Annotated in this window: 52 protein-coding genes (2 of these 52 cut by a window edge); 14 read left to right on the forward strand and 38 right to left on the reverse strand. The window is 56.4% G+C overall.

From position 1 onward, the window contains the following. Positions 1–264 carry the 5' portion of a hypothetical protein gene (locus FEM03_RS00255; RefSeq protein ID WP_138084484.1) on the reverse strand. The gene continues 63 nt to the left of window position 1, outside the view, so only the first 264 of its 327 coding nucleotides appear in the window; its start codon is at positions 262–264; its stop codon lies beyond the left edge, outside the window. A 473-nt stretch (positions 265–737) separates the two neighbouring features. Between FEM03_RS00255 and relB the strand changes: the two genes are divergently transcribed. Further along, a complete protein-coding gene (relB, locus tag FEM03_RS25790; protein ID WP_425501913.1) occupies positions 738–1064 on the forward strand; it encodes a type II toxin-antitoxin system RelB family antitoxin in 327 nt (108 codons plus the stop codon). After that, complete coding sequence (locus FEM03_RS00265; RefSeq protein ID WP_138084485.1) at positions 955–1221, forward strand: type II toxin-antitoxin system RelE family toxin; 267 nt, start codon at positions 955–957, stop codon at positions 1219–1221. Before relB ends, FEM03_RS00265 begins: the two co-directional genes overlap by 110 nt. A gap of 771 nt (positions 1222–1992) precedes the next feature. On the opposite strand, the gene FEM03_RS00270 is transcribed toward FEM03_RS00265, so the two are convergent. The 9 genes from FEM03_RS00270 to FEM03_RS00310 form a co-directional block, all read right to left on the reverse strand. Further along, complete coding sequence (locus FEM03_RS00270) at positions 1993–2973, reverse strand: NAD(P)-dependent alcohol dehydrogenase (protein WP_138084169.1); 981 nt, start codon at positions 2971–2973, stop codon at positions 1993–1995. Positions 2974–3129: 156 nt separating this feature from the next. After that, a complete protein-coding gene (locus tag FEM03_RS00275) occupies positions 3130–3576 on the reverse strand; it encodes a hypothetical protein (protein ID WP_138084170.1) in 447 nt (148 codons plus the stop codon). 23 nt (positions 3577–3599) lie between these two features. Then, complete coding sequence (locus FEM03_RS00280) at positions 3600–4010, reverse strand: ASCH domain-containing protein (protein ID WP_138084171.1); 411 nt, start codon at positions 4008–4010, stop codon at positions 3600–3602. Between the two features lie 233 nt (positions 4011–4243). Further along, entirely contained in the window at positions 4244–4756 is a 513-nt protein-coding gene (locus tag FEM03_RS00285; protein WP_138084172.1) for a hypothetical protein, read from the reverse strand. A gap of 701 nt (positions 4757–5457) precedes the next feature. Then, positions 5458–5901, reverse strand: coding sequence for a hypothetical protein (locus FEM03_RS00290; protein WP_138084173.1), 444 nt, complete (start codon positions 5899–5901; stop codon positions 5458–5460). A 36-nt stretch (positions 5902–5937) separates the two neighbouring features. After that, positions 5938–6498, reverse strand: coding sequence for a hypothetical protein (locus tag FEM03_RS00295; protein WP_166442510.1), 561 nt, complete (start codon positions 6496–6498; stop codon positions 5938–5940). A 181-nt stretch (positions 6499–6679) separates the two neighbouring features. After that, positions 6680–7051 (reverse strand): hypothetical protein, encoded by a 372-nt coding sequence (locus FEM03_RS00300; protein ID WP_138084175.1) that lies wholly within the window; start codon positions 7049–7051, stop codon positions 6680–6682. A 108-nt stretch (positions 7052–7159) separates the two neighbouring features. Further along, positions 7160–7552 carry a hypothetical protein gene (locus FEM03_RS00305; RefSeq protein WP_138084176.1) on the reverse strand — a complete coding sequence of 131 codons (393 nt, stop codon included), beginning with the start codon at positions 7550–7552 and terminating at the stop codon, positions 7160–7162. A 155-nt stretch (positions 7553–7707) separates the two neighbouring features. Beyond that, positions 7708–8094, reverse strand: a complete 387-nt coding sequence (locus tag FEM03_RS00310) for a hypothetical protein (protein WP_138084177.1) — start codon at positions 8092–8094, stop codon at positions 7708–7710. A gap of 549 nt (positions 8095–8643) precedes the next feature. Between FEM03_RS00310 and FEM03_RS00315 the strand changes: the two genes are divergently transcribed. Further along, on the forward strand, positions 8644–9795 hold the full coding sequence (locus tag FEM03_RS00315) for a baeRF3 domain-containing protein (RefSeq protein WP_138084178.1): 1152 nt from the start codon (positions 8644–8646) through the stop codon (positions 9793–9795). A 741-nt stretch (positions 9796–10536) separates the two neighbouring features. Here the strand turns inward: FEM03_RS00315 and FEM03_RS00320 are convergent. The 8 genes from FEM03_RS00320 to FEM03_RS00355 all read right to left on the reverse strand — a co-directional run bounded on the left by FEM03_RS00320 (position 10537) and on the right by FEM03_RS00355 (position 15811). Beyond that, on the reverse strand, positions 10537–10851 hold the full coding sequence (locus FEM03_RS00320) for a hypothetical protein (RefSeq protein WP_138084179.1): 315 nt from the start codon (positions 10849–10851) through the stop codon (positions 10537–10539). A 15-nt stretch (positions 10852–10866) separates the two neighbouring features. Next, positions 10867–11097, reverse strand: coding sequence for a hypothetical protein (locus FEM03_RS00325; RefSeq protein ID WP_138084180.1), 231 nt, complete (start codon positions 11095–11097; stop codon positions 10867–10869). 282 nt (positions 11098–11379) lie between these two features. Next, complete coding sequence (locus FEM03_RS00330; protein WP_138084181.1) at positions 11380–12069, reverse strand: DUF4253 domain-containing protein; 690 nt, start codon at positions 12067–12069, stop codon at positions 11380–11382. 36 nt (positions 12070–12105) lie between these two features. Continuing rightward, complete coding sequence (locus FEM03_RS00335) at positions 12106–12648, reverse strand: hypothetical protein (protein WP_138084182.1); 543 nt, start codon at positions 12646–12648, stop codon at positions 12106–12108. A gap of 1062 nt (positions 12649–13710) precedes the next feature. After that, on the reverse strand, positions 13711–14385 hold the full coding sequence (locus FEM03_RS00340; protein WP_138084183.1) for a hypothetical protein: 675 nt from the start codon (positions 14383–14385) through the stop codon (positions 13711–13713). A gap of 83 nt (positions 14386–14468) precedes the next feature. Then, positions 14469–14768, reverse strand: coding sequence for a hypothetical protein (locus FEM03_RS00345; RefSeq protein WP_138084184.1), 300 nt, complete (start codon positions 14766–14768; stop codon positions 14469–14471). Between the two features lie 91 nt (positions 14769–14859). Next, on the reverse strand, positions 14860–15264 hold the full coding sequence (locus FEM03_RS00350; protein ID WP_138084185.1) for a hypothetical protein: 405 nt from the start codon (positions 15262–15264) through the stop codon (positions 14860–14862). 145 nt (positions 15265–15409) lie between these two features. Then, positions 15410–15811, reverse strand: coding sequence for a hypothetical protein (locus FEM03_RS00355; RefSeq protein ID WP_138084186.1), 402 nt, complete (start codon positions 15809–15811; stop codon positions 15410–15412). 432 nt (positions 15812–16243) lie between these two features. Here FEM03_RS00355 and FEM03_RS00360 point away from each other — a divergent pair, with 432 nt between their 5' ends. Continuing rightward, positions 16244–17551 (forward strand): glucuronyl esterase domain-containing protein, encoded by a 1308-nt coding sequence (locus FEM03_RS00360; RefSeq protein WP_138084187.1) that lies wholly within the window; start codon positions 16244–16246, stop codon positions 17549–17551. A gap of 14 nt (positions 17552–17565) precedes the next feature. Here the strand turns inward: FEM03_RS00360 and FEM03_RS00365 are convergent, their stop codons facing one another. Further along, on the reverse strand, positions 17566–18558 hold the full coding sequence (locus FEM03_RS00365) for a c-type cytochrome (RefSeq protein WP_138084188.1): 993 nt from the start codon (positions 18556–18558) through the stop codon (positions 17566–17568). Between the two features lie 355 nt (positions 18559–18913). On the opposite strand from FEM03_RS00365, the gene FEM03_RS00370 reads away from it, so the two are divergent. Next, positions 18914–20419: a glycosyltransferase family 4 protein gene (locus tag FEM03_RS00370; RefSeq protein ID WP_166442511.1), complete on the forward strand. Its 1506-nt coding sequence runs from the start codon at positions 18914–18916 to the stop codon at positions 20417–20419. A 49-nt stretch (positions 20420–20468) separates the two neighbouring features. On the opposite strand, the gene FEM03_RS25465 is transcribed toward FEM03_RS00370, so the two are convergent. Both FEM03_RS25465 and FEM03_RS00385 read right to left on the reverse strand, forming a co-directional pair. Continuing rightward, positions 20469–22046, reverse strand: a complete 1578-nt coding sequence (locus FEM03_RS25465; RefSeq protein WP_166442512.1) for a glycosyltransferase — start codon at positions 22044–22046, stop codon at positions 20469–20471. Between the two features lie 5 nt (positions 22047–22051). After that, complete coding sequence (locus tag FEM03_RS00385; protein ID WP_166442513.1) at positions 22052–23902, reverse strand: methyltransferase domain-containing protein; 1851 nt, start codon at positions 23900–23902, stop codon at positions 22052–22054. Positions 23903–24161: 259 nt separating this feature from the next. Between FEM03_RS00385 and FEM03_RS00390 the strand changes: the two genes are divergently transcribed. Genes FEM03_RS00390 through FEM03_RS00400 form a run of 3 tightly spaced genes read left to right on the forward strand, consistent with a single transcriptional unit; the run spans position 24162 to position 28542 of the window. After that, positions 24162–25154: a GDP-mannose 4,6-dehydratase gene (locus FEM03_RS00390; protein ID WP_138084192.1), complete on the forward strand. Its 993-nt coding sequence runs from the start codon at positions 24162–24164 to the stop codon at positions 25152–25154. Between the two features lie 41 nt (positions 25155–25195). Further along, complete coding sequence (locus tag FEM03_RS00395) at positions 25196–27340, forward strand: glycosyltransferase family 2 protein (RefSeq protein ID WP_138084193.1); 2145 nt, start codon at positions 25196–25198, stop codon at positions 27338–27340. A gap of 32 nt (positions 27341–27372) precedes the next feature. Continuing rightward, complete coding sequence (locus FEM03_RS00400) at positions 27373–28542, forward strand: DegT/DnrJ/EryC1/StrS family aminotransferase (RefSeq protein WP_138084194.1); 1170 nt, start codon at positions 27373–27375, stop codon at positions 28540–28542. A 50-nt stretch (positions 28543–28592) separates the two neighbouring features. Here the strand turns inward: FEM03_RS00400 and waaF are convergent, their stop codons facing one another. Further along, the gene (gene waaF, locus FEM03_RS00405; protein ID WP_138084195.1) at positions 28593–30551 is read right to left on the reverse strand and encodes a lipopolysaccharide heptosyltransferase II; all 1959 of its coding nucleotides are present in this window, start codon (positions 30549–30551) and stop codon (positions 28593–28595) included. Between the two features lie 163 nt (positions 30552–30714). Here waaF and FEM03_RS00410 point away from each other — a divergent pair, with 163 nt between their 5' ends. Further along, positions 30715–33852: a PSD1 and planctomycete cytochrome C domain-containing protein gene (locus tag FEM03_RS00410; protein WP_240772624.1), complete on the forward strand. Its 3138-nt coding sequence runs from the start codon at positions 30715–30717 to the stop codon at positions 33850–33852. A gap of 42 nt (positions 33853–33894) precedes the next feature. After that, entirely contained in the window at positions 33895–35310 is a 1416-nt protein-coding gene (locus FEM03_RS00415; RefSeq protein ID WP_138084196.1) for a DUF1501 domain-containing protein, read from the forward strand. Between the two features lie 236 nt (positions 35311–35546). On the opposite strand, the gene FEM03_RS00420 is transcribed toward FEM03_RS00415, so the two are convergent. Further along, complete coding sequence (locus FEM03_RS00420) at positions 35547–36359, reverse strand: hypothetical protein (protein ID WP_138084197.1); 813 nt, start codon at positions 36357–36359, stop codon at positions 35547–35549. Here FEM03_RS00420 and FEM03_RS00425 point away from each other — a divergent pair. The 4 genes from FEM03_RS00425 (at position 36358) to FEM03_RS00440 (ending at position 37914) form a co-directional block, all read left to right on the forward strand. Beyond that, the gene (locus tag FEM03_RS00425) at positions 36358–36621 is read left to right on the forward strand and encodes a hypothetical protein (protein WP_138084198.1); all 264 of its coding nucleotides are present in this window, start codon (positions 36358–36360) and stop codon (positions 36619–36621) included. The genes FEM03_RS00420 and FEM03_RS00425 overlap by 2 nt on opposite strands. Beyond that, positions 36608–37021 carry a PIN domain-containing protein gene (locus tag FEM03_RS00430; RefSeq protein ID WP_138084199.1) on the forward strand — a complete coding sequence of 138 codons (414 nt, stop codon included), beginning with the start codon at positions 36608–36610 and terminating at the stop codon, positions 37019–37021. Before FEM03_RS00425 ends, FEM03_RS00430 begins: the two co-directional genes overlap by 14 nt. Positions 37022–37175: 154 nt before the next feature. After that, on the forward strand, positions 37176–37484 hold the full coding sequence (locus tag FEM03_RS00435; protein ID WP_138084200.1) for a hypothetical protein: 309 nt from the start codon (positions 37176–37178) through the stop codon (positions 37482–37484). Then, complete coding sequence (locus FEM03_RS00440) at positions 37465–37914, forward strand: TA system VapC family ribonuclease toxin (RefSeq protein WP_138084201.1); 450 nt, start codon at positions 37465–37467, stop codon at positions 37912–37914. The genes FEM03_RS00435 and FEM03_RS00440 overlap by 20 nt, the downstream gene beginning before the upstream one ends. Positions 37915–37986: 72 nt before the next feature. On the opposite strand, the gene FEM03_RS00445 is transcribed toward FEM03_RS00440, so the two are convergent. The 15 genes from FEM03_RS00445 to FEM03_RS00515 form a co-directional block, all read right to left on the reverse strand. After that, positions 37987–38388, reverse strand: coding sequence for a type II toxin-antitoxin system VapC family toxin (locus tag FEM03_RS00445; RefSeq protein ID WP_138084202.1), 402 nt, complete (start codon positions 38386–38388; stop codon positions 37987–37989). After that, a complete protein-coding gene (locus FEM03_RS00450) occupies positions 38385–38633 on the reverse strand; it encodes a hypothetical protein (protein WP_138084203.1) in 249 nt (82 codons plus the stop codon). The genes FEM03_RS00445 and FEM03_RS00450 overlap by 4 nt, the downstream gene beginning before the upstream one ends. A gap of 458 nt (positions 38634–39091) precedes the next feature. After that, complete coding sequence (locus FEM03_RS00455) at positions 39092–39688, reverse strand: exopolysaccharide biosynthesis protein (protein ID WP_138084204.1); 597 nt, start codon at positions 39686–39688, stop codon at positions 39092–39094. 61 nt (positions 39689–39749) lie between these two features. Next, a complete protein-coding gene (locus FEM03_RS00460; protein WP_166442514.1) occupies positions 39750–41483 on the reverse strand; it encodes an endo-1,4-beta-xylanase in 1734 nt (577 codons plus the stop codon). A gap of 208 nt (positions 41484–41691) precedes the next feature. Beyond that, on the reverse strand, positions 41692–42519 hold the full coding sequence (locus FEM03_RS00465; RefSeq protein WP_166442515.1) for a PEP-CTERM sorting domain-containing protein: 828 nt from the start codon (positions 42517–42519) through the stop codon (positions 41692–41694). Positions 42520–42775: 256 nt separating this feature from the next. Next, on the reverse strand, positions 42776–43561 hold the full coding sequence (locus FEM03_RS00470) for a hypothetical protein (protein ID WP_138084207.1): 786 nt from the start codon (positions 43559–43561) through the stop codon (positions 42776–42778). A gap of 458 nt (positions 43562–44019) precedes the next feature. Beyond that, positions 44020–45318: a DUF1501 domain-containing protein gene (locus tag FEM03_RS00475; RefSeq protein WP_138084208.1), complete on the reverse strand. Its 1299-nt coding sequence runs from the start codon at positions 45316–45318 to the stop codon at positions 44020–44022. Positions 45319–45350: 32 nt separating this feature from the next. Beyond that, positions 45351–47462 carry a DUF1549 domain-containing protein gene (locus FEM03_RS00480; protein ID WP_138084209.1) on the reverse strand — a complete coding sequence of 704 codons (2112 nt, stop codon included), beginning with the start codon at positions 47460–47462 and terminating at the stop codon, positions 45351–45353. A gap of 154 nt (positions 47463–47616) precedes the next feature. Further along, complete coding sequence (locus tag FEM03_RS00485) at positions 47617–48534, reverse strand: hypothetical protein (RefSeq protein ID WP_138084210.1); 918 nt, start codon at positions 48532–48534, stop codon at positions 47617–47619. 44 nt (positions 48535–48578) lie between these two features. Next, the gene (locus FEM03_RS00490) at positions 48579–50414 is read right to left on the reverse strand and encodes a hypothetical protein (RefSeq protein ID WP_138084211.1); all 1836 of its coding nucleotides are present in this window, start codon (positions 50412–50414) and stop codon (positions 48579–48581) included. After that, entirely contained in the window at positions 50411–52285 is a 1875-nt protein-coding gene (locus FEM03_RS00495; protein WP_138084212.1) for a hypothetical protein, read from the reverse strand. Before FEM03_RS00495 ends, FEM03_RS00490 begins: the two co-directional genes overlap by 4 nt. A gap of 42 nt (positions 52286–52327) precedes the next feature. Beyond that, positions 52328–54115 carry a hypothetical protein gene (locus FEM03_RS00500; protein WP_138084213.1) on the reverse strand — a complete coding sequence of 596 codons (1788 nt, stop codon included), beginning with the start codon at positions 54113–54115 and terminating at the stop codon, positions 52328–52330. A gap of 35 nt (positions 54116–54150) precedes the next feature. Continuing rightward, positions 54151–56070: a hypothetical protein gene (locus FEM03_RS00505; protein ID WP_138084214.1), complete on the reverse strand. Its 1920-nt coding sequence runs from the start codon at positions 56068–56070 to the stop codon at positions 54151–54153. Beyond that, entirely contained in the window at positions 56067–57404 is a 1338-nt protein-coding gene (locus FEM03_RS00510; RefSeq protein WP_206170780.1) for a hypothetical protein, read from the reverse strand. The genes FEM03_RS00505 and FEM03_RS00510 overlap by 4 nt, the downstream gene beginning before the upstream one ends. Before the next feature lie 47 nt (positions 57405–57451). Then, positions 57452–57671 carry the 3' portion of a hypothetical protein gene (locus FEM03_RS00515; protein ID WP_138084216.1) on the reverse strand. It continues 1937 nt past the right edge of the window, so only the last 220 of its 2157 coding nucleotides appear in the window; the start codon falls outside the window, past its right edge; its stop codon occupies positions 57452–57454.

Below are 57671 nucleotides of genomic sequence, written 5' to 3' on the forward strand. Positions count from 1 at the left end.
CAAGGTTCCGTCATCGGCGCGCAACTCGTAGTCGCTCTGAAGGCCGCCGATAGACGCCGCGCCATCAAGACCGAGAAGTAATGTGTAGAATGCGTCTGTCAGTGATCCATCTAAAATAGTTCTTAATGCCTTCGCTTGTCCGTCGGAAAGCCCCATTGCTGCAATCTGTGTTGCAACCGCCGCGCCGGATTCAGGATCGAAGTATGTCGAAAGCATGTCCTCCTTCTGGCGGGCGACACAGGCTGCGAATTCGTGCGGAGTCATGTTATTCTTAGCCAACATACAGATAGTCTGCATTTTTGCAGGAAAATCTACAGCTCTATAGTCTGCGTTTTTGCAGACTAATTCCGGATTCTCAATAGTGACAATGCAGGTTTTTGCCCGAAATAGGGCGTTAGGCTGCGAAAATGCAGGAATATCCCGGACTATTGGGGATTTCCTTCAAGACAAGTTTTGAGCCGTGACTTGAGGTGGATCTTGTCGAACAAGCTCTTCAGGAAAACGGGAGGGTGGGAGGTGAGTTGCCCGAGGTCAAGTCTGCGTCGGGTGGGGATTTTAAGATGTCGGCCAAAGATTCGTCAGCGTATCGTGACAATTGGAAAATCTGGGACTGCTGTCATTAGACCTGGTATCGAGTCCCGTTCTGTGAGGCTTTAGCCGGCCAAGTCTCGCGGGTCTCCGCTTGGAAGGTGCTGAGTAATGATGATTGAAGGGTTCTATGGGCAACTTCGGAAGAAATGCAATCCATCCCGCCTTCGTCGGGTGTGGTGGAGGTGTTCTTCCATTCTCCCGCCTCATCAATCTTAGAGCGTTTGGCCAGGAAGACCGGACGCACCAAGACTTTCCATGCTCGCGAGGCGATTCTCGAACACCTTGTCGACCTGGAGGACATTTATCTGGTTTCTCAACGTCTGAAGCGCCCGGCCAAAACCTACTCCGCAGAGGAAGTGGAACCTGGGCTGGGTCTATGGGTTCGACGAACGGGCATTAAAGGAACTCCGAAAGCTCGGCAAACAGGCCCAACGCGACATCATCACCTACCTCGACAAGCGGATTTCCAGTGACGACGATCCCCGCCGTTTTGGCAAAGGCCTCAAGGCGGACATGGTCGGACTGTGTCGCTACAGAGTCGGAGATTACCTAATCCTTTGCCAGATCAAGGACGGGGAGCTTTTGATGCTGGTGGTCGCCGTCGGACATCGTCGCGATGTTTACGAGTAGCGATGCCGCAATATTCAAAGGTTGCTCAAAGGGATAGACTCATTTTGGCAGCGGATCACCGTCGGCTGCCTATATCCGTTAATTTGGGGAGTTTCCTCTAGGTTGTGATCTCAAAGTGAACATCACAATTAATGCCGTTACAAAAGCGTAGTAAATACAATTGTATGGATACAGAAGATTTCCTTTAACTCCTGAATACCACGGCATTGGATGCATGTCTGATAGGTTGAGCGAAAAAAGATTCTTTAATGCCCTGTCTCTTTCAGCGGCTGTTGGAAATATCTGCTTGAAACCATCTGAGCTTCTTACGACAAAATAGTCATCAGCAGTCTTCCCAGTAAATATAGACCCGGACATCAAAAATTCGGTTACGTCAGGAATTTGAAAATGAGGGGTGTCGGGTAAACCACGATTTCTGAAATTTAGCGAGAGAGGTGCGTTTACCCATGGGGCGATCAGTTTGGAATTGGCATCCAGATACAATGACGGATCTCTGTTAAGACACCCATCAAACAAGAATACAGGCAATACGAAGATAGCCAGTAATTTTAAAGCTCGCATTTTGTGATACCTTTACGAACGTAGATGTTCCCAGACATTCCGGGAGTTTATTGTCTTCATCATGCTAATGATAGTGTAGCGTATCAAAGATCTTTTTCAAAAAAGCTGAGGTGTTCTAAGAGACGGCGACTTCATCCCTTTGGCGCTTCGCCATGTTGGACAATACCCTCTCCGATGATCACAGACGTGATCGGTGCTGCTAAGTTGTGTTCAATCGTCGTGCTTCAGCGTGATGATGACATTTCCCCTCTTGCGTCCGGTATCGACGTAGCGGTGAGCCTCCACCATCTGTTCGAACGGATAGCGCCGATCAATGACTGGTCTGAACTCTCCTGCCTCCGCCAGTCCCGCAAGAAAACGCAAATCTTCCACCCGCACGGCTGCTGGCCCGGCGATGATTTTTTTGCGGCTCGTCATCGACACCCATGGAATCTGAAGCATTTGGGGCAGCCCCGCCAAAACCAAGAGAAGGCGTCCCCCTTCCTTCAACGAACCTTTGCTGCGGGAAAACGGAGCCGTGCCGACCGTATCCATAATGACATCATAGGATTCACCATTCTGCGTGAAGTCTTCCTGGGTGTAGTCGATGACATGACTGGCCCCCAGAGTTCTCACCAGGTCCATGTTCGCGGTGCTGCACACCCCGGTGACGTCTGCTCCGAAGTGTTTGGCAAGCTGGACCGCCGCGGTGCCCACCCCTCCGGAAGCGCCATTGATGAGCAATTTCCCCCCGCTCTGAAGTTTTCCTCTTCTCAAAAAATCCAAGGCTGTCGTTCCACCAAAAGAGAGCGCGGCGGCTTCGTCGTAGGACAGGTTGGGCGGTTTGACCACCACCGCACCGTCTTGCGGCAAACATTGGTATTCGGCATGACAACCCATGCTGACATCGCTGAACGCAAAAACCGGGTCACCGACTTTGAACTTGGTGACGTCTTTGCCGACCGACTCAACCACCCCGGCCAGCTCCGACCCCAATATGGATTGCCTGGGTGTCCAAATTCCAAATACCAAACGCGTGAGGAGCCCGAAGCCAGCAGGCACATTGAGACTTCGCACCCTCCAGTCGCCTGATGTAACCGTTGTCGCGTGGATTTTGATCAAGACCTCATGGTTTTTGGGGCTGGGCTTTTCGACCTCCTTCAACTGAAGCACCTCGGGCGGGCCGTATTTTTCATAAATAACCGCTTTCATAAGTTAGCTTTTCGACCTTGAGGGTGATTTGAACGGCTGTCATCCGTGTTGTCCATCGCTTTAGATCAGGCGACGGAGAGCGGGAAGCGTTGATGACACGACCGATGCCATACGATCCGTTGCCTGCATCCGTTTTGTTTGCCGTTGTTTGGTGATTCAGCCATCGAATCTTACCTCTGTCACCCTCAAGTCAGAATCAAGTCCGAGATCAACATCAAGGTGGTTGAAGGCAGCTGTTCCGGAATACCACAGATGCGCGCTTCCATCGGCGTAAAAGCAAACCAGCCGAAGAGACAGTTCAGAGAGAAGGTCCTCTGAAGTCCTCTTCCATCGGTCGCCGAAGTATGCTTGATGCTTGTGATGGATTTCCGTTGCGAAATCTCTGAGCATTCGGGTCTCGTGAGCCATCAGGAGATGCCAGGCCGCCTCGCTCATCTGAAGGAAGTCTGCCCAATCGAGCGTCCTCTCCGAATCGCCAACTAATGCCACCTCAATCTCGTTTTCTGGGTGACCTCGATAGACGCCGTCAAGAGTCGACCACTCCGGTAGCTCATTGTCCCAAACGAACTGCTCAAAGATCTGGCTATGGGGCACGGGAGGCATCCGTTTTCGGGGAACGTCGCCGCTCAGCCGCCGAGCGAAGCGATGTTGGCTGGACCGGCTGTTTCGGCGTCTGTATTTATTATGTTCACAAGTTGAAATTCATATCCGATAAACTCGAAACCATCTCCGGGATCATTGAAATACTGAACATGGTCGGCCCTGAATTCTTCGGCAGAGTTGTTGGTTTCCCCTCTCCACAACCACTCTGGAATATTATCCCACTGGCACAGACGAATCGATGTCATTCGAATCGTGCATCGGGGTATTCTGTGAGAATCGCAAACGGTATAAATCGATCCAACTTCCAAGGCGCTGTCCCATTCATCCACTTTGCCCTGTTTCTGTATCCATTCCGCACTCGCTCTCTTGCGACCTTCAATGATCTGGGCGACAAGGCGGTCTGAGGTGAACGACATTCGATTGGATTCTTTCATTTGTTTTTGCTACGTCGAAGTAATGGCAAACCCACTAGAGGGAGCCAGGGCGCGGGAATGGCCGGATGTCCCCCATCGGGAAAAAGCGCAATGGCGCTCTGACAAGTTCGTAAACGTGGAGCCATGTCATATCGCAACAATTTTCTGCACAACGTCAAAGAGATGGCAGGCGAAGCCTTGCCATCCTCGTCTTGTTCGCCCTCCGTTCTGTCGTGGTTTCCATCATGGACGAATCAAAATGTAACATGGAGAACGCCAAACTGGGAAGGCGAAACTGCTCGGAGCCAATCACAACGAATCCGATGTGTCTCTCCCGGGAGCGCCCCGTAAGCGGCTCGGTCGTGGCCCTGCTCGGACGAGAGCTCGGCCAAAGTAGTATCGTCGGGAGTGTGGGACTCAAGATGGCCGAGCAAATCCTGCGCGAGTTGATGGTCTAATGTGAAATAGTGAGCGTCCTTCGATGTGGCATCACCGAAACGTTGCTGAAGCGCATCAGGGACCTCCGTCAGAACATAAGCCAGCAAGTAGTCAACCATTGCAAATCCGGAATGGGGAAAGTCGTGCTGAGCGTCCGCCTGCTCGCCAAGGAACTTCCAAAGCGGACGACCGGGAGTTTCGACACTTTGAGAACCGAGCAATCCAAACAAACGGGGCTTCTGTGTGATGATCGTCTCCGAAGCCTGCGCCGTAGCGTAGGAGTCCTTCTTGTGGATGGGTATCAGATAAAATGTGGCGATGCTGGACATGGATCGTGACGAAGTTTGGGGCGAACGTCCCGGATCAGATGATGGCCGAGAGGGAAGCGTCGATGACACGACCGATGCCATACGATCCGTTGCCTGCATCCGTTTTGTTTGCCCGGGTTTGGGCGTGCTTGGTTTCAGATCATTGGAGAGGTTTTTCATATCGGATCATGAGGCAGAGCCCGGCCAGTGGGGCTGGTCGATGTCACTGCTGGCCTGATGATTGCTGCTGAATCTGCATTCCGGCAAAACCCGTGCAACGCTGTAGAGGCCGAATCGTCCGGGGAAATCATGCTGGGCAACCAATAGCGGACCATGTCCACAACGTGGGGGTGAGTGGTGCACCGCTCCCCCAGAAGGCGAAGCGTCTAGCGAGGGCCGAGCTTGGTGACGGCGAACTGACACCATGCCTTCGTCCGCTGGGAGTCTGCATGTGTGATGGCAACGAATGCGGTCTGGGAGATGGACAATGACTCTCCTGAGTTGTTGATCGCGGATGTAGCCAATCGTGTGGGAATCGGCGGCAGGTGGGACCAATGGCAAATGAAGCACACACGCTCCGCAGAATCAGCCTGCCAAAGCCCAACCAAGCCAAACCAAGCCAAGATGCTGTGGAAATCCGCCTACTCCATCCGGTCATGCATCAACTCGTCTGGAGGCCCATTTGGCATAGCGTGCGGTCTTGGGCGAACGATTGATGCTACTCACGGACGCCCGGGGCGCGGCTTCTGCTCTGCGGGAGGCGTGACGGGGGCAGCCGTTGAATCGACCGGCTGGTTCGGCTCCGTCGCAAGGCCCTTGTAGGACGTCCAAGGAGCCTCAGCAATTCCAGTGACGAAACAGCTCACTTCGAGCAGCAAGTCGTCTTTGTATACTATCCGAACCCCCTCAACAATTGGTTGCCTCTTTAGTGGTAACTCTTCTGGCAGTCTCAAAACGTATTTGGTGGCACCCCCAGTATCAATTCCTTCGCCGAGCAGGAGTTCGATTTTCTCTCTTTTGCCGAGCAGGAGCACAACTCGTTTTAGGCGACTTGCCTCAATCACCAATGTAGGCGCTCCTGGAGTCGGATCCTGACGTGAGGTCGTTTCTGCGCCTGCGGATAGGGCGACCATTCCAGTAAGCGCGAGATAGGCGATGATGTTCATTGTTGTGTTTTTGCCGAACGATGGGACCTGGCACCGCTACCGGGAGCGCCCCTCCGCTTCAGGTTGAGGTTTGTCGCCACCCTCCGACTTTGTCTGGGAGCGGGTAGCGGGTTGTCCAGTGCCGACTTCTTCTGCTTTCTGTTTTTTGAGTTGAGCCAGCGCTCTTTCCAAGATCGTTGCATCCAGCTTCTCTTCCTTGAAGCCCTTGATGGTGTGCTCCAGATGCTCAATGGCCTTTAAATACTCGACATAGCGGAAATCTTGATGCTTCGCCTGATCCACGGGATAGCGCTTCGCTGTCACTTCCTGAGTCTGATCCCAATAGACGACAACCTTGATCGGATAGTCACGATCAGCTGCGCCGCCATGCGAATCCCATTGCCACCACTCCATGCCAATCAACTCGTATGCGGCTACCTGAGGACCGAACGCTGAATAGGGAAGTATCACCTCGGCAGCCCGCAGTGGAACGGCTGCGAGCACGAGGATCAGCGAGACGATAATGCTCTTCATTTTGTAGCCGAACGAATAAGCCAACCATGGCGGGGAGGAAAGCCCGAATTCAAATTGAGAGATCAGCAAGCGCTTGGCCTTCATCAAACGCTTCCGCCTTCCAGTCTGCAAAGCTGGGAGCGGCCAAAAGGAAAAGGAGCAGGAAGGGGAGCATCGATTTCATTTCTGGAGCGAACGTTAAAGTGATGGCGCACCCACTAGCGGGAGCCAACATGGATCGCGGGGTGAAGGTTGAAATACGGTGGGAGCATCGACAACAGAGGGGCTAGTGGGTGTTGCCCTGCACGGCTTGTTCGCTTTTTGTATTTAAGCGCCAAAACACATGCGCCCCGATAAAGGCTGTGAAAATCGAGATACTTGTATGAACAAATGCATACGTCAGAAAGGGAAATCCAACGTGCGAATCAACCTGCTCAAACGGAGCAACAATACCAGCGCCCAGAATAAGGTAGGAATGAATGACTCTGACAATTCCGATCTTGGAATATTCGATTGGGATCAACGAGGTCGAGATGAACACGATACCAAAAATGATCCAGAAAGCCTTCCGGGAATTCTTGGCCGTTTTTTTGATGCTTATCACAGCCAGAATTGCAGACAGGACGAGCAAGGCAGCTATTGCACTTAGGTAGATCATTGTTTAGCGAACGTTAAGTGGGTGGCATGGGCGGCGCAGGACTCATAGAGCGAAGCGAAAGAGGGAGCTTATCCGCCGTTGCCACCCACGTCGTGTTCGGCATCCTGTTTATGATTTTCTTGTTTCTGGATGTGTCAAGGGAACAGGGGCATAAAACAGGTTCTTGGAACTCACGAGAACTCGATAAATCCAAAAGAAGGCGATCAGTTGGAGGATGCCGGCCACTATCGATGCGATGGGCCATTGTGAAATCCCCGCGAGAATTCCAAGCGGCGCAGAAAGAAACATGAGCCAACAGAAACACAACGCGACTACACGAGCATCCCGCGAGAGTCGGAGCAGGCCAAAACCAACCCACAACGGAACGCCGACCATCATCAACCCGAGAAACGCAAAGATGATCGTTGGGCTGGGTTCTGCCCGCATGACCACATTCATCATGGTGGGCACCTGCATGAAGAGGATCACCACGGAGATCAGGATGAAAGCAGTCGATACCACGATGATTGAGCGTGTTGGCTTCCTATGCAGTGTCCTTTTTTCTGCCGAACGACTCGGATCAGGCGACGGCGAGCGCAAGACGTTGCTGCCACGACATATAGCCTTCGCGCCGTTGCCTGCATCCTTTTTGTTCGGCCTCGGTGTCATGTGTGGAATCAATCAGCGGTATTGAGCTGCTGCTTCCTGCTGGGCACGAAGACTCTGAAACAGACCCAGATCAGAACAAACACACCCGCGATCTTGGCAAGGGAGAGTTGCCAGTTCACTCTCAAGAACGGTTCCGACGTGGGGCCATACGAACCACCAGAGGCGAAGAACTCCTGATCTGTCCATGAACTGGAAGCTCTCCCAGTTAGCTGCGTAGGGGTCGGCGGGTTCCAGTATGCCGACACAGGAGGGGTAAATGAATCGGTGAATCGTTCAACGGAGACTGGCGGATGAAAATCTGCGCTGGCTGACTCACACTCGACTATCCAATCCGCGCGAAACAATTTCCACACCACCAACGAAAGGAGCACCAAGATGGTAAGTCGGAGTTTCATGGGTTGGCCGAACATACAGATAGTCTGCAGTTTTGCAGCCTAACTCCGGATTCTCAATAGTGGGAGTGCAGGATTTTTATCCAAAATAGGGCATTAGGCTGCGAAAATGCAGGAATATCCCGGACTATTGGGGTTTTCCTTCAGGACAAGTTTTATTTGTGCCGGGATCTGCGGTGGATTTTGTCGAACGAACTTTTCAGGAAGCGGGAGGGTGGGAGGTGAGTTGCCTGAGGTCAAGTCTGCGGCGGGTGGGGATGTTGAGATGTCGGCCAAGGATCCGTCAGCGTATCGTGACAATTGGAAAATCTGGGACGACCGCCATTTGACTTGGTATCGAGTCCCGTGCTGTGAAGCTTTAACCGGCCAAGTCTCGCGGGCCTCGTTGGAAGGCGCTGAATGAAGATGATGATGTTTGAAGGCTGCTACGGGCTCTTTTGGACGAAATGCAATCCATCCTGACTTCATCAGGTGTGGTAAAGGTGATCTACCATTCCCCCGCCTTCCCCACAGGCACCACCAAAACCCCGGCTCCATCCGATTCATTACGTGATGAATCCGATAACCCACCACGCTTTGGCCGAACTGTTAGATCAACATCCCTCCCCCTGCCTTTCACTCTATCAGCCAACCCACCGGCACCACCCACTCAATCAACAAGACCCCATCCTTTTCAAAAACCAACTCAAGGTTTTGGAAAATTCCCTCCACCACCAATCGAGCGAAAGCGAAATCGCCCAACTCCTTGAACCCTTCCACAATCTGGCCAACGATCGCGAATTCTGGAATCACACCTCCGATGGACTCGCCGTCTTCGGAAGTGCCGGCTTCTTTCGCGTCTACCACCTCCAGCGCACGGTCTCACCTTTTGTCGTCGTCGCCGACAGCTTTCATACCAAAGCTCTGCGGCGGATTCTGCAATCGGTGGATCGATACCACGTCCTCGCCCTAAGCCTCGACCACATCCGACTTTTCGAAGGCAACCGCGACAGCCTTGATGAAATTAGCCCTGCCCCCGGAGTGCCACTCACGCTGACCGAAGCCCTCGGCGAGGAGTTGACCGAACCCCATCAAACGGTCGCCTCCTACGGCGGCAGCGGCGGCACCAGCACCCCCATGCATCACGGACATGGGGGACGCAAAGAGGAAACCGAAATTGATGCCCAGCGCTTCTTCCGCGCCATCGACAAAGCCATCAACACCCACCATTCCCAAGCCTCTGGCATGCCCCTCATTCTTGCGGCACTTCCCGAGCATCACGGGCTGTTCAGACAACTCAGTCACAACCCGGCGCTGCTCGCCGAAGGCATCAAGGGCGACCCCAACAGCATGAGCCCCAGCCAACTGCGTGAGAGCGCATGGCAAATCATGGAACCCGAACATCAAGCCCGCTACATCCAACTGGCTGAATCATTCGCCAAATCCAAGGCCAGGGGAAGTGGCCTCGAGGATCTCACTGAAATCGCCGAAGCAGCCCAACAGGGACGCGTTGCCACCCTTTTGATCGAGGCCGACCGTCAAATCGCCGGACGCCTTCATCCCGGCAGCGGAAATGTGCACTTCGACGATGCACCCCAAGTTCACGGCGACGACCTCCTTGATGACTTGGGTGAATTGGTCATCCAACAGGGAGGTCGCGTCTTCGTGCTCCCCTCCGTCCACATGCCTTCCGACACCGGTGCGGCCGCAAGCAGCCGTTACTAACCCCTGCGGGATGGACGGGCCTGCAACCATTCATTCGGGTCACCTCCCTCCCTCCAAGTCAGACCGGAGTGGCACCTCAACACGGAAAAACGATTGGAGCGTTTGGCCAGCGCTTCGGACTGCGGGCGCAAGACTTCGCTCATGCGACAGACGACCATCTAGCCGTTGCCATCAGGTTTCGGCAGGGTTGGGATTCCGCGGGAGCCACCCCATTCGTCATGGGAAAAATGGAGAATTTTGCGTCCTTTAGATCCGATCAGATAAAGATCCCAGAGTGAAGATACTGCACAATCCGTCATCCGCCGGACATACTCAAATTCGGCCTTCGTCGCCAGGTGAGCGGGAATCTCGTCAAGCCATCGAGTCTCCCCAACTTCTGCGCGGATCGCCCGAAAGTCCTCTGCGCGATCCAACGAGGGCCATACTCCCCAGCCGGTGATCCAAACCAGAATCCGTGTATCAGTAGCGAAATGGGCAACTCGCTCCGCAGCGGCTGAAACGAGCTCCAAGGTATTCTTGGGTAGTTCAAACGGGTCTGTGAGGATGGCGCTCGAAGGGCCGGATCGCGGTTCGAGAGGGACTCCGAGGTTGCGACACCACTCGGCGGCTTCCTTGGTTGTGAGTGACTTCATTTTTGACGGAGCCATAGCAACGTTCCGGGCCAGACATGCGGACCCTGTGCTATCGCATTCATGGGGAGCTTGAACCGCATTGTCGGTAGCCGCTGGTTCGTATCCGTTTTCATTGGTAACCGAGCTTCCATGGTTCTTTTTGGATCGTGGTGATATCGCCGATAGCCAGAAGGCTCCAGAGCTCAATAATCTTCGCTTCACTGACTCCCCGCATGTGTCGCTCGCCTCCGTCTTCAAGGTGTTCGAATATGACATAACCGTTTCGAGATACCGACATACACCATTCGGATTCATGAGTGACTGCGACGGATCCATGCTCGGTGTCTTGCTTTCGATCATCTAGCTCGCGCAATAACGTCGGCAGGACCGAAACGTCGTCCTCCCGATCCTGGGCACCATAACGATGAGTGATAATAAATGACATGTTTCTTTTGCAACGTCAAGGCGACTCACGGCGGGACGCCGTTGAGTCCGCCGTCATGTTCGAAGCTTCTTTGTCTTTCAACGTGTCGTAATACTGCAACATCAGTCTTTCGGTCCGATATCCGCTACGGGAGTCGATCCAATACTTGAGAGAGAGAGCGGCCTGCGCCGCAGTCAGCACAAACATGAAACCAAACATCCCGCCCAGCGCCAATCCGCCATAAAACACACTCCGATCACTTGGCATATCGGCTGCGACTCTCTGAACGAGACCGGCAAAACTAACGAGGCAGCAGAATAAGGCAAGAAACAGTGCGGGCCAAATCCAATGCATCCGCCGAATCATGCGATCATGCCCACGAATCTTTTCGACATATTCTTCATCGTGCAATGGTCGTTTGTGAAATGTCATTTTACTTCGAACGTCTAGCTCATCCACGCCGGGGATGGAAGCCCGAATTCAAACTGGAGCGTTACCCGCCGTTGGATGGAGCGTCTCGCCTTCGTTATTTTGTGGTGCGTCATATTCTCAGTCCCACCAGAAATACCAACGTGTGGAATGCCGCAGAGCCTTAGCAAGCGTAGCGACAGAACCAACTCCCTGATCTACGATGTCCGAACAGTAGAGATACTGTTGCCAAGCCAACTCCAACGCCTGAGTGTCGTCGGCTGGCGGCCTCGCAACCGTGAACTCAATGACATCAGATGACAAAGTGGCTATCTCCGCCCCAAAGCGATCTCTCCAGTAACGAGCCATAGCCGTATGAACATGCGGCGACGGACAAGCGTTCCAGTCCCCGAAACGAAGAAAGATAGGAACAGCAGATGAATCGGCAGTAGGGATAGTGGCAATGAACACCTCGGACTTCGGGCGTCCACGATGGTCGCTCCCAATGGTCAGATGGGTCATAGGCGCGGTGCCATCTGGATGAATCTCGTCCTGACTCGCATCAAGCAAATACTCGTCCTCCTCCTGCCGACGATCAGCAAACCACTGCTCAGGAGAAAGCTCAGAGGACCGGGCAAGCTCGGCATCGTGATCAAAAGGTTCATCCCATAGCTCAATCAAACGCTCCGCACTCTCTCTGTCCCCGATAATGACAGGAATGGTGCCCAGTGATGCACCAACAGACCTGATGCGCAGCAAATCGGACTCAATGTGATCACCAGAGAGTCGGGTAAGTGGGAACGGGTAGTCAGCTAGTGTGTCTTCCGGCATGGCGAATGGTGTTGTTGGTTGGGCGAACGTTGCGCATCACTCGCCCGAAGGAGCTTTAGCGACTGAGGGTTGAGTGCATGCGCCTTGTTCGACATTTTGTCTTCTAAAATAGGCGACAACAGACTTCTTGCGAAAGAAAAACCAATAAACTATTCCAGTCCAAATAACCGGTCCAATCCAACCATAGGGCTGAAAGCGGTCCGGCATCCACAAGGAGTAAAATGGTAACACCACAGTTGCGGACAGAAGAATGAATCGAATAGGGCGCCAGGCACGATAAAATGAAATAGCCAATACTATGAGAGATATTCCAAACCCAACCACGAAATAAGCTGCGCCAGTGGACCAGAGGTAATATAATGAAAGATGATTTCCTTCTCCGTCACGCCATCCCGGGAGAAACGCGGACAGAATCGCGAAGGGACCTAATGCCAGCCCAACTATGGTGATGCCTTTCAAGGTTTCCGGCATCATCCTAAATTGGCTGCGAATGGAATTCATTTGTTTGTCGAACGATAGAGTGGATGCACCGGCGGTGGGAAGCTCGATTTCAACTTGCAGGCTTATCGCCGGTTGCATCTCACGGCTTGTTCGCCTTGTTGGGTTGATGCGTCATGGCCGGAATCTGCTCTGAGTAGAAGCAAAGGGAAAGTCTCACAATCCCCGAAAGGTCGAGTGAGATCGATGGCATGGACAATCAGTGGACCACGCACAATCCGGGTCGCCCAACCCCTGCACCGTGATGAGTCCACCGCATTCATAGCAGTGCTGGTCCACAGGAAAGTGATTCTGGAACTCAGTCAGAGCAATCAAAACACGGTCCTCTCGATCACCGAACCCCGGAACCTGCGTCGTAATGTGAGCAAGCAGGGCGAGTCTGTCCGACGGCTCAGATGATGGTTCTATCACGGGCATGGTTCGGTGTTCTTGAATTTTGGCGAACGTCGAGGCCTGGCACCCGCTACCGGGAGCGCCCCTCCGATTCAGGTTGAGGGTTGTCGCTACCCTGAAAATCCAACTCGGAGCGGGTAGCGGGTTGCCCAGTGCCGGCTTGTTCGCCTTTCGGTGGTTCTGGAAGATGATCCCGAACCTTGCTCTTGAAGGAGTGAGGTATTGGAGATCCACTCTCATCTGGTCGTGTCCCGGGAAAAACGTCAAAGCGATTAGGGATCGGCAACTCGCCTACTCGATTGAATCTATACCCATTCATTGTCAGATGGGCAGCTTCCAACACAATCGGCACATACTCGGCACCCCCCTTGAACATGGATCGAGTCGTCTTAGTCAACGGGTATCGCAGAATTCCATCTTCGTGGAGCCAATACTGAAACCACGAAATCATAAGCCCCATATCGGTCTGCTGCTCGTAAACGCAGGTGCTGTCATCCACTACGTGCCATATGCACTCTGGGGGGCTGGTCGGAACGCTAGAACCTTTGGGAAGGCCAATCCATGTTCCGATCAGTGATGTTGCAGTGGTCATTGAATTCTTGGCGAACGACAAAGCGCTGGCACCGCTGGGGCGGGGATGAGCGTCGAGACGGGATGGCGGATTAGAATTAAAGAAAGCATGGCCGACAGAGCAGCCCCAGCGGTTGTCCAGCCGCGCCTTGTTCGCCTTTGGTGGTTCGAGAGATTTGGTCATGGCGATGTAGGAGCCTGAGCTACAAAGACGCGCTTGGCTGGATCCCATCGGCACACCTGCTCATACTTGCGCGACGGGATCGCTCTACCCTCAATGTCAGTGATCTGAATCGAACCACTCAGATGTATGCTGTCAAACTCCTCACCCGATGGTCTCTGATACTCCACTGCTAGATGGTCGCCATCAAAGCGGGCCTCGCCGTGCTCGGGGACTGCAAACACGGCAGAAGCGTCCCAATAACGTCCTCGCACGGTCGTCTCGAGCAAGAGTCGCAAGGTCCGACCATCAAGCTCCCAAACGCGAAGAGAACCGTTCCCCATGTATGTGCTCTCAATAACCTCCAAAACGGGCTTCATCGTCTGTTTCAGTGGAATCCAACGAAACCGCACGACGTAGTGGCCGCGAAACTCCTCATATGAATCTGGGTATGAATACTGCCAATCGATATCCTCTCCACTCCGCTGATAAATGAAGAGTCGTCCCGACCATTGAGGCTCTCTTTCGCAATAAACTGCCACGATGTCGTGGTGATCGAGGCAGCGGACGAACGTTGCCGATGGAGTCGAGCCGACAATCTCAGCCAAGGTCTTGGGAACTTTGGTGGTGTCAGGTCCATCCACCGCAATGAGAGCAGATGCAAACAATGCTATGATGGTGGCTCGCAGAAGCATGGAAGTAGGGGCGAACATCTTCAGTCAGACACGGAGGGGCGCAGCCCCGGAGTTGTCTGTAGTGATCTGGTTGGGCTCCGTTTTCATTCGAATAACTCAATGACGACTCCATTACCAACAACCTTCGGCCCTTCATGAATTGCGAAGTGACTGCCGATCGTCAAATCTCGATAGTCGAGTCCCGGCGTATACATGAGCTCAAAATCCACCACCCTCTCTTCTTTGGGATATACGAACTCCGGACAGCGAACTGCTCTTACGCCAAGCCATTCCGTCTTTCCGGCAACGACGAAATGTGGTGCGTAACCTTCATTGAACGGTCCTGGCCGACCGCCTTCTTCTTCGGCCTTCATTTTGATGCGCGTGCGAATTGTCGGCTTCATTGTTTTTTGCCCAACGATAGAGTGGATGCACCGGCGGTGGCGAGCTCGAATTCAACTAGGGACGTTATCGCCGGTTGCATCTCACGTCTTGTTAGCCAATTCTGATTTGGTGACTCCACCCGATGTTGAGCATGTCTGACGCGAATGACCAAGCGCCGATCCCCTCAGGGTTCGGCCCCTTAATGCTGTAGAGCCCGTGCTGAGTTCGAGAAAACTTTTGGAATGCCTCTCGAACGGTATTGGAAATCAGTCCTTCGTCTCCATCTACTTCTGACCACTGTTGTTCGGAGTCCCTCCAGAGCATGAACCGCTCGTTTTTGGGATTGCTGAATCGAATGTCGACGCCTTCCAGCTTTACGGGTCCTTCAATGCCGGCTCCCGGAAGGCTCGACACGGTCAGGGATTCGAATCTGAGGCACAGTTCCGTCGGATTCTTAGCAGTCACCTCGAATGGGTCATCACTCCATTGGATTAGATCGAAGAGTTCAGAGTCCATTTCTATGGCTAACGGAGAGCACATCCACCCCTACCAGCGGGGGCGGAAGTTGATCTCGGGGTGAGGGTTGGAACTACAGGAAAACATCGAAACTGGGCGGCTGGTAGGGGTTGGATGATGCGGCTTGATAGGCCTTCTTTTTGGTCTAGATGCGAGTCGCGGCTTCAAACAGTCCATCTGCCTGATTGATAATGTCGCCTACCACACCCGTCCAGATCGAATTCTGCGTGTCCTTGAATACACGAAAAATCCCCGTCTCCCCATTGTATTCGACTCCTCGTGGCTCAATAAAGGAAAAGACAGCCCAGCTCTGGTGACCATCGAAATCAAACCTTGTTCTCCACTGCGGCTTGAGTCCCTCGATGATGTAGAATGCGGCTTCATGTGGCGACGTCCCGAGGGACAGCTCAATCTCGAATGCGTCTCGCAATACTTCAGGGATAGCACTCTCAAATCCCCTCTTCGCGACGGACCGATGATCGCTGCGGATCGCTTCGCATTCGTAGCACCCCGCGGATACCTCATTGATGACGATGGTCCAACGCATGGTTCTCTCTATTCTCGGCCTATCATACAGATAGTCTGCATTTTTGCAGGAAAATCTACAGCTCTATAGTCTGCAATTTTGCAGACTAATTCCGGATTCTCAATAGTGGGAGTGCAGGTTTTTGCCCGAAATAGGGCATTAGGCTGCGAAAATGCAGGAATATCCCGGACTATTGGGGTTTTCCTTCAGGACAAGTTTGATTTGTGCCGGGACCTGCGGTGGATTTTGTCGAACGATTCTTTCAGGAAGCGGGAGGGTGGGAGGTGAGTTGCCTGAGGTCAAGTCTGCGACTTGGGGGATGTTAAGGTGTCGACTGAAGTTTAGTGAGTGTCGACCTGGGTCAACTTTATTGCAGGGCCCAACCTCGTGTGATGGCTCGACTCGATCAGGAATTTCCTCGCCACCGCTCCCGAATTTTTGCATCATTGACCCATGCGCCTCCTCACGCTTCTCTCCCTCTTCACCACTGCCGCCTCCGTCTCCATGCCCCTCGCTGCCCAAAAACCTGCGTTCGTTCCCAATTACGACGAAGCCCAGGCCAACTTCATTGCCATTCCGGATGTCCTCACCGCCACCGACGGCAGCAAAATCACCACCAGGGAAGCCTGGCTCGCGCAACGCAAACCCGAACTTCTGCAACTCTTCGCCACGCAAGTCTACGGCAAAACCCCCGAGGCCGAGGTCCCCATCCGCGTCGAGACCGTCGGAGCCGACAAACCGATCCTCAATGGCAAAGGTGTCATGCGTCAGACCATTCTCCACATCGGACCTCAAGGCGAGGTGCAGGCCCAGATCCTTCTCTTCCTGCCCGCCAGCACCAAGGAAAAGTCCACGCCTGTTCCGACTTTCGTCACGCTCAACTTTTGGGGCAACCACTCCGTTTCGACCGATCCCGACATCCTTCTCTCCACCTCCTGGTTTCGTGACAACAAAGAAAAACACACCGTTAACAACCGCGCCACCGAGGCCTCACGCGGCACGGGCGACGACCGCTTTCCCATCGAAGCCATTCTTGATCGCGGTTACGCCGTCGCCACCGCCTACTACGGCGACTTCGATCCCGACTTCGACGACAACTTCCAAAACGGCATCCACCCTCTGTTCTACCGCGACGGCCAGACCAAACCCGATCCCGACCAGTGGGGCAGCATCGGTGCCTGGGCCTGGGGCCTCAGTCGCATGGCCGATTATTTGATCACACTTCCTGAAATCGACCAAACCAAACTCGCCGTCCTCGGACACTCCCGACTCGGCAAAGCCGCCTTGTGGGCCGGTGCGCAGGACGAACGATTCACTTTCGTCATCAGCAACAACTCGGGAGCCGGTGGTGCCGCGCTCGCCAAACGCATCTTCGGCGAAACCGTTGGCCGGCTCAACAGCGCGTTTCCGCACTGGTTCTGCGACAACTACAACCAATACTCCCTCAACGAAGCCGCGCTTCCCATGGACCAGCACGCGCTCATCGCCCTCATGGCCCCGCGCCCGGTTTACATCGCCAGCGCCACCGGAGACCAATGGGCCGATCCCAAAGGCGAGTTCCTCGGCGGCAAACTGGCCGAACCCGTCTACGCGCTCTTCAACCTGCCCGGCCTCGGCGTCGAAGAACAACCCGCCCCCGATATGCCTGTCGGGAAAACCATCGGCTATCACCTGCGCACCGGCAAACACGACATCACTCCTTATGACTGGGACCGCTACATGGACTTCGCCGACCAGCATTGGTCCGCCTCGCCCAAGTAGCGGTTGACCCAGCATCAACCACCGGCACCGGTCGTCCAAACCTGCACTGGATTTTCCGCAGGCTTCAGCGTCTTCAGATAGTCATAGATCGCGCCCAAATCCTCCTCCGTCATCCCCGCATACATCGTCCAAGGCATCACCGTCTGCATCTCGCCCTTCATCATGTCCACTGCCGCAGGTTCATAAGTCCCCGTGGCAAACGCCTTGAACCGTGCCACAAACTGCTCCTTCGACCAGGCACCGATCCCGGTTGTCAGATGCGGGGTGATGTTGCTCGACCTCAATTGCGCCCCGCCCGGCATCGCAAACACAAACCCACCCCCAAACGGCTCACCCACCGGCTTGCCTTTTTCCGCCTTCGTGTGGCAGTCCGTGCAGGCCGCCAGCTTTGTCAGATACGCGCCATAAGCCACCGTGTCCGACTTGGCCGGCACTTCTTCCAGCGGCTGCGCCGGTTTGGGCATCGTGTGCATGATCACACTCACCGGAAAATCCGCCTTCGACAGCTCCGGACTGCTCACCATCGGTGGCAGGCTGCGCAGATACGCGATGATGCTATACACATCCTCCGTCGCCATTTCCCCGTAAGCCGGATAGGGCATGATCGGAAACATCGGACGCCCGTCTTTGCTCACGCCACTGGTGATTGCCCGGTAGATCTCCCCATCGCTCCATGATGCCAGCGCATGCGGCGTCACATTCGGTGCCACAAAGGTCCCGGGAAAACCCATGTTCTGGTCAAACCGCTCGCCACCCACGCCCAACGTGCCCGCCACCAGCGGGGCACTAAAAGCCGACCAATTTCGGGTGCTGTGGCAATCCATGCAAACCCCCACATGATTCGCCAGATACTCTCCCCTTTTGACGCGCTCTGGAGTCACCTCCACTTTGATGTCCTCCTTAACCGCCACATTGGGCAGGAACTTCGTCACATAAGCAAGCAACCCGGCCACCAGAAACACAAACAAAACAACCAGCGCTCCGACAAATTTTAACAGCTTCTTCATAACTTTGGGTGATGATCTAACGACAGGCACAAAACATCTCTCATCCGGGAAACGCATGCGGCAAGACGCATTGTTTGTGCCTGCCCGCCTTCCCGTGACAAGACGATTCAATGTTACCCCGTTTCATTGGGTCTGCAAAGGCGTAGCTCCAAAAGCCATGAAAGTCAGCCGTGGCCAGGTTCACTCTCTCACTCAACGGTCCAACCCCAAAAATTGCCGTTGCGCCTTCTGCCCGGTGACTTAAATCGATACCGCACATCGCGTTCCGATGGAGCCGCTTCAGCACACGACGCCTGCCGACGTTCCTGCGGTTCATCACCTCACCTCCGAGTGCACACCATTCGAAACATCCATCTTGAAAACACTGCTCGAAACTCATGGGGTCCACCTGATCGGCGACTTCTCAGGCCGCACCGCCCTCTCTCAAAGCGGACGCGACTTCATCTCGGCGGTTGAGCAAATTGGCTGCCCTCTGGAAATTCTCGACCTGCCGCTCGCGCCCGACCGGATGCCCGCCTCTGGACGTTTTTCGGATGGCGAATTCCACTACCAAAAGCCCCAATCTCCCCTAAGTGTCATCCTTTGGAACAGCGACATTTACATGGACCTCGTCCGCGAGCTCCCTCTTGAACTTTTTGAAAACCGCCGCATCATCGGGGTTTGGTATTGGGAAACCGAGCAAGAATTGCCGGAATTCCATCGGCGCGGTTATGATCTCGTCGATGAAGTCTGGGCGACCACCCGGTTCATCGCCGAAAGTTTCCGACGCCATTCACCCGTTCCCGTCCATCAATATCCCCCCCTCAACACGCCCCTCCATCCTCCCGCCCAAGACCAGTGGTCCCTCCCCGCTGGCATCGACAACGACCGCTTTGTCTTCCTTTTCAGCTTCGATTTTCGCAGCGTGGCACGCCGCAAAAATCCCGAAGGACTCTGCGAAGCCTTCATTCGCGCCTTTCCCGAACCCGCCGCCAACGGCCCGCTCTGTGTTCTCAAAAGCATTGGCGGCGAAGGCAGACATGCCTTGGAACTGCTCGAGTTGCAGACCCGTTACGCCGACCGGGCCGACATCCTTTTTCTCAACGGCTATCTGCCGGTCGAACAACGCGACTCCCTGATGGCCCGCGCCAACTGCTATGTGTCCCTCCACCGCTCTGAAGGCCTCGGTCTCACCCTCATGGAGTGCATGTCCCTGGGCAAACCCTGCATCGCCACCGGCTACTCCGGCAATCTGGAGTTCATGACACCCGAAAATTCCTGGCTGATTCCCTACAAAAAAGTCCCCGTTGGCACCGGTGCCGCTCCCTATCCACCCGACCACACCTGGGCCGAGCCCGATGTGAACGCCGCCGCCGCCGCCCTCCACGAAGTCTACACCAACCCTTCCCTTGCCGCGGAAAAAGGCCTCAAAGGCCAGCAAACCATCCTTCAGGACTACCGCCTCAACTCCGTCAGCCGTCGTGTCGAAGAACTCCTGGAATCCTCCCTCGCCCAGCCCATCCGACCCAAACCCGCCCTTCGCAGCATCTCCTCAACCTCGGACGATCACGCCCTCCTCAGCGGCCGCGAACGCGCCTACCATCTTCTCCGAGAGTGCAAGGCCCTCGAAGCCCTTGCCAGAAACCAGCGAAAATCCTTAAGCAAACGCCAGTTGTCGCCCGAGGTGTCAGAACTGATCGGCACGCTGCAGAAAATCACCAAACTCCAACACCAAATTCAATCCGAAACCCTGCGGGATCTCGGCGATCTGAAACAGCGACTGAAGACCTATCACTCCGGCACTTTAGACGACCTCATGCGCGACCGCGACCTCACCACCAGCATGCTCGCCCAACTCGCCAAACGCATCAGTTCGCTCTGAAGTAAAATTCCTCCTGAGCTTCCTTTCCGCGATCACCGCACCTGCGATCTCACTTCCGGAAGCGCAGCCGCCGCTGCACCGAACTCCAAAACCTCCGCCAGCCGCCCCTTCGCCGCTCGTCCCGCTCGTTGACCTCAAGCCTCAGCACCTCCACCTTTCGCTTCAGCGCCTCCTTCTTGCCAATCTCCACCTCCAGCCTTCGACGCAGATGCTGCAGCTGGGCCTCGTGTTTTGAAACCACGGGAAACTCCCTAAAAAACTTCTCCACCTCCGGCAAATGCCCCTCATCCCACCGGCTGGACAACGTCACAGCCGCCGCCCTCAATCCAGTCACCGGTGCCACGGGCTCCCACCGGGCCAGCCTCTCTTCATACAGATCCAACATCCTTCCCGCCGCCACTTCCACCGAATCAACCTCCCCCCTCCGCAACTCCGCCCCCTCACCCAACCGGCTCAAAACTCCCGCTTCCAAAACCAGCGTTTTCATCAATTCCGCCAGCCCCTCCACATCCCCCGGCGGCACCAGCGATCCGTTGACCCCTTCCGTCACCAAATCCGGCAAGATCCCCGTGGCAAAACCCGCCACCGGACACCCGCATGCCAGCGCCTCCATCGCCACCAGCGGCCCCGTGTCCTCCAACGTTGGACACCAAAAAACATCCGCCTCCCGATACTCGGTCGCCAGTTCCACCGCCCGCAGCGTGCCCAACATCTGCACCGGAACCGGCAAGCCTTCCAAAAACGGGGATGCCGCCTCTCCGAAAGCCCTCAGTTCCACTGCCCCCGACGCCACCGCCGCCGCAAACGCCTCCGACTCCATCGCCCGATTCAACGCCCGCTGCAATTCAGCCAACCCCTTGCGCCGCTCTCCCAACACCTGGCACCCAAACAACCACCGTTGCTTTCTTCTTGTCCCTCTCTGCGGACTGATCCGGCGTGTTTTTACCCTGAAGACATCCGCAACCGCATACCTCAATACATGCAGCTGCTCCGCATCAAACAACCCACTCGCCAGTGCCTCGCGGGCCACCCATTTGCTCGACGCAATGACCTGGACCCGTCGAGATCCATACGCCTCATTCAATCGCAACCGCTCCTCCCGAACCATCGCGTGCAAACCCTCGTCCGCCTGCGGACAATTTGCACAATCGGTCTCGAAACCCCGGCACCCCGCTGTGAAATGACAAAAGCCCGTAAAATGCCGCTGATCATGCAAGGTCATGAACACCGTTTTCCCCGCCGCTTCCAGCAGCCGCACCACCTCCGGTCGCAAAAAAGTCGCCACCCAATGCAAATGCACCACATCCGCCTCCGCCACCCACGGATGCTCCAGCAAATCCACCACCACCGAAACCAGCGACACACAAGTTGCACCCTCCGGAAGGTTCCCGTTTAACCGCTGCGTGTGAAAGCGGTCGGCCATCTCAAGAAGGTCCGACCTCACCACCGAAACCCTCGCGTCCGGCACTTCGCAATGCCTCACCACCACCCGGCTGTCCACCCCCAGACGGCACAGACCATCATGCAAACCCCACATCGCCAAAGCTGCCCCGCCAGCACGGTCCGAGCTCGACACATGCACCACCCTCAACCCCGAACCACGCCGGGTTTCAGTCTCTTCCGCCATGCTCATCAAACGCGGCGCGCCCCCAAAAAAAGAGATTCCGGTTTGCGCACCCTGCCCTGCTCATCCGTGTCCAGTTCATACCCCGCAAACCCCTCAACCCACGACCCCCCCGCCCCGCAAATTCGCCCCTCATCAAATCCCGCCTCTAACAACAGCTTCGGCAACGAAAGCCGGTCATACATCCACTGGTGAACCTCCCCACCCGTCCTGAATCGACCCACCTCTTCAGCCGTCGGCAGGCCCTCCGTCGTCCTCTCCGGCTCCAGCGTCAACCTCCCCAGCGCATCCCTCACCTCCTGTCCCAACCGTTCCACCACGAACGCATGGGCAGGCATCGGACACCGACTCCAGTAGCGCATCATCTCCCCCCCGGGCCTGTGCCGCCCCAGCTGGTCCACCATCTCAATCGTCATCCATTCGTGAATGCGGCACGACTCCTCATCGCCCGCCAGCCCGCGTTGCAAATGCTCCAGATAAAGCCTCGCCGACCCCTCCATATCCGGAACCACCACCCGCAGCACTCCGCCTCCACCCAACACACGACGACACTCCGCCAAAAACCCCGGCACCACCTCCCGCGGCAGATGCTCCAGCACGTGTGAATGGTAAACCGCCTCACAACTTCCGTCTCCAAACGGCAGCCCTTCCACCGTGAAATCATGCGCCACCACCTCTTCTGAAAACGGCACCAGATCAAGGTTCACCCAATCCTCATGAAAACGCCGACCACACCCCAGGTTCAGTCGGTAATGCCTTTTCAAAACCTTCCCAAACCGACAATGCCCGCTCTCCGCCCCCTCCACCATCACCGCATCTTCAAACGGCAAAACCTCACGCCAGCGCTCCATCAAATCCGCCAGACTCATCCCCGAATCCACCAGGCAAGACGTCTGCACATGCAACAATCCCATTACCTCAACCACCTCTTCATCTGCCCTGACCGACCTCACCGCGCGCGACCCTCGACTGTAACGAGACACCACTCCTTCCAACAATCCCCGCACCCCACCACCCTCATCTCCCACCACCACGAAATCCCCCGCCATATCCATCTGGCAAACGCGTCGTCCCACCTGCCAGATGCGGTGCAAAGCTGCATCGTCCAGCAAAGTATCCACCCGCACCCGCCGCGCCAGTTCGCGAAATGACCCTTCTCCCATCGCCACCTCTGGCAGTTCTTCCATCCATTGATTCAACAAACGCCGCGCGGGTTCATGCCCGGGATTGAGCGCCAGCTCACCACGCAACGCCCTGCAAGCCTCGACCAGCTTCCCCATCCGCCACATCGCATAACCCCGCAAATACGCCGACGCCGGACGCGACTCCGACTCCGCTTCCTCCAACACCCGCTCAAACTCTCCTCGTTTCAGCGCCGCCACCCAACCCTTCAACTCCGGTGTCTTCTCCTCCATCGAAAAACGTCCCCACTGGGTCCGGCACAACGCCATGGCCCCACCTCCCTCCATGGCATCCCACTCCACCACGTGACGATTCTGAAATCTTAACACCACCCTCCTCTCCTCCACCTCGTGCCAACCCATCCACACCACTGCGTCGCCTTTCTCCATCACCGACTGAAACCTCTGCACCCACGATTTCACCACTGCTCCCGACGCCGACTTCGCGATCACCATCCACGGACGTCGCGCCCGCTGCTGCTCCTGTTCAGTCCCCATGCCATCGCTCATCACCCGCACCTTCAGCTTCAGCTTCAAACCAAAAACCTTGCCCATCTTCGCAAAAAGATTCACCTCATCATCGCTCCAATTCCCGCCCCCCTCGCCCAACAACCAGAGCTCGCGCGGACCCATCACGCGAATCCGTTCAAGACAAAACCCCACGCTCCAATTGTCCATTTGGGTCATCGTTGATTGCATTTTGAATTCAAATTTAGCCTGGGATCGAAAATCAACCGCCTCCCGTTCCCCTACTTTTGTTTCCGCACAATGGATATCCGCCCCGACAGTCACCACAAGGCCCGACCGTCGGAAATATAAGAACCACTAATTGCAGCTGCGCAATGGATTCGGAGCAGCCAATGAACACCGTTGATCCTGCCGCCTCAACATTCCCCACTTGCCCGCATTCCTTCCCCCGGGTAATGGTATCCCGCACATGCAATCGAAAACGGCGCTCATCACTGGCATCACCGGACAAGACGGCTCCTACCTTGCCGAATTTCTCCTCTCCCAAGACTATGAAGTTCACGGCCTCGTCCGACGCACCAGCATGATCGAACGCAGCCGACTCCAGCCGCTCTTCGACGACAAATCCCTCTACCGAAAACGGCTGCACCTCCACTACGCCGACCTCGACGACCCCACCACCATCCGGCGCGTCCTTACGAAAGTGCAACCCGGCGAAGTCTATCACCTCGCCGGTCAGAGCCACGTCGGCCTCAGCTTCGAGATCCCCGAAAGCACCTGCGAACTCACCGCCATGGGCACCCTGCGCCTGCTTGAGATGCTGCGCGACCTCCCCGCCCCGCCCCGCATCTTTCACGCCGCCTCCAGCGAAATTTTCGGCCATCCCCAGGACATGCCGCAGACGGAGCAAACCCCACTCAACCCCAGCAATCCCTACGCCTGCGCCAAGGCCTTCGCCGTCCACCTCGTCCGGGTCTACCGCGACTCCTTCAAACTCCACGCCGTCAACGGCATCCTCTACAACCACGAATCCCCGCGCCGCGGCGACGGCTTCGTCACCCGCAAAATCTGCCGCGCCGCCGCCCGCATCGCCGCCGGACTCGAAGACCACCTTAGCATGGGCGACATCTCCGGGCAGCGCGACTGGGGATACGCCCCCGACTACGTCAAGGGCATGTGGCTCTCCCTTCAACACGACACCGCCGAAGACTACATCTTCGCCACCGGCAAACTTCATTCCGTGCAAAACGTTCTCGAAGTCGCCTTCGCCCGTGTCGGTCTCGACTGGCAATCCTGCTATCGCCGCGACGAACGTTTCATCCGCCCGTCTGACCCCACCCGCCTCGTCGGCGATCCCTCCAAAGCCGAGACGGTCCTCGGCTGGCAACGCACGGTCAGCTTCGTGCAGATGATCGAAGAAATGGTCGACAGCGAAGTCAAGTTGATCAGCAGCAAAGAGTAAGCCGTTCCGCCACCCAGTTCTCACACTTTCACCTTCAAAGGATGGCGGCAGCTTCCACACACCTTTTCGCCTTCCAGGTCTCCCCCTCCCACGGGGCCACCACCATTCAGCCGGCCCATCCGCTGCCCAATAGCACCGCCTGGGTCTTCGACCACGAATGCCGCATCAACGGCTGGTTTCTCCCCGCCAACAGCGGCACCACCCACGGCCTGCGCGCCATCCAGTCAGGTCAAACCCACGTCGCCCAACGCAAACAACTGCGACCCGAAGTCTACTTTCAATATCCCGACCATCCCGAGTCCCTCAAAAGTGGCTTCCGCCTCACCCTGCCGCTCACCCTCGGCCGCAATCAAGTCACCCTCCAGTTCAAAACCGAAAGCGGTCAGTGGGAGAATTTCTGCACCCTCACCCTCTGGCTCCCTCCCTTCCCCAAACTCTTGCAGCAATTCCTGCCCCGTCAGGCTCAGTCCGGCTACGAAACCTGGTGCAACACCCAGGATCAAATCGAACAAACCCGCGCCACCGAAGTCCTCAAAACCCTCCCCCACTGGCCTGAAAAACCCCTCATCTCGCTCCTTCTCCCCGTCTACAACACCCCCGAAAAGTGGCTGCGCCGCGCCATCGAGTCCGTCACCCAACAGAGCTACCCCCACTGGGAACTCTGCATCGCCGACGACCACTCCACCGCCCCCCACATCCGACCCCTTCTCGAATCCCTCGCCGCCCGCGAACCCCGCATCAAACTCACCTTCCGCAGCGAAAACGGCCACATCTGCCACGCCTCCAACAGCGCCCTCGGCCTCTGCACCGGCAGCTTCACGGCCCTCCTCGATCACGACGACGAACTCCCTCCGCATGCCCTGCTACGCGTCGCCGAAGAAATTCTCTCCCACCCCGACGCCAATCTCATCTTCTCCGACGAAGACAAGATCGATACCCTCGGCATCCGCTCCGACCCCTTCTTCAAACCCGGTTGCAACCTCGAACTCCTGCTGTTCGAAAACTTCATCTGCCATCTCGGCGTCTATCGCACCAGCCTCATCCAAAACCTTGGCGGCTTCCGTCCCGGTTTCGAAGGCGCGCAGGACTGGGACCTCGCCCTCCGCGTCGTTGCCGCCGTCCCTCCCAACACCATCCATCACATTCCCCAGATTCTCTACCACTGGCGCACCCTCGAAACCTCCACCGCCGCTCAAAAAGACGCCAAACCCTACGCCCTCGAAGCCGGAGCCCGCGCCGTTCGCGACCACCTCCAAAACACCGCCCCCGGCGCCACCCTTGCCATCGATCCCAACGACCACACCCTGCGCGTCCACTGGCCCCTCCCATCTCCCACCCCCAAGGTCAGCATCATCATCCCCACCCGCGACCGCGTCGACCTTCTGCGCGTCGCCATCGACACCCTCGTCGCCAAAACCAGCTACGAGCACTACGAACTCATCATCGTCGATCACGCCTCCGACCAGCCCGAAACTTTTGCTTACTTCGACCTTCTCCGCCGCACCCTTCCCGCCCTGACCATCCTGCGTGTCGAGGGCGAATTCAACTGGTCACGCCTCAACAATCTCGGTGCCCAATCCGCCACCGGCGACCTTCTCCTCTTCCTCAACAACGACGTCGAAATCACTTCTTCCGACTGGCTCCACGAACTCGTCACCAACGTCAGCCGACCCGGCATCGGAGCCGTCGGAGCCCGACTCCTTTACCCCAACGGCACCCTGCAACACGCCGGCGTCGCCCTTAGACTCCATGGCATGGCCGGCCACCCCTTCGCCGCGCTCAAACCCGAGATCCGCACCATCGCCGGCACCCCTGCCGCCCCACGCGAAGTCACCGCCGTCACCGGAGCCTGCCTCATCGTCTCACGCGAAAACTTTGACCTCGCCCACGGATTCGACGAAGAACAGCTCCCCATCAGTTACAACGACGTCGACTTCTGCCTGCGCCTCCGCTCCCACGGCCTGCGCAATCTCTACGCCGCCAACGCTGTCCTCCTCCACCACGAATCCGCCTCCCGTCACACCCTCGAAAAAGAAAGCGTCCGCAAAGCCTCCGCCACCGTCGAAGCCCAGATCATCCTCGCCCGCTGGCCCAAAGAATTCACCCAAGACGCCTTCTACAACCCCAATCTGTCCCTCCTCACCACCCTCCCGACGCCAACGTCGGAACAATCCCTCAGTTTTTAGCCTTTATCCCTTATCCTTTATCCTTTCCAGATATGGTTCCCCTCCTCGACGTTAACGCCCAGAACCACCCCCTCGAAGCCGAATTTAACGCTGCCTTCCAGCGCGTGTTTAAAAGCGGCCAGTTCATCATGGGACCCGACATCGCCGTCCTCGAAAGCGAACTCGTCGCCCTCACCGGGGCCAAACACGCCCTCGGCATCTCCTCCGGCACCGACGCCATCCTGCTCGCCCTCATGGCCCTCGGCATTGGACCCGGCGATGAAGTCCTCGTTCCCACCTTCACCTTCTTCGCCACGGCTGGCTGCGTGTCCCGCACCGGAGCCACGCCCGTCTTCCTTGATGCCGACCCCGTCACCTTCAACCTCAATGTCGAAGACGCCCGCAGCAAAATCACCCCGCACACCAAGGCCATCATCCCCGTCCACCTCTTCGGCCAATGCGCCGACATGGACGCCGTCCTCGCCCTCGCCAAGGAACACTCCCTGCGCGTCATCGAAGACTCCGCCCAGTCTTTGGGTGCCGCCTATCAAGGCCACGGCAGCGGCAGTCTAGGCGACTTCGGTTGTTACAGCTTCTTCCCCTCCAAAAACCTCGGCGGATTCGGCGACGGCGGTGCCCTCGTCTGCAACGACGACACCCTGGCCGACCACGCCCGCATCCTTCGCAATCACGGCAGCAATCCCAAATACTACCACCATTTCGTCGGTGCCAACTTCCGCCTCGATTCCCTCCAGGCTGCCATGCTCAACGTCAAACTCCCCCATTACGCCGCCTACACCAGCGCCCGCCAGGCCAACGCCGCTTATTACCTCGAACACCTCCCACAAATTCCCGGCATCGTCCAGGCCGACCCCACCAACCCCCTCACCAGCGACATCCCGTCCGACCTCTCCATCATCCTCCCCTACGCCGCCCCGGGGAACACCCACATCTGGAACCAGTTCACCCTGCGCGTCCTCCACGGCAAACGCGACGCCCTGCGCGACCTTCTTCAATCCCAAAAAATCGGCTGCGAGATCTACTATCCCGTGACCATGGACCAGCAAAAGTGTTTCACCGACACCCCCGCCGCCTCCCGCCGCGGCTGCGAAGTCGCCCATCAACTCGCCAGCGAAGTCCTCAGCATCCCCATCTACCCCGAGCTCACCTCGACTCAAAAAGACGAAGTCATCGCCGCCATTGCGTCTTTTCTTCAAAAGTAGAAGGCTCGTCCCGAGCCTTGTGGAGGAACGACAGGCTCGAGCCGAGCCTGCTACTCTCCGCTCTTCATCGCTCCCGCCACCGCCTCCTCCACCATCTCCACCGTCACCCCCGTCATGCAATCGTAATGTCCAAACGGGCATTCCCGTTTAAAACACGGACTGCACGGCACATGATGCCGCACGATCACATGATGATCCCCGACCGGCCCCGTCAAGACCGGTTCGGTTGAACCAAAAATGCTCACCGTCTGCACCCCCATCGCCGCCGCCAGGTGCATGGTGCCCGTGTCATTCGTCACCAGCAACCGACACTGACGCAAGCACGCCACCAGCTCCTTCAAATTCGTCGTGCCAATCAAATTGTGATGCGTCACCCCGCTCATCAGTCCACTCAACTGCTCGCCCAAAGCCTTTTCCCCCGGGGCACCGAACAACAACCACTCCGTGTTCGGAACCCGCTCCGAAATCTTCGTCGCCACCGCCGCAAACCGCTCCGCCGGCCAGCGCTTCGCCTGCCCATATTCCGCCCCTGCACAAATCCCCAAAAAATGACCGCGCGGCACTGACCCGATATCCATCTCCGCATCCTCCCGGCTCGCCCCACACTGAATCGCCAGATCCAGATACTTATCCGCGTGATGTTTCGGCCGCGTCGCTTTCTTGTCTTCCTTCGCCACCTGATTCAACAATTTTGACCGCAACGATCCCCGATATCCCACCAGCCTTGGAATCCCCGCCCACCAAAATTCCAGCGTGCTGCGCGTCGAATTGGTAAACAAAATCGCCGCATCAAACGGCCCGCTCTGCCGAATCCGTCGCGCCACTTCGCGAATCCCCTGCTTCCCCTCTTTCGTAATCACCGCATCCACCTCCGGCAAACTCTGCCAGAGATCCGCCAGCTTCGCCGGACAAAAAATCGTCAGCCGCAAATCCGGTCGCCCCTTCTTCAACGCCCGCACCGCCGGGAACGTCATGCACGCATCGCCAAGCCAGTTCGGTGACCGAACCAGCAGATTGAACGGCTGCAAATGCAACGGATCATACCCCACCGGATACACCATCCCACGCCGATACTTCGTCAGCAAAAAGTCCGGCCTCGGCGTCTTCCAGCGATTGTGCACCCAAAACCAGTTGTGCGGTGCCCGACGCACCATCTTCTCCACCGCCAGATTCAGCGCTGCCGTGATCCCCTCCGCCGTCGGTTTCTTCTCGCGCGAATCCACCGGCGGAAAAAACACCAGTTTCCACCGACCCGGTCCATCATCATAGACGCCCAGCGGCACAATCGGGGTCCCACACCGAATCGACATCAGCGCCGCAATGCTCGAAGTCGACGCCAGCCGGTCAAAAAACGGACACCACACCCCCTTGTCCCCCGCATGCTGATCCACCAGCACCCCCAACGTGCCCTTCTCCTCCCGCAGCAATTTCATCGGTCCCGAAAAACCCTCGCTCCGATCAAACAACGTATACCCCAGCGACTCCCGACGCCGCTTCACATGCGCATTCAAAAACCGGTTGCCCAACGACTGATAAACACTCGCCGCCGGCCTCCCCTTGATCTTGAAAACCTCCGGCAACTGCGTCAGCAACTCCCAGCAACTCAAATGGCAAACCGCCACCAACAACGGCCTTCCCGCCTCCGCCTGGGCCAGCGCATGCTCATATCCCTCGATCGTCACCCGCTTGCGCACCTTCGCCGACGACATCAACGGAAGCTTCAACCCGCAAAGAAAATTCGCCCCGATGCTCTCAAAATGCCGACGCGCCATTTTCTGAATCCACACCTGATCCTGCTCCCGTCCAAACGCAATGCGCAAATTCGCCTCCGCCAGCCGACGATATTTCCCGAAAAACAGCCACGCCAACGTGCCGATGCCCTTCCCCAACGCATGACAAAGCCTCATCGGCACCAACGCCAAGCCAAGCTCCACCATCCGAAACAGTCCATAAATCATGAACTGCATCATCGTGTTGAGTGGACTGTCGCCCTTTTTGCCGCTGGCCATGGAGCGCTTAGTTTCCGCAGATGCCGACTCCGTGCAAATCTTCCCTTAACCCTCTTGCCCAAATTGTTTCACCAACAAGCTTCCCTTCTCACCCCGCTCTAACGTAAGATAGCGGTCGCAAAAAACGTATCTTCATTCGGTCCCTGCTCCCTTTATTCACGCCATGCGCCCCTTCGCGATCCATTCCGCGATGACCGCCTTGATCCTGCTCGCCACCTCGCTTCACGCGAAAGACACGGTCAGTTTCAACCGCGACATCCGTCCCATCCTTTCTGACACCTGCTTCCACTGTCACGGTTTCGACCAGGCCACCCGCGAAGGCGGACTTCGACTCGACCTCCGCGACGAAGCCCTCAAATCCGGCAAATCTGGTCTCACCGCCATCGTCCCCGGCCAGCCCAGCCAGAGTGAAATCATCGCGCGCATCTTCGCCGAAGACCCCTCCGACCTCATGCCTCCCAAAAAGGCCCACAAAACCCTCACCCCCGAACAAAAGGAACTCTTCCGTCGCTGGGTCGAACAAGGTGCCAAATACGAGGAACACTGGGCCTACACCCCCCTCGCCAAACCCGAACTCCCCGCCGTCGAAGACAGCAACGCGCAAAACCCTATCGACCGCTTCATCCAGGCCCGCCTCGCCCAGGACAAAATCGCCCCCTCTCCCCAAGCCTCCAAACGCGACCTCCTACGCCGACTCAGCCTCGACCTCACCGGCCTTCCGCCCTCCCCCGAGGAAATGCAAACCTATCTCGCCGATACCTCTCCCGAAGCCTACAACAAACAAATCGACCGCCTGCTAAAATCCCCCCACTACGGCGAACGCATGGCCGTGTGGTGGATGGACCTCGCCCGCTTCACCGACACCGTAGGTTACCACGGCGACCAAAATCACCGCATCTTTCCCTACCGCGATTACGTCATCAACGCTTTCAACCAGAACAAACCCTTCGACCAATTCACGATCGAACAACTTGCTGGCGACCTCCTCCCCAATCCCACCCAGGAACAGATCGTCGCCACCGGCTTCAACCGCCTCAACATGATGACCCGCGAAGGCGGTGCCCAACCCAAGGAATACCTCGCCAAATACGGCGCCGAACGCGCCCGCACCGTCGCCACCACCTGGCTCGGCTCCACCTTCGGCTGTGCCGAATGCCACGACCACAAATTCGACCCCATCTCCCAGCGCGACTTCTACGCCCTCCAGGCTTTCTTCGCTGACGTCAAACAATGGGGCGTTTATTCCGACTACAAATACTCCCCCGAACCCGAACTCAACGGCTTCAACAACGACTACCCTTTCCCTCCGGAAATCGAGGTTGAAAGCCCGTATCTCAAGCGCCACCTCGCCGAACTCAAAGCTGAGGCACTCAAGGTCACCCAACAATCCATCAGCGAAGTCAACGCCCAGCCCGAGGCCACTCAAGCATTCCAAACCTGGCGCGACCAGAGCCTCGCCTTCTTCAAAAAGCACCCAACCGGCTGGGAAACCCCCATGCCCGAAGTCAAATCCGTCAAACCCGCCATCAAAGGCAAACCTGCTGCGGATTTGCCCACCATCTCCGTCACCCAAAACGACGGCAGCGTGCTCTTCACGCCGGGCGAAGCCGATGACACCACCCTCACCCTCACTCCCGAAAGCGAATGGGTCAGCGCCCTCCGCATCGAACTCCTTCCCCTCAAAAGCTACGACGGCAGCCTGTTCCGCAACAAATCCAAATACAGCACCACCCTCACCGTTTCCGCGTCCCTCATCGGTGCCGACAACAAACCCAAATCCATCGAGTTCCACCACATTGATGCCGACAAAAAACAACCCCGCTACTCCAACGGCGCAGAAATCATCGGCATCAGCAGCGGTTGGCAAACCTCCATCAAGCACTGGGACCAGCCCCACACCGCCGTCGCGCTTCTCAAAAGCCCGGTCCGCCTGAAAAAAGGCGAACGCCTCAACGTCAAAATCGCCGCCAACCTCATCGGCCATCTACGCGTCTCCACCTCCCCGTTCATCACCCATCCACTTCTCGACGCTCAAGCCCGGCCCAACCTCCAGCTCGCTCTGGAGAAAAACCAGCCGTCCGATCCCACCGTCGCCGAAGCTTATCTCCTCAGCACCGCCTGGCATCCCCAGCACCATCAACGTCACCTCGCTCTTCACCATCAAACTCTCGAACTCCGTGACGGCAAAACCTGGACCATGGTCACCCAGTCCACCCCCAATCCCCTCACTGTGCGCATCCTCCCGCGCGGCAACTGGATGGACGAAACCGGTGCCATCACCCCGCCCGCCACACCCGAGTTCCTCCCCGCCGCTCTGGCCCTCAAGGACAAAAAGGACACCGACCGCGCCAGCCGTCTCGAACTCGCGCAATGGCTCTGTTCCGACGAAAACCCTCTCACCGCCCGCACCGTCACCAACCGCCTCTGGAAAGAATTCTTCGGCAACGGCCTCTCCTCCGTCATCGACGATCTCGGTGCCCAAGGAGAACCCCCCAGCCATCCCGAACTCCTCAACTGGCTTGCCGCCGACTTCCGCGACAACGATTGGAACCTCCAACATCTGATCCGCCTCATTGTCACCAGCAAAACTTATCAGCAAAAAAGCAGTCTCCGACCCGAACTCAAGGACCTTGATCCCAACAACCGCCTCCTCGCCTCGCAAAACCCGCGTCGACTCGAAGCCGAGTTCGTGCGCGACAACGCCCTACAAATCGCCGGCCTCCTCAACCTCGACGACATCGGCGGCCCCAGCGTCAAACCCTACCAGCCACCCGGCTACTACGAAAACATCCAGTTCCCCAGCCGCGACTACATCGCCGACACCGACCACCGCCAATGGCGTCGCGGCCTCTACATGCACTGGCAGCGCACCTTCCTGCACCCCATGCTCGCCAACTTCGACGCGCCATCGCGTGAAGAATGCACCGCCTTCCGACCCCAATCCAACACCCCGCAACAGGCCCTCACCCTCCTCAACGACCCCACCTTCGTCGAAGCCGCCCGCCTCTTTGCCACCCGCCTGCTGAACCTGAAACAACCCAATCTCGACGACGCCCAACGCCTCGACACCGCCTTCCAACTCGCCCTCGCACGACCTGTCGACGACGCCGAACGCTCCGGCCTCCTCAACCATCTCGAGACCCAGCGCACCCACTACCGCGCCAATCCCGAAGACGCCCAAAAACTCATCACCAAAGGCCTGAAACCTTCCGATCAAGCCCTTGACCCCATCGAACTCGCCGCCTGGACCAGCCTCACCCGCATCCTCCTCAACCTCCACGAGACCATCACAAGGTATTGAGAAATCTCTTTATCCTTTAGCCTTCATCCTTTCGCCTTTCCCATGGACCCCTCCGCCTTCGACCTTTCCGTCAAACGCCGCACCTTCCTCACCCAATCCGCCTACGGTCTCGGTGGTGTCGCGCTCGCCTCCCTGATGGACCCCAAGGCCTTCGGTGCCGCAGCCGATGCCCCCGCCGTCACCACCCCTCACTTCCCCATCCGCGCCAAACGTGTCATCCATCTCTGCATGGCCGGCGGCCCTTCCCATCTCGAAACCTTCGATTGGAAACCCGAGTTGGCAAAACTCGACGGCCAGCCCTTCCCTGAATCCTTCACCAAAGGCCAGCAGCTCGCCCAACTTCAGGGAGCCGAACTCAAAGCCCGCGGCCCCATCTCCCCCTTTAGCAAACACGGCCAAAGCGGCATCGAAATCAACGACATGTTTCCCTATTTGGCGACCGTTGCCGATGAGATGTGTGTCGTCCGCTCCATGCAAACCGAGCAGATCAACCACGACACCGCCCACGCCTTCATGAACAGCGGTTCCATCATCAAAGGCCGCCCCAGCATGGGCTCCTGGCTGCTTTATGGACTCGGTGCCGACACTGACAACCTCCCCGGATTCGTCGTCCTCACCTCGCAAGGCAAATCCGGACAGCAACCCATCTCCGCCCGCCAGTGGTCCAGCGGTTTCCTCCCCAGCAAATACCAGGGCATCATGTTCAACGCCAAAGGCGACGCCGTCCATTACCTCGGCAGTCCCGATGGCGTTTGCCAAAGCACCCAAAGACAAGTCATCGACGAAGTCCGCCGCCTCAACGAACACCTCGCCGGCCAGCGAGTCGATCCCGAAATCAACACCCGCATCGCTCAATACGAAATGGCCTTCCGCATGCAAACCAGCGTGCCCGAACTCACCGACATGGCCAGCGAACCCCAGCACATCCTCGACCTCTACGGCGTCAAACAACCCGGTGATGGCTCCTTCGCCAGCAACTGCCTCCTCGCCCGCCGACTCGCCGAACGCGGCACCCGCATGATCCAGCTCTACCATCGCGCCTGGGACCACCACGGCGGCATTAAAGAAAACATGCCCGAAGCCGCCCGCGACGTCGACCAAGCCAGCGCCGCCCTCATCAAAGACCTCAAACAGCGCGGTCTTCTCGACGACACCCTCATCCTCTGGGGCGGCGAATTCGGCCGCACCCCCATGGGCCAGGGCACCGGCCGCGACCACCACATCCTCGCCTTCAGCGTCTTCATGGCCGGCGGCGGCGTGAAACCCGGCACCGTCTGGGGATCCACCGACGAACTCGGCTACCGCGCCACCGACAACATCGTCCACGTCCACGACCTCCACGCCACCATGTTAGCCTTGATGGGCATCGACCACCACCGCATGACCGTCAAATTCCAAGGCCTCGACATGCGCCTCACCGGCGTCGGCGGCCACATCATCAAAGGCCTCATGGCCTGACGTGACACAGGCTTGCAGCCTGTGGGTGAGGCAGGCATGTTGCCTGCCCGGCCGGGAGCCTCCGTGCGGAGCGGTAACTGCGGCCTCCAGCATTATGCGTCTGTCTAGTCCGTGCCGTCACCAGGAAGGGTTGGGGCACGCATCCCACAATAGCTAAAGTGCAGAGTCGCGCCCCATCTCGACCGATCATTGCATCCCATGTGCTCTGCGATCTCTCGTGACAAAGACACTAGTTTTCAATCGGCATAAAATTCACCCGTGTAAATCCCGGAAACCTTGCCTTTTTCAAACTTGATCACCGCGCTTCGATACACCAGCTCGATTCCAGGTCCATACCTCATTACCTGCTTCTGCTCATCGATTCTAACCCGCTGTTCGCCAATTTCTTTGATCACCGTCTCCCACGGAGCTCCAACAACAACCCCCCTCTTCTCCAGCGCCGTAATGGCATTCTCCTCCGTCAAACCAGACAACACCGTCGCTGGCACCAACAAAGGAGCCGTGATCATAAACGCCGGCAGAATGTTCATGGGATCACGCCGTGAATCAGGCCGATCATCAAACGGCAATGCTTCTACTAACACCGCTTTGGCGGTCAATACTTTGAATGCCCTTGCTTCCGATTCTTCTCGAATCACCCTGTCCGAGCGCGTGCCATCTTGAATCGTCGTGTAGATCTGCAACCCGGGTTTAGCGACCAACTTCGCAAAGGTATTTCCCTCAAACAGCGCATAATATCCTCCCGTGTTGCCTTTTACCGAGGCAGACACACAGGTTACCGGCTTCCCCTGATAGGTGCATTTGAATTCGATGTTCCTAAGCTTGACCCGATCTCCAAGAACAACCTTCTCATTCTCATGCAGCACCTCACACCCGCTCATGACCAGCACACAACTCATCAGTAAAAAGACAGGAAAAACACGCAGGCATCGAGTCATTCCTGCCATCATGCCTGAAACAGCGGCGGCCTCCAGCAAATCCCGCTTCTCGATGTGAATCAATCCTAACCTTGCCCAGACTGTGAAACTGTGAGAACATGGTTCGGCCATGAAGAACATCACCGTCAGCATCGACGACGAGCTCTACCGGGCGGCTCGCATCAAGGCGGCAGAGCAGTCCACCTCCATCTCCGGCTTGTTCAAGACCTTCTTGATTCGCCTCACCAGCGACGAAACCGCCGAGACCGAATTTCAGCGCCTCGCCCGCGAGGAGCAGGAGCTTCGTGCCGAACTCCGCGCCCGCCGCCTTGGTCTCAACCCCGCCCACAACCTAAGCCGGACCGAACTTCACGACCGCGATGCGCTTCGTTGACACAAACATCCTCATCTACTCGCTCGATCTGGAGCCCGCCCAGCCCGGGAAGACCGCCATCGCCCAAGACATCCTGCGCCAGACCGACATCGCCCTTTCCGTGCAGGTGCTCCAGGAGTTCTATGTTCAAGCCACTCATCCCCGCAGACCCGAATCCTTGCCGCACGACCTCGCCGAGCGGCTCATTCAAAAGTGGCTGCGCTTCCGCATCCAGGAGAACACCGTCGCCGTCCTCCAATCCGCCCTCCGCCTGAAGCAGCGTTTCCAAACCTTCTACTGGGACGCCGCCATCCTTGCCGCCGCCAAAGCCGCCCGCTGCCATCAACTCCTCAGCGAAGACCTCAACCACGGCCAAGACTACGACGGCGTGGTGGTCGTGAATCCGTTTTTGTCTTCATAGTCCCAGCGCCAGTTCCGAACCCGGAGAAAGCGTCAGCAATGCGTCAGGAGTCAACGTCGGCGATTTCTATGATCCAAAGATTCATTCGAGGGTTCAAACAACCACACGACCGTAGCCAACTTGACAGCAAGCTGGCAAAATGGTAAAATGCGTCGTGAAAACGACCCTCGATTTGCCTGACGAACTGGTGCGGCGCATGAAAATTCGCGCCGTGCAGGAAGGGAGACCCCTCAAGCGGCTGGTGGCGGAACTCCTGAGTCGCAGCCTTAATGCCGCGGACGTCCCGGCTCCTGCCGCCGATGTCGCCGTGTTCGATCACATACTGCTCAACCACAGAGGATTCCCCGTCATCCGTTGCGGAGCGGATGCGCCCGCAAGCCGGATGACGGCAGCTGAATGCATGGCTCTGGAACAGCAAATTTTGCTGGAGGAGGACATGCAGCGTGCCAACATCCCTGTTTGATTCGAGTGCCTGGGTCGCCGCCGTGTTTCCCACCCACCCGTTTCATGCCCGCGCACAGGCAGCACTGGCAGCGGCGACAGCAGAAGAACCAGCGGTCTTTTGCCGGGCTACGCAGGTTAGTTTCCTGCGCCTGATCACCACACCGCAACTGCTGCGCCACTACGATGCGGCGCACATGACGAACCGCTCTGCTCTCACTCAACTCCAGATGTTACTCTCGCGCCCGGAGATTGCGGAAATCGAAGAACCACCCGGCACGGCCGCCTTGTGGCAGAAGTTGGCGATGCACGACACGGCCTCGCCCAAAGTTTGGATGGATGCCTACCTCGCGGCCTTCGCCATCAAAGGCGGCCTGCACTTCGTGACACTGGATGGTGATTTCAAGAGCTATCAACCGCACGGTCTCCAATTGGCATTGCTCAACCCCTGACCCCATATTTTCCAATCACGACGCGCCAAAACGGAGAATCTCGCATTCCGCCTGAAGCCGCTTCGTGCCGATTCACGGCGTAAGGATTTCCATGTCGGGAGCTACATGGACAAAGTGCGACGGATTCCGCGTCACGATCTGGGCGGCCTTTTTTCGGCGCGCAAAGGTGGCGTGCAGTGATTCGTAAATGCCTCCACCCATCACGCCTCTTCGGCGCGCCTCACCAATGGCTTTTTCATAATCTGCCAAGGACAGCGCCTCGACGGAGATGGCTTCCGCCAACCCGAAGATCAGTTGAGCAGCCGCCTCCACCGGAACCTTGTAAAACCCTGTGAGGGTGGCGAATGACTCGGCCAGCGCATGCGCATTGGTGAAGGGCTGTTCGACCTCCTCCAGCGCGGCGCGGCAAGCCTCGTGCTGTTCGTGGGAGGCCAGAACCGCTCCAACAAGTATGCCGGTATCGAGAAAGGTCATCTTGTGTAATGACGCGCTTGTTCGACCGCTTCCTCAATGGGCATGGCGGGGACTTCACCCGTCCAGACCTTGAGCTTTCCGCGCTTGACCACTTCGCCGGTCGTGCTGGCAGGAACTTCGATCAAGATCCGACCTGGCGAGACATGCGCCCTCAACGTCTGCATATTCGGGATGCCCGCCGCACGGCGCACGGCGCTGGTCAGCACCAGGCGATTGCTCTTATCCAGAGTGATTTCCGTTGTCATGCCACAAGTATGCCGTAATTATGGCACCAACTCAAGTTCGTCTACCGAAAGGAAAATGATTTTGGGAACTGGATGATGAGCAAGAAATGAATCGTGCCGCTCGGTTTCCAGAGCCCCCACGCCACCAAGCTGTCCTCAATGGGTGTCCACCACCCACATCAAAGGTCTGACGGCTGAGTGACACAGGCTTGCAGCCTGTGGGTGAGGCAGCCATTTTGGCTGCCGGGCCCGAAGCTGGGGACCACACGCATCTGCAAAGCGCAGCTCTGGGCATCCTGCTGAGAAGCCCGCAGCGTGCGTGTGTTCACATGAGTAACAAAACGCCCCTTTTCACTCCCTAATTCGTGCTCTGCCTCACATCCAAAGAATCAGGGACCGCCCTGCGCCTTCCCACCGTTTTGCCGATGGCTTCTCCCCTCCTGATGAACCAGTCTTCGTAAACTTCACAACGCCCACCCCTAACCATACATGATCGCCAGCGTCGCCACGACGCCCACGGTCACAAATCCTAACATCGCCATCACGCCATCCTTCGCGATCAACGCCAATCCAAAAATGACGATCGCGATGCCGACGCCATTGGCACTCATCGGCACCAGCTCCGTCATCGGCGTCGCCAACGCCACCAGCGATGCAACGATCGCAATCGCCTTCGTGCCGCCTGCTCCAGTCAGGAACTCAAGCCGCCGGCCGACAAACCGGTCAATGAACTTGGCGGGACGCATCAGCCATTTATCAATGGTCTTCTTCAACTTCTCTGACTTCACCGACAGATTCAGCATCCATTTCGGCAACCAAAACCGCTCCCGTCCTACCACCACCTGACCGGCCACGAGCAAAATAAACAGACCCGACACCGTGGGAACTCCGGGAATGTCACTCACCAATGGTGCCGAGATGATCATCCCGGCCAGCAACAGCAGCGGCCCGAACGACCGCCGCCCGACTTCGTCCATCATCTGATCGAGCGACACCTTTTCCTCCTTGTCCGCCGCCTTCAGCAAACGCTGCAAAAGCTCCTCAAGGTTCTTCGGTGGTTTCGCATCGTCAGCCATGGTTTCACCAGAGAAAACGTCCGCTCCTCCACCAATGCGCTTGCCAAAAAATCGCGGACGATCAATCCAGCACCGCCGATGGATCGGCCTTCGTGATATTCACGGTCTTCATCTCTCCGCCCACTTCAACATCATACCAACCAGGAAACCCGCGCCAGTTGACCTTCCCTTCGTCATCCGTCGTCAAGGTCACCTCCGTCCTCCAGCGTTTCCCGATCCATTCCTCCATCACTTTACCGCGCTCGCGAATGGTCCAATCCTTTGCCCATGAAGCCGCCTCCGGTTTCCAATGGGTTCCCTCCCAGAATCCCCACCACAAGAAACTCGTGTAAGCCGGATGACTGAAAATCGCGATCAATACATCGCGCGTAAAGTCGGCTGCCAGCTCCTCGTCATCATTGATCACCACGTCATATTCCGTGATCGACTGCTTCGAAACAATCTCGGCAAACTTGTCCGTAATCGCCAGCAAATGCTCCGGCGAAGGCAGATAACTCTCATGAAAATGCGCCTGATTGCCCAAACCATCCACCTTGAACCCCGCCTCATTCAGAGACTTGATGTAAGCATACGTATCGTCGCACTGCGGGCCCGGTCGGAACACCTGATCCTCATTAACAAAAAACGGCAACTTCGTTTTGCTCCTCGACAGCTTGAACACATCCCGGTCCAATTGCTCCAGCCCGGGACGCACATTCAGCATATCGGCCCCCACCCAGGCGATTGGATGGTTGATCACATCCCACTCCACCACCCGGTCCTTCACGAACTCCAAACGCTCCGTCACGCTTGCCATCGTTCTCTCACGAATCACCGCATTGTCCTTCACATCAATCAAGTTATAAGGTGTCGGCACCTGCATCAGGTAATGGCCGCGCACTCCAATGTTCCGCTCCGCCAGCCAGTCAAAAGCCTCGTTCAACCCCTCATTGCGCTTCGTCCGCCGCGCGTCATCAAACTCCGGCGACCAGTTGCCATCTTTCAAATCGTTCTCAAACACCACGATGCTAAACAGGTCATCGATCACCTTCCGGTAGCGTTTGTCGTCCGGCGCATCACTGCCCATGCGATCCGCCACAATGGCCGAACCAAAACCAAACTCATGCCGACGCAGCCTCAGCTTCACCTCCGCATTCGCCATCGGCTTGCCTCCCTCTCCAGTCAGAGTCAGCGCCAAATCCGCCTTGCGATGTTGCTCGATCCTCTCCAGCGCCGCCTTTCTCCATGGCGCATCCGCTTCACGCCCTTCGTAGGTGCGCTTTACCGGTTTCGCTTTTGGAAAACCCGCCAGATCCATGCTTGCCGGATACTTCAATAGGCGCACCGACTCCACTTCGATGCTCTGGTTCCGATGCCCGCAAAGCAACACCACCGCTGCCTTGCCCTCCGGGATCGATTCCGTCGCCACGAAAGTCACCGGCAACTCCATCCACTCACGATGAATGCCCACGCCAATGTTGTCTCCAAAGGACGCATAAGGCGGATCGCTCAACTGCAACTTGGCCAACACTTCACCCACATCCTCTGCTCCCACCAATCGAGCTTTGATCACGGCAAACACCCGCTCCCCCTTCTCGATCGCCCCTCCAACCGGAGCCGAAAACTGCGCACTAAATGGTTTCGATGGCGATGCTTGGATGATGGTGATGCGTTTGCCCTTCCCGGGTTCAACTGATTCCACCTTGCCCACTTCACCAGACGCACTTGCGTTCAGCGGCACGGAGCCCCGGATGTCCGACCCTCCGTCCGGCATCCCGACCGCCGCAGCCCAGCCCTGGGCCATGAGACCCGTCATCAAAAATCCAACAACAGAACAAAACAAACGCATCTGCCAGCCTCGCAGATCGTCGATTTAGGTGCAAGTGGGTTCTGAAAGGTCACAGGACCCATTGGTCAATGCTTCGATCTGAACGCTAAGTCCGACGACACGTCGGCCCTCCATGGAATGCGAACTCTGATTACATCCTCCATCAATGAAGGCCGCAGGCGCAAACGAAGTTCAGTCAGGCGCGAACACGTTGCCGACGCATGAACAGCAAGCCAACCCCCATCACCACCGCCAAAGCACTGGAAGGTTCAGGAACCTGCAAGGCCCTGACCTGGAAGTTGTCAATGCGGTAGAACCCATCAGTCCCCCCGCTGGAGTCGGCATTCACATCCCAAGCTGGAGCCACAGATGGCGCGGTGTTAGACACCAAAATGTCAATCCCGTGAAAGCCAGTGCCCAAAGAATGGGTATCGAGAAACGATTCCGTATAGTCCGAGTAACCATCGCGAGTCACCGTCAGAGTTTGATTATAAAAATCGAAGGTGACCGTTCCAGTGGCGCGTTCTCCTACTGCAACAGGAGTAAAGTTGGGTCCGGAACCCGCCGGTCCGGTGGACGGCAGCGGGGCATTGCCGCTCCATGTGCCAAGATCAATGGCAAGCGAAGCCTCACCATTATGTCCGAGCACATCGTAATCGAAGGATATCTCATGAACAATCCAATCCTGTGTGCTCGAAAGGGTAAACCCTCCCTCAAACCCCCACATGAAACCAAATCGCGCTGGAGGAACCGTAAGACCAGCATAGCCATTGCCGAAGTCGGGATCAGGCATGTAATACAGACCGCTACCAAAAGGATCTGACAGAGTTTCTGATCCATTGGTCCATGGATCAACACTCGAGACGTCGGGATGGAAGGCGACGTCACCAGCGTTGCCGGGCGAGAAGGTGAGGTCGATCAAGGTTTCCGCCACTTGCGCCGTCGCCACCTGCAGACCTCCTGCTGCAAAGAGCAAAAGAGAGCCGATGACACTGCACACTCCAGGCAGGCTGGTGGATACCACGCCAAAAGCACGTTGCCCGTTTTTTCCCGAAACCGATGAGGCCAATTGCCCAACCGTTCGCGAAGAAGAAGCTTGAGATGCGGCAGATGATGCCAACTGCCCGGCTGGTGATGAATAACTCATGGGGGATACTTTCATTGGAAGACTGGGTTATTGATTGATTGATGAATTGACCGAACGCACACTGACTCTTTTTGAAGAAGGGACGAAAGACCGGGCCCTGGTAAAAGCGGTTGGCCAAGGTGCCGGTTTCTCCTCAGCAACCACCGGGCCGGCGACGGAAGAACAATGCAAAAAAAACGGTCACGGCGGTAAATGCCACCGCCGTGGGTTCGGGGACGGAAGCCACCGTCGGAACCGCGAATTGCAGGGTAGGTGCGTCCAGATTGATCGTTGGGGTGGCTCCGCCTGCACCAGTGAGCCTCGATTCGCTGGGCGTGCTTAAACCATCAAAGGTGCTGGTGATGAAGGCAAAATCATTGCCGGCCTCATAAGTGAACAAAAATGAAACCACATCCCACGCGTCGGCACTGAGAGTCACAGAAGTTGAAATCACTGGATTGCCTGCGTAGGCCCAGTCGATCTGATACTCATTCCCTTCACCAATCGCCCAGGTGCCGTTGCCCAGCCCCATGCCAAATTCCGTGGGTTTGATGGCGAAGGCGAACGCATACTCGGTTCCATCCACCAAGGTGATTGGCGCACCCGTGTGATCAATGACGTTGGTCAGATTCCCTCCCGCGAAGAGAACAGAAAGCAAATTATTCGGTCCCTGAGATGTCCCACCGAGCGACCAGTTGCTATACGGATTAGGCGAGGCCGAGTAATCGTAATAAACGTCATTCGTGCCCGTATTGGTGCTTTGGACGGAACCCGTGGCATCAATCGCCCATCGTCTAGTGGCGAACTCCTGCCCGTGGCTCACCAGAGAAGGGTCAAACGAGAGCGAGCCCGGATGGATGACTTGCTGGGCGCTTGAATTCGTTTGGAGGAAAACCGCGATAACGGAGGTGATGAAGCAAAAGTTTCTGAGTGTATTCATGGGGGAGCGCCGTGTTGATTATTGTTCTACTGAATATCAAAAAAACCAAACGCTCTACCTGGGGCAAAGCGAATTCGGAAATTTTTGCCGCACACTAGGGTCAGTTTGCGTTTTCACGGCTAGAATTACCTAATTCGTCGCTGCAAATAAAACCTGCTCGTATGGTGATTCAAAAGGCCAAAACTGCAATATTGAACACTATGCCCATATTGCTAAATGATGCGCATTGATTGTTCCACGTGATACCCATCTTTTTATGCATCACCTATCCCGAAAGATCATCAATTCCGATGGTTCACGTGGATCCACTGCCGCACCTTCAACCCTAACCCCACGGTCCCTTCCCAGCTGGCACACACACAGCGCGAGAAGGCTGCAGCCACCCTGGACCACTGCGAATTTCTCAGCGCCTCTCCATTGGAACCACAGGTCAAACGCTGACTTTCGACAAACCACACTCACCCAAAAATGCTGGTGATCGGCTTCCCTTTGTCCGCAACAGTAAATGGTCGTTTGGTCGGCGAATACAAGACGTGATCCAATGGCAATCCCAACGCATAGGCGATGGTGGCATTAAAATCTGGGACGCTTACCTGATTTTCGGACACCTCAATGCCACGATCGGTTTTGCCATAGACCTGTCCACCGTTCACGCCACCGCCCCATAAAACCGAACTGAACGCCTTCGGATAATGGTCACGACCTTCGTTCTGATTCACATCGGGCGTGCGACCAAATTCCGTCGCCAGCACCACCAGCGTCTCGTCCAACAAACCGCGACTGTGCAAATCCGGCAACAACGCGCCCAATGCCTTATCCAAAATCTGACAACGCTCCGGCACACGCACAAAGTTGTCATTGTGGGTATCCCAACCACCGAGATTCACCTCAATGAACCGCACCCCATGCTCCACCAGCCGACGTGCCAGCAAACACCCTTGTCCAAAGCTGTCGCTGCCGTAAGCCTCATGCATCTCGTCGGATTCATGGCTTAGATCAAATGCCACCAAGTCCTTGCTTTTCATCACACTCACCGCATCCCGATACACGTCCGCATAGGCCTTCACTCCAGAATATTGGTAACTCTGTTGAAACTTCTGATCCAGCTTTGAAGCGAGCCCGAGCCGGTAATCAAAATCACTTTCGCTCAGCGATGAAAGTCTTTTGCTGTTCTGCAATCCACCCGCCGGATTGTTGATCACCAAAGGTGCCGCTGTCGCCGGGAAAAATCCGGCGCCCGGATGTTTGCTGTCGTTGGTGACAATGACACTGCCAGGCAATGCCGGATTCGACCGCCCTTGAAACGTCGTCAACCACGCGCCCATGCTTGGATGCCGCGTCGCCCCACGCATCGTGTAACTGGTATGTTGATAATAATTCCCCTGCTCATGTGCTCCTTGGGTTGAATTCAACGAATTGATCACCACTCCATGATGCATGCTCTTCGCCGTGTTGGGCAGGTATTCGCTGATCTGCACGCCGTCCGCTGAAGTCGCAATCGCCTTGGTCGCTCCCATCTGCTCACTTCCTGGAACGACTCCGAACGTATCGAGATGGCTCATCCCGCCACTCATGTAGAGATAAATGACATTCTTCGCCGAGGCGATTTGTTTGGCCGCCGAAGCATCCGCAAACGGAGCCCCGTGCGCCCTGCCAGCAACCATCGGCAATACCGAAACGCCGAGGCAGGTTTTGGCTGCGCGAAGAACAAACTGGCGGCGACTAAGTTCGTCGGCTTTCAAATAGGATGTTTTCATGGCGAGTCAGGTAAGTTAGAAAAATCAGGGGATTACTGAATGTAAAGAAACTGGGAGCTGGCGAGCAAGGCGTGACTGATGTCCTCCAACGCGCTATCTCCACGATCCCGCAGCACCTGCTGGAGGATCATGCGCTCATCGGCTGTCGGCAGCCGGCTCAGATAGGCTTGATACAACAACTCCACCCTTGCTTGTGGCGTGGCGGCTTTCTCGATTTGTTTGCCTAAATCCGAGTCGGGATGATTCAGGATCTCCGACGCCGGACTGTTCAACAAAGCCAGCGCCTGGGGGACCGTGGCATCATCCGTGGCGTTTTCGATCACTTCACGATCCGACTGGCCAAACGTGCGCAGGAAATGACCTGGCTTGGTTGGCGATGGCAGCTCCGATGCGCGCACGGAAAGGTTCAACAACGTCCCGGCCTTGATCGCCTCCTGCCGTTCACTTCGCGACATGCTCATGCCCATCATCGAGTTGCGATCCGGGCGCATCACATTGTTCAAGCGATCCGGGCGATAACCAAGTTTCAAACCTTGCGCCCGCTCCTCGCCCACCAATCCTTCCAGCATCGCACTGCTTGCCTCACGACGAAGCCGCTGTGCCTGTCGCGTAAGACCTTTCGGATCTGATCCCGATTCTTTTTGCTCCGCCATTTCTGCTTTGAGTGCCGCGAGCTTTTCCTGACCTGCCTCACGCTGTTCCGTGTTTGCTTTCGCCAGTTCCACGATCTCGTCCATCTCCCTGGTCTCAATCGTGTCCTTGATCATTTTGATGTCCGCCAGGTATTCGTGAAGTTTGCTGCTGTCGGTGGAGATCTGATTGTCCACATTCCCCTTGGCCAGAGTTACCATGGAATCCCACACCTGCTCGGCACTCATGCGCCGCAGAATTGGACCCGTGAAATAGTAAGTTCCGCCCAATTCCACCTCGGTCGGATTGGCCATGCGTTGATAAGTCTGGGTGTTATACAACACGCGCAGGAACGATTTGATCGAATACTTCTTCTCCACCATCAGCTGAGTCAAATAGTCCATCAACGGACCATTGGAGGGAACGGTCGAATCCGTCATCTCATCCACTGGCTCGATCAATCCGATCCCAAAAACTTTCTTCCACATGCGGTTGGCGATCACCGTTGAGAAACGTGGATTGTCAGGCGATGTCATCCACTGCGCAAACGCCTCAAGGTTGCTCTCACCTGGAGCCGCCACCGCATCATGACCAAACATCACCTTGGGCTGGATGCGATCACCTGGCTTGGCGTCATCATAAGCATAATCCGCCGGCAACATCGGCAGCTTGTTGTCACTCCAGGCCACCTGCATGTAACGCAGCGGTTGCAGCACGTCCTTCAACGCCTCGCGCACCATGGCGACATCCTTGCGGTTCACCCCATTGGTCATCTTCTGGCGCATCGCGCGGCGCTCCTGTTTCGACATGGCGGCGACTTCCTCTTTCGAAGGTCGTTTCATGCCGCCGCCCTTCAACATTCCATAACCCACCCTCGTATCCATGCCATTGGTATAAGCCGCCATCCCGTAATACTCGAGCTGCGTCATTTTATCGAACGGATGATTATGGCATTGTGCACAAACAATCGAAGTTCCCAAAAACACCTGAACCGTGTAGGCGAGATGATCCAGTTTGTTCTCATCACGCATGTAAAAGCCAATCGCGCCGCTGTCCCATGCGCCGCCTTCAGTCGTCATCAACTCGCGCACCAACACATCGTAAGGCGTATTGGCCTTCAGTTGTTTTTTCACAAATTCCGCGTAGGCATCTGCCGTGGCACGACCCCGCACATTGTCCGTCAACCGCAGCAGATCCGCCATGTAGTTGAACATGTGACTGGTGTAGCCATCGGAGGCCAGCAACTGATCAATCAGCTTGGTGCGCTTGTGTGGATCGCGAGACGACACGAACTGCTGCGCCTCTTCCACGGTGGGAATGCGCCCGACAATGTCGAGATACAAACGCCGCACCAACACGTCATCGGGGGCGGCGGCATTGGGCTGCAGGTTTTGCTTTTTCCAAACTTCAGCAAGAAGCGAGTCGATCTTCTGACTCTCTGGCATGGCCGCCATGGCCTGGAAAAGACAGCCTGCGAGTAAAAGCAGGCAAAGGGACAGGGAGGTGGTTTTCATGGGTAATTCGTCGGGTTGCCGCTAAAACGAAGACATTCGACGAATCTAACAGCAGAATATTCGCTCGGTTGCGAAGATTCCCGGAGTCGAAGCCCTTTGGAGTGCGGAGATTTTCCCTGCTTTGGTGGTCGGGCTACCCAACCCTCCCCCCAACCTACTCCGCCCCCATGCCCAGATAAAGCGACGCGACCTTGCCCTTTTGAATGTGCACAAACAGCCCCAAATACATGTTGCCGATGATCAGGGTTTCCCCCGGCGTGCTGTCGCGTTGGTTGATCAGATCTTGATAAGCAGCCGTCACCCGCGACTCTGGACTTCCAATTCGAATGCCCCGCGACGTCTCAATTTTCGAACCCGGACCCGCACTGATGTTGGCCAACGTTTTAAGTTTCTTTTCGGGATCAACGACAAAAGCCAGGCTCAGATCCAACGATTCGATTTCCCACATTTCAATCACATCGCCCGTGGCTTCCTGCATTTCCGCTTTGCCGCGAACGATCTTCGCCGGTTTTAACGCCGCTTCCACCTCCATCGCCTTCATCCCACTACGCAACGCTTTGCCATTGAGATAAAAGATCTCGTTTTCCACCACTTCATTTTCAATGCCTCCAATCACCTCGCTCAACAGCACCGCCTCAGCGTCTTTGTCACCGATTTTCCGATCCCCTTCGCTCAAGGCCACCATCTCCACCCCCGTGGCAAGCTCGGTCTTGCTGGCTGCCTTGTCTTCAGCGGTGGTCTCGTTTCCTTCCTCATCAAAAAATGTCACTTTGGTGCTGACCACCACCCGGAAATCATAAACCCCCGGCTGGCTTTCCTTCCCGGGCATCCTCGCGAAACACTCATAAGGACCAAGTGGACCCCCGGAAAGCTTCGGATAACCTTTGCCAATGCGTTCCCCCGTCGCCACCGGATGGAATTCCAAAGGCGACAACGTTTTGGCAAACGGTGATCGTTCGATCGCATACGCCACATCCTCCCTAAACGGCAGCGAACCACCGGCGTGCAGGGAACACGCCGTCGTCAGCATGAGGATGAAAGTAGCTCGTCGGACCCAGGAATGCAGTTTCATAATGAGGGATGGTTGCCTGATCGGCGGAACTTGTGACCACTTATCTATCTCGCGGCTTCATTCGAAGCCTCTGCATCTGTGGCATAAAGTTGCAAAACCTCCACCCGATTTGTTCCTCCAACAAACACCCGGTTCATTTCCGGTTCAATCGCCAGGGGACAGACATTTGGCTTTTTGGCATAGGCCGAAGGAAAACTGCCGGAAAAATATCGTTTCGACACGACCGTGTCGCGATCCCGATCCGTCGGCTCAGGTGGCTCGACACTGACCGCAAACTTCCACACTTCATAATCCGCATTGTTGCATCCCAGAATCAGCAATCCGCCCGATGATTGCGGTGAGGTGTTGCCGAAACGCACCTGCTCAAACAAGCGCGTTCCCTGGCTTTCACCCAAGGTCTGCGCGCTCAACGGCACGACCGGGCGACCTCCATTGTAAAGACCCGCAGTGGAGGTCCGCGAATCTCCCACCACCGTGCCACGATCCCCACGAAAATCCCAAATCACCACGCGACGTGCTTCCACCGTCCGCCCCCCTTCATCTTCCTCCCGCGAAAGCACCAAAACGATGGCACGACCATTCGGCGTGAACACATGCTCCACCACTTTTTCCCCTTCCTGCGGACGATAATGACATACCGCCTCCAGATCCTTCGGCACCTGACCCTTCTTCAAAATCACGAACTGTCCTTCTTCTTCCGACAGGTTCTCGAACAGCAGAATGCCACCCGCCGCTGGCGATTGATAAGTCCAGAAATTCCCGGTCGGATCAAGCCTCACCACCGGACGGTCTGCCGTGCGCACCGCCGGTTCAAGCAACCGATCCGCCTCCGCCTTTCCATAAGCACCCAACACCCACCGTGTCTCCAACGTCGAAGAAGTGGTCATGCCCGAAGCAGGATCATAGTTCACGAATACCAGAAAACGTTCCAACGGATAATCTCCCATTCCTCCGAGATAATAGAAACACGAACTCAGATAGTTCGTCTTCTCCCGACCGGCGACAAAGGTGGCATGCTCCAGCTGAACAACGCTGCCGTTGTATCCCTCACCAAACATTTCGCGCGGCACCGTGACCTTGCCCTTGATTCGGTAAGCGTTTTTGTCGCCAGCAGAACCCGACTCCACCAATCCCAGCACATCGACATTCTGCGCATGGCGCCCCCAGCGCGCCGATGTCAGCCAAGGTTGAAACTCATAGTAAGGTCGGATCAAGCGATGATGCGAACTGGCGCGTGTCACGGTATTGCTGAGCGCATTCAGCGAAAACATTCCCAGATTGCCATCGGTATCCAGCATGCCGGGCAATGCAATCTCCGCGATGCTCGCCCCGATGCTCTTCTCCACCTGAGCCTCCATAACGCCACGCGCATTCTTCCGCAACACCGGCATGGGACTGTCCAGTTTCATCCAAAATTGTTCCATCAAAGCCTCCAATCCGGCATCTTCTGAAACCGATGCCGAAAGCGTCTTGATGCGCATAAACGGATCGCGCTGACACAACTGCGCCGATAGCGTGAGCCTGCCGCCCGCCTCCACCGAGAAGGTTGGATTGATCAACAAATAGTCCGGCACCGCCCCCTCCCAATTGAGATTGATGGCACTAAGATCCGCAATCTTCGCAAGGCTTTGCAGGTCGCTGTTCGAGTCCATCACTTCAAAAAACTGCGACGTCGAATCATCCGAAGCTTGATGAAAGGCATTGTCCAAGGCCTCCGGACTGTAACCCACCGCCACCTTGGCCAGTGTAAAAGGCGCAGGTTGTAGCCGCCATTTGGGATAACTCAGCAGAAGATCCTCGTTGGGATTTTCACCGCTCCCGACTACCGGGATCAGCATCCAAACAATCGTGGCGAGCAACACGTGGATAAGTCTGGTCATGGTGCAAACGGGTCGTTGATAAAGTGAAGGGACTTGAAGGTGGCGTCGAACGCTTTTGGGTCTTGTGCCCATTTATCCCGGAAATCGAACAGCGGCTTCGGCCAGATCTTCTTTTCCGTTGCCGTGCCTGTTGGTGTTTTCACCACCCCGAACACGTGAAGCTCCTTAACCCCAGCGAGACTTGCATTGAGCGCTTGAAAGGCGTCGAGACTCTGGGCCAGTTGAGCGCAGCCGGGAAAGTAGTGACCACTCTTGTTGCTGATGGCGATGAGGATGCCCTTATCAACCTTGATCTCGCCGGCACCAGCCACATCCGCAGCACTGAGAAACGAGGAGTGATGAAATAGGGAAACCTTGTGGGTCCCGGCAAAAATTTCACCATCCGGGCTGACGACATAGATGGCCCAGCCCTTCCCGGAAAACGCCGTGGAATGATTTTGGGTGTCAAACACCACGCCACCGCACATTAGCAGACCTTTCTCGACCTTGAGTTTGTAGGGCGCGCGATCCAAGTCCGTTTTGAGATACTCCACGCTAAGGTTTTTCTTGAAGAAATCCACGAGGACCAAATCCTCTTCGAACCTGGCATCCGGCATATCTTGTTTGGTAATGGTCTTGGGATCCAGGTCCGCAAACGACACTTGACGGCAGTAATTGAGGGCCGCCGGGTAGTCTCCTGGATAGTGCCTTTGAACCACCAGCTCGCAAATCGACTGGAGAAACAGCGCACGATAGTTTTTGTAGTCGACGCCCAGGGTTGGCACGAGGCTGTCCTTGAAACGTTGGATATCCCCTTCATTGATGCGTTTCACCAGACCCGGTCGGTTGAAGACGATTCCTTCGACCACGCCTGAAATGGAGGCCCAAACATTGACCACGGGCTTGACTTCTTCCAGAAAACTGGCGGTGGGTTTTGCGGACTTGGTGTCGATGACATACTTATGATTCACGCTTTTTGTCAGCGGATGTTTTGGCAAAACGCCCAGCTTCAAGTTTGCAAGCGCCTTGGTAGCATAAGTCCGCAACATCTGATCACCCGCCTCCGTCTGCCCGCGGAGGACGGGCTTGTTCAGACAGGCGCGATACATCTGTGCCGCCCAGATGTTGTCCCCATTTTCCCGGAACAGCTCCGCCGCGTTGTAGAGCAGGCTGAGGGCGGTCAGGTTGACCATCTTTTTGTCCGGCGTGGAAAAGATCTTCGCCACCCCAGGCGTGCACCCTTTCAAATCTCCAGCAGAGATATTCAAGGTGTAGCCATTGGTAATGGCCAGTTCCCGCAGCTCCAGTGCGGCGGCAGAAACTTCATCGGTGGTGATGCTGGCGGTGTTGAGCACGCTGAGCAGCAGTGCGCGCGCGATATCGTAATTGGCGGCAACCGCAGACTTGCGGTAGCACTCTGCGGCACGCACGCACCAGCTGTTGTTCAAGCTGACGGCATAAACTTCATCACACTTCTTTGCGGCCAGCACCCAGGCGTCTGACCGCCCGTTTGGCGCGATTTTTTCTGCAAGCTCAATGGCAACCGCAGCCTCCCATTCCGCAAACTGGATGGCGTCGGATTTTTTTTTGAGTTCAGCCTGGAGAAGGCCGATCAACGCGGGATCGGCCTGCAGGTTCTTAACCGCAGGCTTGCGGGCCAGTTTGGGACGGGGCGGACTGGCGGCGGGCCCTGTGACCGGCGGCGCGCCATAGGCGTCCGCAGGGAGTTGGTCATTGTCACCATCATCGTCATCGTCCGAGGGTTGAGTCCTGCCGGTTCCGGGTAGGACAAGGAGGATTAACAAGGTAATGATCGAAAGTCCCTTGAGCGACCGATTAACCCGGTAAGGTAATGGCATTGGCAAACGTTTTTCTTGGGTGGAAAACTTCATAACTTGCGTAGTTAGATTGAATCTGGAAACTGCTTGTTTGACTTAGGGTTTCAATGCATCCTCGGAGAAGCCCATTTTCAGGTAGGCGGTCTTGAAATCGGCAGGTTTCTTGTTCCACATATCCAGAAGATCCCTGGCAGTCCCCAGCCACTTCTTTTGTTCAGCCTTGCCTGCGGCCGTCGTGCCCTTCGGCAGCCCCATGACTTGAACCGTCGTGATCTTGGACAGATCCACTCCCATTTTTTCCAGAGCCTTGAGTGTCTGAACCAGTTGGATGACCGTCGGAAGATAATGACCACTCTTGTTGGAGATTTCGGTGATCACTCCGTTGTCTGCCTTGATCTCGCCGGCGCCGGCGGCGGGCGCTGCAGCGATCAGTGAAGAATGATGAAACCGTCCTCTGGCGTGCGAGGACACCAACAGTTCGCCATCGGGGCTGAGCACGTAGATTCCCCAACCGTCTCCGGAGAAAACCGTGGAGAGTTTCTGCGTGGTGAAAACCTCTTTGTTGCGTTGCAGGAGTTTCTTCTTTGGATCAAAAGTAAGTTTGTAGGGAAGCCGTTCGGCCTCGCTCTTGAGGTATTTCACCGTCAGATTTTTGAAATACCCCACCCAGAGTGGGTCATCCTTGGACATCGGTTCAGGCAGTTCATGCGGTGCTGGCTGGATGGACAAACCTTTGAAGAGATTCTCTTCATCGCAAAGCGCGAGCACTTTCGCATACGAAAAGCTGTCCGGGCCTTTTAGTTGGCGAATTTTATAACAGTAGGTCTGAAGATAAAGTGGGCGGTAGCGGTTGAACTCCACCCCCAGGATCTTTTTCAGAGAGTTCTTGAATTCGGTAATGTCCGTGTTTTTGACGGGCACGGTTGGCTGACTGGCGCTCATGGGTGCCAGGCGGTCCACAATGGCGAGGATGCTGGCCCAGGTTTTTTGATCAGCAAGATATTCCTCCTTCCAGGCGGGATGGTTCGTGACGCTGGCATCCTTGATGTATTCCGATGAGACGTTGACGGTGACCGGGTAGTCTGGAACTTCGTTCAGTTTCAGGCCAGCGAGACCCTTGCGGCATTGGCTTTTCAGTTCCTCACCAACGCCGTCAAGCTTAAGGCAGCGGCGATACATGGCGGCGGCCCAAATGAAGTCGCCATGTTCATGAAAGAGTTTTCCTGACCAATAAGCTAGCGGGTAACTTTTCGGAGAGGAAACGGAAACTCTGTCAGACAAAAGCTTGGCGATTTCATAGTCGAACGAACCCAGATCTTTCTTTTCTAGAACCATCTCATAGCCGTCGCTTTCGATCAGTTTAATCAATCCATAGCAGATCTGGACGACCGATGGCGCACTTTGGGGGCCGGGTTTCATAGACGCCAAGGCCAGCATCAGGCACTTTCTGGCCTCGTCATAACCCTGCTTCGTCTTGAGCACCATGAAGGTGTCAGCTGCCGCCAGCAACAACACAGGCGAAGGGTTTGGTTCCGTCCTGAATCTGGCGGCGAATTGTTGCGCGAGCGCATTCACCGCGACCAGATCTTTCTTCACCTTCTTAAGCTCCGTTTCCTGCTGCTGCCAGATGAGCGTTTCCGGGTCCAGGTTGCTGACCTGGCTCGTGGATGCCGAAGTCGATGAACCCGCCGCTCCTGCCGTGGTTGACGTGGCAGATGAAGCCCCCGGATCCGCAGTCGACGCATCGGGCGTGAAACCGTCATCATAGACGTCATCGTATGGTTGTGCCCAGGCTGCACCGCCCGCAAACAGCAGGAACGCGGTGAAGGTCAATGCCAGTGATGCGGTCGATCGTTTTCTTGGTGAATGGTCGTTGCTCGTCATGGTTGCTCCTTGATTGATGCTCTTCAGTTGGTTGGTCACTCGTCGACCAGGATAAGTCCTTCGGCGCCTCCCGGTTGGTTGATCCATTTTCCTGGTTTAACGGGGGATTGGTATTCGACGTCCAACTCGGTGATACCCGCGAGCGTTCGGAGCGGCAGTTCCAGCACCGCAGATCCTTCCGATTGAGATACGGTGATCGGATAATTCGTGGTATCTCCAGGATATCGGAGACTCACGGTGACTTGGTCCGCGTTGATCGTGGTGAAGATTGGAGCGTCCACCCAAACCGTGATCGGAAGTTTTTGGTCCCGCGCTTCGACAATTCTGAAGTCAGGGGCCTTGATGCTGCCCTTGATGGTGGCACCCACCTTGGCTTCGGTGCGACCCACGAAATAGGAGTCGATGGACAGGTCCAGCGGAAGCCCCTGCCCGTCAGTATTGAGGAAGAGCTCCCGCAACGCAAAAGCCTCGCTTTCCTTGGACGACAGCTTCAGGAGCAGACGATTGCGTGCATCCCGTTTGCATAGGGGCACGGTGAGTGAGGGCACTTTCTTTTCGCCATCGGAATCAAGCGCCAGGCTGGCGGTGAAGTGATCCGGCAATCCGGTTTCCAAATTTGCTTCCAACAAGGCGGCATGCTGGTATTGCTCAGCCAGTTCCTTCTGCACCGGATTTATCTGATCCGCCGCAAGGGCAAAATCCGGCGTGGCTTGCAAGGACATAAGGAAAATCAGGTCCCGGTTGGGAACCTTGAATTGCACGGGAGTTGCCGAGGGATTCCAGCGCACCTGATCGGGCAGCAGTCGGGCTTTCTTGGTGCGAATGTTGTAAAAAACGACCCAGAGTTGACCCGCTACTCTGATAGGAAGACGAAACACCAAATCCTCCAGCCTCGAACGGGCATTGGATAGCGCGGTCAATACTCGGCTCTGTTCCGCGTCGCCAAGTTCGGTCGACAACACCCTGGTCAACTCTTCGGCGAGCAACAGCTGAACGAGCACGGCGTTTGCCTCGCCGAAATCTTTGGATTTAAAATCGTATTGCGTGAGCAACTGCTGCGCGTCGGCAAGCAGACGGCTCAACAAGGTGCGTTGCAAACGCTGCAAATCGAGCGCCAGCACGCGGTCCGCCTGCTTGAACCACAGCGCACAAAGATTGCCGTTGTTGATCACCAGCGGGGCATTGGCTGCGATGGCCTGACCCGTCAGCCATTTTTGAATCTGCGGGGCAAAGGGTTTGCCATCCGTGGTGTTGCCAAGTTTTTCCAAGGGCAGGTTGATCTTCCGGGTGGAAGAATAAGGGCCGATGGCTAAGGTGAAATCGGCGGACAAATTCAGCGTTTGCTGATCCTTGTCGAAACCCAGTTGAACGGTGTATTCAAACCCGGACGATGGGGGAACGGACGACAACAAAACCGCGTTGGCTTGGGGTGCCGCTTTAACCACCGCCTCCGCTGGCCAGGGATTGGGTGTTGTCGCCACATCGACAAAGCGATTGTCCGAATCCGAATACTGCACCGCGATCGACTGGCTGGTATTGAACAACTTAAACGCAAGGACGCCCGCTCCCTGCTTGATGTCCGCATCGCGGATCTGACAATCGACGGCGCCATGCAGTTCCCTGGTTTGCCCGGCCGCGTTGCCCTCGCCAGCGGCGAAGCTTAACTCAACCAGTCGATAGCCCATCTTCTCTGGCTGCACGCGATTAAAAACCGAAGTCTCCAGCCACACCAGCGAACGTTCGTCTCCAAGTGCCAGTCCACGCAATTTGGCAGGGGCTTGAATCGCTGTCCGTTTAGCTGAGGTCAATCGAACGTCGGGAGCGATCACCGCGTAGAACTCGCGCGCCTGCGGAAAATGCAACAGGGGTGCCTGATTGTCGTCGGCGTGCACTTGTGCCGACAATACCCATGCCGATGCCACCACGGCGATGCCCGACAACCAGCAACGTCTCATGGCTGCTCCTTTCGCTTGTCCGTATCGGTTCGCAAAAGGTCCATGACATCGTCAGGATTCAACTGCACAAAGGCATCGAAATTCGGAATGCGCGATTCCATCCAATCCAACGGCTGTCCAAGACGAATGATCTTCCCAGACAGCGTCATCCCAAACACCACGCGCCACTTCATTTTTAACTGGGCCGAGTATCGCCCCTTGAGTTCCTTGATGAACGGTTTGGTGGCGTCGGCTTGATCGCCAGGGACCGGCAGCGAGACGGTCGCCTTCGTGATGTAACCCGACAGCGGATCGACTAACTCCACTTCCACAGCAAGGCTCTTAAGTCCGGTTTGAGTCCAGTCATCCAACAGCACAAAGTGAATGCGTTGTCGGGTCTCGCGTGCAAATCCATCGACGTTCAACCATGTCTCGGTCCACGCTGCCTCCTGTGCATTCACATCGAGCAACACGTAGCGCTCGACCTCCGCCCAACCATCCCATGTCAGGTCGATGCTTTTTTGCGGCGTGGCATTCTCCTTCCAAACGACCACCGGCACGGCTCCCACGGCACTTGCCGAATTCGCCAAACGATAGTCCATCCAAGCCATGCGCATCGCGGTGAATGCGGCCAGCAAGATGGCCTCATCATCATCCACCATTCGGATGCCTTCCTGCGCGGCACAAAACTTCACAAAAGGAACGACCTCAGTGAGCGTTATCAATACAGGATCCGGCTGGCCAACTGCATCCAACAACTGCAAATCCATCGGGTGATTTTTCCTCCACCCGAGCATCGCCGCTCGAACCGCTTGCGGGTCCGCCGAAAAACGAATTCCATTTCCCGTCAGCGCTTCATGATCCTGGACCACCAGATGCGTGCGGATGGACAGCGGTCGACTGGCTTCCGCTTTCCGATCTCGCAACAGATCGACGTCCTCACGCCGCAGCGAGATGGCGACAAACGATTCAACAAAAGACGGTTCAACCTCACCCGGCGTCGCGCCACGGTGGCTTCCCGCAAACCATTCCACGCTTTTCCATTTGATGGGCACTGGCAGCCTTTGGGTCGCCGAAGCCGGGGTTTCAGCCTTCACTTTGAAAGTCAGAAATCCCCCCTGCAATGCGAGACCCGATTCCAGGTCCGGTGTGCTGTCGTCCTGCTCCTGGGTCAATTGATAGATGCCAAGATGCAGACCTCCACTCACCGACCATTTTTGGGGAAGCCCCAGCGGTTTCCGATCACGGGAATAAAACACCAGCTCGCCGTCCGCAGCCATTGCGTGGTCGCCGACAACGACAAAGGTCAACGCCATGAGACCGGGCAAGTTCAGAACGAATGAACCTCGTTTCATGGCGTGACATCATTGATCATCAATGGGAAGCCGCTTGGAACCAGCGTCTAGCTGCCGGACAACGCCTTGCCCACATCAATGACAATCAGGTCGCCCACCAGAATCCCCTCGTTGACCTGAACGCCTTTTTTGTCACCGGCATTGATGAGGAACTCGATCTTCATCGGCGTGTCACTGCCATCTGGATTCAAGAACAGAAACAGGTCCTCGGTCACCGTAAAAAAGCCATCGGAATCCGGTTTCAAGTTCTCCAGGGGAATCGACGAG

Source organism: Phragmitibacter flavus (genome assembly GCF_005780165.1).
In the GTDB taxonomy this organism is placed as follows: domain Bacteria; phylum Verrucomicrobiota; class Verrucomicrobiia; order Verrucomicrobiales; family Verrucomicrobiaceae; genus Phragmitibacter; species Phragmitibacter flavus.

What these genes read in the sequence shown, in the direction of transcription:
- relB (WP_425501913.1), top strand. Translation starts at nt 738, where the DNA reads ATGCAATCCATCCCGCCTTCGTCGGGTGTGGTGGAGGTGTTCTTCCAT.
- FEM03_RS00270 (WP_138084169.1), bottom strand. Translation starts at nt 2,973, where the DNA reads ATGAAAGCGGTTATTTATGAAAAATACGGCCCGCCCGAGGTGCTTCAG.
- FEM03_RS00275 (WP_138084170.1), bottom strand. Translation starts at nt 3,576, where the DNA reads ATGCCTCCCGTGCCCCATAGCCAGATCTTTGAGCAGTTCGTTTGGGAC.
- FEM03_RS00280 (WP_138084171.1), bottom strand. Translation starts at nt 4,010, where the DNA reads ATGAAAGAATCCAATCGAATGTCGTTCACCTCAGACCGCCTTGTCGCC.
- FEM03_RS00285 (WP_138084172.1), bottom strand. Translation starts at nt 4,756, where the DNA reads ATGTCCAGCATCGCCACATTTTATCTGATACCCATCCACAAGAAGGAC.
- FEM03_RS00290 (WP_138084173.1), bottom strand. Translation starts at nt 5,901, where the DNA reads ATGAACATCATCGCCTATCTCGCGCTTACTGGAATGGTCGCCCTATCC.
- FEM03_RS00295 (WP_166442510.1), bottom strand. Translation starts at nt 6,498, where the DNA reads ATGAAGGCCAAGCGCTTGCTGATCTCTCAATTTGAATTCGGGCTTTCC.
- FEM03_RS00300 (WP_138084175.1), bottom strand. Translation starts at nt 7,051, where the DNA reads ATGATCTACCTAAGTGCAATAGCTGCCTTGCTCGTCCTGTCTGCAATT.
- FEM03_RS00310 (WP_138084177.1), bottom strand. Translation starts at nt 8,094, where the DNA reads ATGAAACTCCGACTTACCATCTTGGTGCTCCTTTCGTTGGTGGTGTGG.
- FEM03_RS00315 (WP_138084178.1), top strand. Translation starts at nt 8,644, where the DNA reads ATGAATCCGATAACCCACCACGCTTTGGCCGAACTGTTAGATCAACAT.
- FEM03_RS00320 (WP_138084179.1), bottom strand. Translation starts at nt 10,851, where the DNA reads ATGTCATTTATTATCACTCATCGTTATGGTGCCCAGGATCGGGAGGAC.
- FEM03_RS00325 (WP_138084180.1), bottom strand. Translation starts at nt 11,097, where the DNA reads ATGCCAAGTGATCGGAGTGTGTTTTATGGCGGATTGGCGCTGGGCGGG.
- FEM03_RS00330 (WP_138084181.1), bottom strand. Translation starts at nt 12,069, where the DNA reads ATGCCGGAAGACACACTAGCTGACTACCCGTTCCCACTTACCCGACTC.
- FEM03_RS00335 (WP_138084182.1), bottom strand. Translation starts at nt 12,648, where the DNA reads ATGCAACCGGCGATAAGCCTGCAAGTTGAAATCGAGCTTCCCACCGCC.
- FEM03_RS00340 (WP_138084183.1), bottom strand. Translation starts at nt 14,385, where the DNA reads ATGCTTCTGCGAGCCACCATCATAGCATTGTTTGCATCTGCTCTCATT.
- FEM03_RS00345 (WP_138084184.1), bottom strand. Translation starts at nt 14,768, where the DNA reads ATGAAGCCGACAATTCGCACGCGCATCAAAATGAAGGCCGAAGAAGAA.
- FEM03_RS00350 (WP_138084185.1), bottom strand. Translation starts at nt 15,264, where the DNA reads ATGGACTCTGAACTCTTCGATCTAATCCAATGGAGTGATGACCCATTC.
- FEM03_RS00355 (WP_138084186.1), bottom strand. Translation starts at nt 15,811, where the DNA reads ATGCGTTGGACCATCGTCATCAATGAGGTATCCGCGGGGTGCTACGAA.
- FEM03_RS00360 (WP_138084187.1), top strand. Translation starts at nt 16,244, where the DNA reads ATGCGCCTCCTCACGCTTCTCTCCCTCTTCACCACTGCCGCCTCCGTC.
- FEM03_RS00365 (WP_138084188.1), bottom strand. Translation starts at nt 18,558, where the DNA reads ATGAAGAAGCTGTTAAAATTTGTCGGAGCGCTGGTTGTTTTGTTTGTG.
- FEM03_RS25465 (WP_166442512.1), bottom strand. Translation starts at nt 22,046, where the DNA reads ATGGCGGAAGAGACTGAAACCCGGCGTGGTTCGGGGTTGAGGGTGGTG.
- FEM03_RS00385 (WP_166442513.1), bottom strand. Translation starts at nt 23,902, where the DNA reads ATGGACAATTGGAGCGTGGGGTTTTGTCTTGAACGGATTCGCGTGATG.
- FEM03_RS00390 (WP_138084192.1), top strand. Translation starts at nt 24,162, where the DNA reads ATGCAATCGAAAACGGCGCTCATCACTGGCATCACCGGACAAGACGGC.
- FEM03_RS00395 (WP_138084193.1), top strand. Translation starts at nt 25,196, where the DNA reads ATGGCGGCAGCTTCCACACACCTTTTCGCCTTCCAGGTCTCCCCCTCC.
- FEM03_RS00400 (WP_138084194.1), top strand. Translation starts at nt 27,373, where the DNA reads ATGGTTCCCCTCCTCGACGTTAACGCCCAGAACCACCCCCTCGAAGCC.
- waaF (WP_138084195.1), bottom strand. Translation starts at nt 30,551, where the DNA reads ATGGCCAGCGGCAAAAAGGGCGACAGTCCACTCAACACGATGATGCAG.
- FEM03_RS00410 (WP_240772624.1), top strand. Translation starts at nt 30,715, where the DNA reads ATGCGCCCCTTCGCGATCCATTCCGCGATGACCGCCTTGATCCTGCTC.
- FEM03_RS00415 (WP_138084196.1), top strand. Translation starts at nt 33,895, where the DNA reads ATGGACCCCTCCGCCTTCGACCTTTCCGTCAAACGCCGCACCTTCCTC.
- FEM03_RS00425 (WP_138084198.1), top strand. Translation starts at nt 36,358, where the DNA reads ATGAAGAACATCACCGTCAGCATCGACGACGAGCTCTACCGGGCGGCT.
- FEM03_RS00420 (WP_138084197.1), bottom strand. Translation starts at nt 36,359, where the DNA reads ATGGCCGAACCATGTTCTCACAGTTTCACAGTCTGGGCAAGGTTAGGA.
- FEM03_RS00430 (WP_138084199.1), top strand. Translation starts at nt 36,608, where the DNA reads ATGCGCTTCGTTGACACAAACATCCTCATCTACTCGCTCGATCTGGAG.
- FEM03_RS00445 (WP_138084202.1), bottom strand. Translation starts at nt 38,388, where the DNA reads ATGACCTTTCTCGATACCGGCATACTTGTTGGAGCGGTTCTGGCCTCC.
- FEM03_RS00450 (WP_138084203.1), bottom strand. Translation starts at nt 38,633, where the DNA reads ATGACAACGGAAATCACTCTGGATAAGAGCAATCGCCTGGTGCTGACC.
- FEM03_RS00455 (WP_138084204.1), bottom strand. Translation starts at nt 39,688, where the DNA reads ATGGCTGACGATGCGAAACCACCGAAGAACCTTGAGGAGCTTTTGCAG.
- FEM03_RS00460 (WP_166442514.1), bottom strand. Translation starts at nt 41,483, where the DNA reads ATGACGGGTCTCATGGCCCAGGGCTGGGCTGCGGCGGTCGGGATGCCG.
- FEM03_RS00470 (WP_138084207.1), bottom strand. Translation starts at nt 43,561, where the DNA reads ATGAATACACTCAGAAACTTTTGCTTCATCACCTCCGTTATCGCGGTT.
- FEM03_RS00475 (WP_138084208.1), bottom strand. Translation starts at nt 45,318, where the DNA reads ATGAAAACATCCTATTTGAAAGCCGACGAACTTAGTCGCCGCCAGTTT.
- FEM03_RS00480 (WP_138084209.1), bottom strand. Translation starts at nt 47,462, where the DNA reads ATGAAAACCACCTCCCTGTCCCTTTGCCTGCTTTTACTCGCAGGCTGT.
- FEM03_RS00485 (WP_138084210.1), bottom strand. Translation starts at nt 48,534, where the DNA reads ATGAAACTGCATTCCTGGGTCCGACGAGCTACTTTCATCCTCATGCTG.
- FEM03_RS00490 (WP_138084211.1), bottom strand. Translation starts at nt 50,414, where the DNA reads ATGACCAGACTTATCCACGTGTTGCTCGCCACGATTGTTTGGATGCTG.
- FEM03_RS00495 (WP_138084212.1), bottom strand. Translation starts at nt 52,285, where the DNA reads ATGAAGTTTTCCACCCAAGAAAAACGTTTGCCAATGCCATTACCTTAC.
- FEM03_RS00500 (WP_138084213.1), bottom strand. Translation starts at nt 54,115, where the DNA reads ATGACGAGCAACGACCATTCACCAAGAAAACGATCGACCGCATCACTG.
- FEM03_RS00505 (WP_138084214.1), bottom strand. Translation starts at nt 56,070, where the DNA reads ATGAGACGTTGCTGGTTGTCGGGCATCGCCGTGGTGGCATCGGCATGG.
- FEM03_RS00510 (WP_206170780.1), bottom strand. Translation starts at nt 57,404, where the DNA reads ATGAAACGAGGTTCATTCGTTCTGAACTTGCCCGGTCTCATGGCGTTG.